The sequence below is a fragment of the Enterobacter sp. V87_3 genome (assembly GCF_029967835.1).
Classification (GTDB): domain Bacteria; phylum Pseudomonadota; class Gammaproteobacteria; order Enterobacterales; family Enterobacteriaceae; genus Enterobacter; species Enterobacter cancerogenus.
Genome location: NZ_JASCAM010000015.1, coordinates 56,020 through 101,619, shown reverse-complemented (window position 1 = coordinate 101,619; position 45,600 = coordinate 56,020). Strand labels below are relative to the sequence as shown.

Annotated in this window: 40 protein-coding genes (1 of these 40 only partly in view); 30 read left to right on the top strand and 10 right to left on the bottom strand. The window is 56.5% G+C overall.

Features of this window, described 5'->3' with window-relative positions; all coding sequences use genetic code 11:
• The first annotated feature begins 263 nt into the window (after positions 1-263).
• Entirely contained in the window at positions 264-1,361 is a 1,098-nt protein-coding gene (gene mltA / locus QLG21_RS07665) for a murein transglycosylase A (protein ID WP_282484180.1), read from the top strand.
• Between the two features lie 77 nt (positions 1,362-1,438).
• On the top strand, positions 1,439-2,245 hold the full coding sequence (gene tcdA / locus QLG21_RS07660) for a tRNA cyclic N6-threonylcarbamoyladenosine(37) synthase TcdA (protein ID WP_088208618.1): 807 nt from the start codon (positions 1,439-1,441) through the stop codon (positions 2,243-2,245).
• Here tcdA and csdE read toward each other — a convergent pair.
• Together csdE and csdA are read right to left on the bottom strand one after the other, a co-directional pair.
• Positions 2,236-2,682, bottom strand: coding sequence for a cysteine desulfurase sulfur acceptor subunit CsdE (gene csdE / locus QLG21_RS07655; protein ID WP_282484179.1), 447 nt, complete (start codon positions 2,680-2,682; stop codon positions 2,236-2,238). The two genes, tcdA and csdE, sit on opposite strands and share 10 nt — an antisense overlap.
• Positions 2,682-3,887, bottom strand: a complete 1,206-nt coding sequence (gene csdA / locus QLG21_RS07650) for a cysteine desulfurase CsdA (protein WP_282484178.1) — start codon at positions 3,885-3,887, stop codon at positions 2,682-2,684. Before csdA ends, csdE begins: the two co-directional genes overlap by 1 nt.
• 192 nt (positions 3,888-4,079) lie before the next feature.
• On the opposite strand from csdA, the gene QLG21_RS07645 reads away from it, so the two are divergent.
• From QLG21_RS07645 to rlmM, 4 genes are all read left to right on the top strand, one after another.
• Positions 4,080-4,307: a YgdI/YgdR family lipoprotein gene (locus QLG21_RS07645; protein ID WP_006178289.1), complete on the top strand. Its 228-nt coding sequence runs from the start codon at positions 4,080-4,082 to the stop codon at positions 4,305-4,307.
• A 349-nt stretch (positions 4,308-4,656) separates the two neighbouring features.
• Complete coding sequence (gcvA, locus tag QLG21_RS07640; protein ID WP_006178288.1) at positions 4,657-5,574, top strand: glycine cleavage system transcriptional regulator GcvA; 918 nt, start codon at positions 4,657-4,659, stop codon at positions 5,572-5,574.
• Positions 5,575-5,613: 39 nt separating this feature from the next.
• A complete protein-coding gene (locus tag QLG21_RS07635) occupies positions 5,614-6,009 on the top strand; it encodes a DUF423 domain-containing protein (RefSeq protein WP_003862756.1) in 396 nt (131 codons plus the stop codon).
• Positions 6,002-7,102, top strand: a complete 1,101-nt coding sequence (gene rlmM / locus QLG21_RS07630) for a 23S rRNA (cytidine(2498)-2'-O)-methyltransferase RlmM (RefSeq protein WP_282484177.1) — start codon at positions 6,002-6,004, stop codon at positions 7,100-7,102. Before QLG21_RS07635 ends, rlmM begins: the two co-directional genes overlap by 8 nt.
• 153 nt (positions 7,103-7,255) lie before the next feature.
• Here rlmM and xni read toward each other — a convergent pair whose 3' ends face one another.
• From xni to queF, 5 genes are all read right to left on the bottom strand, one after another.
• Positions 7,256-8,011: a flap endonuclease Xni gene (gene xni / locus QLG21_RS07625; protein ID WP_282484176.1), complete on the bottom strand. Its 756-nt coding sequence runs from the start codon at positions 8,009-8,011 to the stop codon at positions 7,256-7,258.
• Positions 8,012-8,124: 113 nt separating this feature from the next.
• The gene (gene sdaB / locus QLG21_RS07620) at positions 8,125-9,492 is read right to left on the bottom strand and encodes an L-serine ammonia-lyase II (RefSeq protein ID WP_137849870.1); all 1,368 of its coding nucleotides are present in this window, start codon (positions 9,490-9,492) and stop codon (positions 8,125-8,127) included.
• Positions 9,493-9,555: 63 nt separating this feature from the next.
• Positions 9,556-10,845 (bottom strand): HAAAP family serine/threonine permease, encoded by a 1,290-nt coding sequence (locus QLG21_RS07615; protein WP_137849869.1) that lies wholly within the window; start codon positions 10,843-10,845, stop codon positions 9,556-9,558.
• A gap of 515 nt (positions 10,846-11,360) precedes the next feature.
• A complete protein-coding gene (ppnN, locus tag QLG21_RS07610; RefSeq protein ID WP_042321829.1) occupies positions 11,361-12,725 on the bottom strand; it encodes a nucleotide 5'-monophosphate nucleosidase PpnN in 1,365 nt (454 codons plus the stop codon).
• 116 nt (positions 12,726-12,841) lie between these two features.
• The gene (queF, locus tag QLG21_RS07605) at positions 12,842-13,684 is read right to left on the bottom strand and encodes an NADPH-dependent 7-cyano-7-deazaguanine reductase QueF (RefSeq protein ID WP_058608541.1); all 843 of its coding nucleotides are present in this window, start codon (positions 13,682-13,684) and stop codon (positions 12,842-12,844) included.
• A gap of 69 nt (positions 13,685-13,753) precedes the next feature.
• On the opposite strand from queF, the gene syd reads away from it, so the two are divergent.
• From syd to QLG21_RS07565, 8 genes are all read left to right on the top strand, one after another.
• A complete protein-coding gene (syd, locus tag QLG21_RS07600) occupies positions 13,754-14,299 on the top strand; it encodes a SecY-interacting protein (RefSeq protein ID WP_058608540.1) in 546 nt (181 codons plus the stop codon).
• Positions 14,300-14,932: 633 nt separating this feature from the next.
• Positions 14,933-15,262, top strand: a complete 330-nt coding sequence (locus QLG21_RS07595) for a YqcC family protein (RefSeq protein WP_006178276.1) — start codon at positions 14,933-14,935, stop codon at positions 15,260-15,262.
• Positions 15,259-16,044: a tRNA pseudouridine(65) synthase TruC gene (gene truC, locus QLG21_RS07590; protein WP_137849868.1), complete on the top strand. Its 786-nt coding sequence runs from the start codon at positions 15,259-15,261 to the stop codon at positions 16,042-16,044. Before QLG21_RS07595 ends, truC begins: the two co-directional genes overlap by 4 nt.
• 15 nt (positions 16,045-16,059) lie before the next feature.
• On the top strand, positions 16,060-16,509 hold the full coding sequence (locus tag QLG21_RS07585) for a flavodoxin (RefSeq protein ID WP_006178273.1): 450 nt from the start codon (positions 16,060-16,062) through the stop codon (positions 16,507-16,509).
• Between the two features lie 338 nt (positions 16,510-16,847).
• Positions 16,848-18,203: a galactarate/glucarate/glycerate transporter GudP gene (gene gudP, locus QLG21_RS07580; protein WP_006178269.1), complete on the top strand. Its 1,356-nt coding sequence runs from the start codon at positions 16,848-16,850 to the stop codon at positions 18,201-18,203.
• Positions 18,203-19,543, top strand: coding sequence for an enolase C-terminal domain-like protein (locus QLG21_RS07575; RefSeq protein WP_042322288.1), 1,341 nt, complete (start codon positions 18,203-18,205; stop codon positions 19,541-19,543). Before gudP ends, QLG21_RS07575 begins: the two co-directional genes overlap by 1 nt.
• A 14-nt stretch (positions 19,544-19,557) precedes the next feature.
• Entirely contained in the window at positions 19,558-20,895 is a 1,338-nt protein-coding gene (gene gudD / locus QLG21_RS07570) for a glucarate dehydratase (protein WP_058608537.1), read from the top strand.
• A gap of 77 nt (positions 20,896-20,972) precedes the next feature.
• Positions 20,973-22,112: a glycerate kinase gene (locus QLG21_RS07565; protein WP_282484175.1), complete on the top strand. Its 1,140-nt coding sequence runs from the start codon at positions 20,973-20,975 to the stop codon at positions 22,110-22,112.
• An 89-nt stretch (positions 22,113-22,201) separates the two neighbouring features.
• On the opposite strand, the gene barA is transcribed toward QLG21_RS07565, so the two are convergent.
• The gene (gene barA / locus QLG21_RS07560; protein WP_006178263.1) at positions 22,202-24,961 is read right to left on the bottom strand and encodes a two-component sensor histidine kinase BarA; all 2,760 of its coding nucleotides are present in this window, start codon (positions 24,959-24,961) and stop codon (positions 22,202-22,204) included.
• A gap of 57 nt (positions 24,962-25,018) precedes the next feature.
• On the opposite strand from barA, the gene rlmD reads away from it, so the two are divergent.
• The 6 genes from rlmD (at position 25,019) to queE (ending at position 33,504) form a co-directional block, all read left to right on the top strand.
• Entirely contained in the window at positions 25,019-26,317 is a 1,299-nt protein-coding gene (rlmD, locus tag QLG21_RS07555) for a 23S rRNA (uracil(1939)-C(5))-methyltransferase RlmD (protein ID WP_282484174.1), read from the top strand.
• Between the two features lie 51 nt (positions 26,318-26,368).
• Positions 26,369-28,600 carry a GTP diphosphokinase gene (relA, locus tag QLG21_RS07550; protein WP_282484173.1) on the top strand — a complete coding sequence of 744 codons (2,232 nt, stop codon included), beginning with the start codon at positions 26,369-26,371 and terminating at the stop codon, positions 28,598-28,600.
• A 67-nt stretch (positions 28,601-28,667) separates the two neighbouring features.
• A complete protein-coding gene (gene mazG / locus QLG21_RS07545) occupies positions 28,668-29,459 on the top strand; it encodes a nucleoside triphosphate pyrophosphohydrolase (protein ID WP_282484172.1) in 792 nt (263 codons plus the stop codon).
• A gap of 223 nt (positions 29,460-29,682) precedes the next feature.
• Positions 29,683-31,320, top strand: coding sequence for a glutamine hydrolyzing CTP synthase (gene pyrG, locus QLG21_RS07540; RefSeq protein ID WP_006178258.1), 1,638 nt, complete (start codon positions 29,683-29,685; stop codon positions 31,318-31,320).
• Positions 31,321-31,402: 82 nt separating this feature from the next.
• Entirely contained in the window at positions 31,403-32,701 is a 1,299-nt protein-coding gene (gene eno, locus QLG21_RS07535) for a phosphopyruvate hydratase (protein ID WP_234671115.1), read from the top strand.
• A gap of 131 nt (positions 32,702-32,832) precedes the next feature.
• Entirely contained in the window at positions 32,833-33,504 is a 672-nt protein-coding gene (gene queE, locus QLG21_RS07530; RefSeq protein ID WP_006178255.1) for a 7-carboxy-7-deazaguanine synthase QueE, read from the top strand.
• Between the two features lie 84 nt (positions 33,505-33,588).
• Here queE and queD read toward each other — a convergent pair whose 3' ends face one another.
• The gene (gene queD / locus QLG21_RS07525) at positions 33,589-33,954 is read right to left on the bottom strand and encodes a 6-carboxytetrahydropterin synthase QueD (RefSeq protein WP_167519829.1); all 366 of its coding nucleotides are present in this window, start codon (positions 33,952-33,954) and stop codon (positions 33,589-33,591) included.
• A 305-nt stretch (positions 33,955-34,259) separates the two neighbouring features.
• On the opposite strand from queD, the gene cysJ reads away from it, so the two are divergent.
• The 3 genes from cysJ (at position 34,260) to cysH (ending at position 38,588) form a co-directional block, all read left to right on the top strand.
• Positions 34,260-36,065 (top strand): NADPH-dependent assimilatory sulfite reductase flavoprotein subunit, encoded by a 1,806-nt coding sequence (gene cysJ / locus QLG21_RS07520; protein WP_282484171.1) that lies wholly within the window; start codon positions 34,260-34,262, stop codon positions 36,063-36,065.
• Positions 36,065-37,777 carry an assimilatory sulfite reductase (NADPH) hemoprotein subunit gene (gene cysI / locus QLG21_RS07515; RefSeq protein WP_006178252.1) on the top strand — a complete coding sequence of 571 codons (1,713 nt, stop codon included), beginning with the start codon at positions 36,065-36,067 and terminating at the stop codon, positions 37,775-37,777. The genes cysJ and cysI overlap by 1 nt, the downstream gene beginning before the upstream one ends.
• A gap of 76 nt (positions 37,778-37,853) precedes the next feature.
• Positions 37,854-38,588 carry a phosphoadenosine phosphosulfate reductase gene (cysH, locus tag QLG21_RS07510; RefSeq protein WP_282484170.1) on the top strand — a complete coding sequence of 245 codons (735 nt, stop codon included), beginning with the start codon at positions 37,854-37,856 and terminating at the stop codon, positions 38,586-38,588.
• A 215-nt stretch (positions 38,589-38,803) separates the two neighbouring features.
• Here cysH and QLG21_RS07505 read toward each other — a convergent pair whose 3' ends face one another.
• Positions 38,804-39,847, bottom strand: coding sequence for an aminopeptidase (locus tag QLG21_RS07505; RefSeq protein ID WP_282484169.1), 1,044 nt, complete (start codon positions 39,845-39,847; stop codon positions 38,804-38,806).
• Positions 39,848-40,085: 238 nt separating this feature from the next.
• Between QLG21_RS07505 and cysG the strand changes: the two genes are divergently transcribed.
• From cysG to ispD, 7 genes are all read left to right on the top strand, one after another.
• Positions 40,086-41,444 carry a siroheme synthase CysG gene (cysG, locus tag QLG21_RS07500; protein WP_282484168.1) on the top strand — a complete coding sequence of 453 codons (1,359 nt, stop codon included), beginning with the start codon at positions 40,086-40,088 and terminating at the stop codon, positions 41,442-41,444.
• Positions 41,445-41,453: 9 nt separating this feature from the next.
• Positions 41,454-42,362, top strand: a complete 909-nt coding sequence (cysD, locus tag QLG21_RS07495; RefSeq protein ID WP_137849857.1) for a sulfate adenylyltransferase subunit CysD — start codon at positions 41,454-41,456, stop codon at positions 42,360-42,362.
• Between the two features lie 9 nt (positions 42,363-42,371).
• A complete protein-coding gene (cysN, locus tag QLG21_RS07490; protein ID WP_137272761.1) occupies positions 42,372-43,796 on the top strand; it encodes a sulfate adenylyltransferase subunit CysN in 1,425 nt (474 codons plus the stop codon).
• Positions 43,796-44,401: an adenylyl-sulfate kinase gene (gene cysC, locus QLG21_RS07485; protein WP_282484167.1), complete on the top strand. Its 606-nt coding sequence runs from the start codon at positions 43,796-43,798 to the stop codon at positions 44,399-44,401. The genes cysN and cysC overlap by 1 nt, the downstream gene beginning before the upstream one ends.
• A gap of 58 nt (positions 44,402-44,459) precedes the next feature.
• Positions 44,460-44,786, top strand: coding sequence for a DUF3561 family protein (locus QLG21_RS07480; protein ID WP_006178238.1), 327 nt, complete (start codon positions 44,460-44,462; stop codon positions 44,784-44,786).
• Positions 44,787-44,951: 165 nt separating this feature from the next.
• Positions 44,952-45,263, top strand: a complete 312-nt coding sequence (gene ftsB, locus QLG21_RS07475) for a cell division protein FtsB (RefSeq protein WP_003862095.1) — start codon at positions 44,952-44,954, stop codon at positions 45,261-45,263.
• Positions 45,264-45,282: 19 nt separating this feature from the next.
• Positions 45,283-45,600, top strand: the 5' end (the start) of a protein-coding gene (ispD, locus tag QLG21_RS07470) for a 2-C-methyl-D-erythritol 4-phosphate cytidylyltransferase (protein WP_282484166.1). It continues 393 nt past the right edge of the window; 318 of the gene's 711 nt are visible here — the first part of the coding sequence; it begins with the start codon at positions 45,283-45,285; its stop codon lies beyond the right edge, outside the window.

Genomic DNA, 45,600 nt, shown 5'->3' with positions numbered 1-45,600 from the left:
ACCGACGACCTTCGGGTTATGAGCCCGACGAGCTACCAGGCTGCTCCACCCCGCGTCCGTGGATGCGCACTATACTCGGATAGGTTTGTGATGCAACCCCTTTTTCGCATTAATCATGATTTTGTATGTAATTTGAACGATATAGCGTTGTTTGGCCTATTTTTTGCGCAGAATTTGCCAAAGGGTAAGGGATTGCATTTCCTTAGCCCTGGCGGTTTGTTATCTTCGTAACGCGGAAATGGGCAACTAAAAGACGAGATATAATGAAAGGACGTTGGGTGAAGTATCTGATGACAGGCGCAATGGTAGCGATTCTTGCGGCCTGCTCTTCCAAACCGACCGATCGCGGTCAACAGTATAAAGACGGGAAATTATCCCAGCCTTTCTCATTAGTTAACCAGCCCGATGCCGTAGGCGCACCGATCAACGCCGGCGATTTCTCTGAGCAGGTCTACCAGATCCGCAATGCGTCACCGCGTTTATATGGCTCACAGAGCAGCGTTTACAGTGCGGTACAGGATTGGCTGCGCGCGGGGGGCGATACCCGCAACATGCGTCAGTTCGGTATTGATGCCTGGCAGATGGAAGGGGCGGATAACTATGGCAACGTCCAGTTTACGGGCTACTACACGCCGGTTGTCCAGGCGCGCCATACGCGTCAGGGTGAATTCCAGTATCCGATCTATCGTATGCCGCCAAAGCGTGGCCGCTTGCCGTCCCGCGCAGAGATTTACGCTGGCGCGCTGAGCGAAAACTATGTCCTCGCCTACAGCAACTCGCTGATGGATAACTTCATCATGGACGTTCAGGGCAGCGGCTATATTGATTTTGGCGACGGCTCACCGCTTAACTTCTTCAGCTACGCCGGTAAAAACGGCCATGCTTACCGCAGTATCGGTAAAGTGTTGATCGACCGTGGGGAAGTAAAGAAAGAAGATATGTCGATGCAGGCCATCCGCGAATGGGGCGAGAAGCACAGCGAAGCCGAAGTGCGCGAGTTGCTGGAGCAGAACCCGTCGTTCGTCTTCTTTAAACCGCAAAACTTTGCGCCGGTGAAAGGGGCGAGTGCGGTACCGTTGATTGGCCGCGCGTCCGTCGCATCGGACCGCTCAATCATTCCGGCAGGCACCACGCTGCTGGCCGAAGTCCCTCTGCTGGACAACAACGGCAAGTTCAACGGCAAGTATGAGCTGCGCCTGATGGTGGCACTGGATGTCGGCGGAGCAATCAAAGGCCAGCACTTCGATATTTATCAGGGCATTGGCCCGGATGCAGGCCATCGTGCAGGCTGGTATAACCACTATGGCCGCGTATGGGTGCTGAAGGCCGCGCCGGGTACGGGCAACGTATTCAGCGGCTGATTATGGTATTCTGAGCGAAATACGGATTACTGTTCAGGGTGAGGGAAAAACCTCACCCTTTTTACATCTGAGGTGTTATGTCTGTGGTAATCAGTGATGCCTGGCGCCAGCGTTTTGGCGGCACGGCACGTCTCTATGGTGAAAAAGCCCTGCAGCTTTTTGCGGATGCGCACGTTTGCGTCGTGGGCATTGGTGGCGTGGGGTCATGGGCGGCAGAAGCGCTGGCGAGAACCGGTATCGGCGCGATTACGCTGATTGATATGGATGATGTCTGCGTCACCAACACTAACCGGCAGATCCACGCCCTGCGCGACAGCGTTGGTCTGGCGAAATCTGAGGTGATGGCGGAGCGCATTCGGCTGATCAACCCGGAATGCCGCGTGACGGTGATTGATGACTTTGTGACGGCAGATAACGTCGCTGAGTACATGAGTCGGGGTTACAGCTACGTGATTGATGCGATTGACAGCGTGCGCCCGAAGGCGGCGCTGATCGCTTATTGCCGCCGGTTCAAGGTGCCGCTGGTGACCACCGGTGGCGCGGGCGGGCAGATCGATCCGACGCAGATCCAGGTGGCCGACCTGGCAAAAACGATCCAGGATCCGCTGGCAGCCAAGCTGCGTGAACGCTTAAAGAGCGATTTTAACGTGGTCAAAAACAGCAAGGGCAAACTGGGCGTTGACTGCGTGTTCTCGACTGAGGCGCTGGTCTACCCGCAGGCGGACGGCTCGGTGTGTGCCATGAAAAGCACGGCGGAAGGGCCAAAACGGATGGATTGTGCCTCCGGTTTTGGGGCGGCCACCATGGTGACCGCATCCTTTGGCTTTGTCGCCGTCTCACACGCCCTGAAGAAGATGATGGCGAAGGCGGAGCGTCAGGCCTGAGCCTGGCGCGCGGCGTCCAGCACCGCGTCGCTGAGCGCAATCAGCCCCTGACCGCGCGAGGCGCTTAGCTGTGCGCGAAGCCCCAGTTTATCAAACAGTTCCAGCGGCGAGTGTGCCAGCAGCTCCGCCGCGCTTTTACCTTCTGTCGCGGTCAACAGCACCGCCAGCAGGCCGCGAACGATGCGCCCTTCGCTGTCTCCAAAGAAATGCAGTTTGTCACCGGACAGGCGATACCCGAGCCAGACGCGGTTCTCGCAGCCGGCGATCTCTTTTGCCTGGGCTTTCAGCGCGTCGGGAAGGGCAGGCAACTGCTTGCCCAGCAGGATCAGCTGACGATATTTGTCTTCCCACTGGTTTAGCGGGCCGAAGGTCTGCCTGAGCGTCTCTTCGGTGATTGTGCTGCCGAACGGGTGTCCGGCCAGGTCTGAGCGAGTCATTAATCCACCAGTAATTCAAGGGCGCGGTCAACGGCGGCGACCAGCGCTTCGACATCGTTTTGCGTATTATAGGGCGCAAATGAGGCGCGCAGCGTCCCACTCACGCCAAGCGCCGCCAGCAGCGGCTGTGCGCAGTGCTGTCCGGCGCGCAGGGCAATGCCATATCCGGCCAGCAGCGTGACCATATCACTGTGATGCACGCCGTCAAAATCAAAGGCTAACAGGCTGGAATCCTGCACGCGAAACGAGCGAAAACCCGGGCGCTTTTTGAGTTCCTCTTCTGCCAGCGTCGCCAGGCCCCGGCTCCAGCTTTCAGCCTGAACCACGTCCGTTTCAGCCAGCCACTCCAGCGCTGCGCTCAGGCCAATGACGCCAGCGACGTTCGGTGTACCGGCCTCCAGGCGATAGGGCACGTCCTGGGTTGTAAATCCATCGAACGTCACTTCGGTAATCATTTTTCCACCGCCGAGCCACGGGGTCATTTGTGCCAGCAGGTCAGGCTTGCCGTACAGCGCCCCGATGCCAGTAGGGCCATACAGCTTATGTCCCGAGAAGGCGTAGAAATCGATATCCAGTTTTTGCACATCGGAGGGGAAATGCACGATCCCCTGCGCGCCGTCGACCACCACCACCATGCCGCTGGCGTGGGCGAGCTCAATGGCGCGGGCCAGGTCCGGGCAGCCGCCGGTGACGTTAGACATCTGCCCAAGCGCCAGAATGCGGCTGCGCGGGGTGATGAACTCGGGCAGGCGAGCCACGTCAGGAAGTAAATCAGAACCCAAAGGAAGCTTAACGACCCGCGCGCCTGTCTGCTCCGCCACCACCAGCCAGGGAACCAGGTTCGCGTGGTGTTCTGCTTCGCTGACAATGATTTCGTCGCCCGCGCGCAGCTGAGGGCGGGCATAGCACTGTGCCACCATATTGATGGCTTCCGTGGTGCCGCGTGTCCAGACGATGTTTTTTCCGCTTTCGGCATTAATCAGACGTGCAACCTGATCCCGGGCGGCTTCATAGCGCGCCGTCAGGCGTTGTGCCTCGGCAAACTGGCTGCGGTGTACGTTGCCAGCGCTGAGGCTATAAAACTGCCGTGTGGCCTCAATGACTGCTTGTGGCTTGAGCGCCGTGGCGGCGCTATCAAGATACACACCGGCATCGGCCAGCGCCGGAAACTGGGCGCGAAACTGCGAGGGGCTGAAAGCGTTCATGGAATTCCTCTTATCATTACGGTGATCGTCGCGCAATTTCAGCGGCAGGGCAAGGAGGTTGATATCTATAAGATTTGTCTGCATAAACTGGCGAGTCTCAAAAAGCAGGTTATGCTAAAGAGTGTTAGGTGAATGAATAAGCCTGTTTTAAATCGATGTTTGAATAGCATTAATTGCTAAAGGAGAATAAGCATGAAAAAGACAGCCGCCATCCTCTCTGCCTGTGCGTTTACCTTCGCGCTGAGCGCCTGTTCCGGCAATAACTACGTGATGCACACCAACGATGGTCGATCTATCGTCTCTGAAGGGAAACCGACGACCGATAATGACACCGGGATGATCTCGTACAAAGATGCCAACGGTAACAAGCAGCAGATCAATCGCAGTGATGTGAAAGAGATGAAAGAAATCGAGCATTAATAGCGATTTAAGCAAAAAAAAGCACCGCAAATTGGCGGTGCTACATTAATCACTATGGACAGACAGGGTAAATGTACAGGAAGTGAAAAAGTGGTAGCGTTGCTACCGTGGTCTGAATCGCAGACCAATTGCAAACACAACAACACAACATCACAACCGTAAGCCAAAAGCCCTTCAGAACACGCATTCCAAAAAAAGCTTTTCGTTCCGGCTCAGGAAGTGCCGCCACTATAGGTATTTGCTGGTAGTTCCTCAACGGACAAATTATAATGGCTCAGATAAAAAAAACTAATAGGTTAAACGTTGTTTCCTATATGTTAAATCCCGTTAACATCTAAGCCAGATAACCATGTCCAAGCGATTGCCCCCTCTTAATGCATTACGTGTTTTTGATGCCGCAGCACGTCACCTGAGCTTCACCCGCGCAGCCGATGAGCTTTTTGTGACGCAGGCCGCAGTAAGTCATCAAATCAAGTCTCTGGAGGATTTTCTCGGGCTTAAGCTGTTCCGTCGCCGCAACCGTTCGCTCCTTCTGACAGAAGAGGGGCAAAGCTATTTTCAGGATATCAAAGAGATTTTTTCACAGCTCACCGAAGCCACGCGTAAGCTACAGGCGCGAAGTGCAAAAGGCGCGCTGACTGTCAGTTTATTGCCCAGTTTTGCGATCCAGTGGCTGGTGCCAAGACTCTCAAGCTTTAACTCAGCTTATCCGGGAATCGACGTTCGAATCCAGGCCGTAGACCGCCAGGAAGATAAACTTGCGGACGATGTGGATGTGGCGATTTTTTATGGCCGGGGCAACTGGCCGGGCTTGCGTGTGGAGAAATTATACGCAGAATATCTGCTGCCGGTCTGCTCACCCATGCTGCTGACGGGTGAAAAAGCGCTCAAAACCCCGGCCGATCTGGCAAAGCATACGCTTTTACACGATGCTTCCCGCCGCGACTGGCAAACTTATACCCGCCAGTTGGGTCTTAACCATATTAACGTGCAGCAGGGACCCATCTTTAGCCACAGTGCGATGGTGTTACAGGCTGCCATTCACGGACAGGGCGTGGCGTTGGCGAATAACGTCATGGCGCAGTCCGAAATTGAGGCAGGCCGTCTGGTCTGTCCGTTTAATGATGTACTGGTCAGCAAGAATGCGTTTTATCTGGTTTGTCATGACAGTCAGGCAGAACTGGGTAAAATAGCCGCCTTCCGACAGTGGATCCTGTCTAAAGCGGCAAACGAGCAAGAAAAATTCCGCTTCAGGTATGAACAATAACTTTTGCGTGCCGAGCACGCATCACTTTAGGACCGAAACATGACCAGCCGATTCATGCTGATTTTTGCCGCGGTGAGTGGCTTTATTTTTGTTGCACTGGGTGCCTTCGGCGCGCATGTGTTAAGCAAATCGTTAGGGGTGGTTGAAATGGGCTGGATCCAGACCGGCCTCGAATATCAGGCGTTTCACACCCTGGCTATCTTTGGGCTGGCGGTGGCGATGCAGCGCCGGATCAGCATCTGGTTTTACTGGAGCAGCGTGTTTCTGGCGCTGGGGACCGTACTGTTTAGCGGTAGCCTCTACTGCCTTGCGCTGTCTCATTTACGCCTGTGGGCGTTTGTTACACCCGTCGGCGGCGTCAGCTTCCTGGCGGGGTGGGTATTAATGTTTATCGGAGCCATCCGTCTGAAACGCAAGGGCGTTGTTCATGAATAAGGTTGTTTTATATTGTCGCCCGGGGTTTGAGAAAGAGTGCGCCGCGGAAATTACCGATAAAGCGGCGAAGCGCGAAGTCTTCGGCTTTGCCCGTGTGAAAGAGAACGCGGGCTATGTGATATTTGAGTGCTATCAGCCTGACGATGCCGATAAGCTGGCGCGTGAGCTGCCGTTCAGCTCGCTGATCTTTGCCCGTCAGATGTTTGTCGCCGGCGAGCTGCTGAAGGATCTTCCGCCTGAAGACCGCATCACGCCCATTGTTGGCATGCTGCAGGACGTAGTGGAGAAGGGCGGCGACCTGCGTGTGGAAGTTGCCGACACCAACGAAAGCAAAGAGCTGATGAAGTTCTGCCGTAAATTCACGGTGCCGCTGCGTGCGGCCTTGCGCGACGCAGGTGTGCTGACCAACTACGAAACGCCTAAGCGCCCGGTGGTGCATATCTTCTTTATCGCGCCTGGCTGCTGCTACGCGGGCTACTCGTATACCACCAACAACTCGCCGTTCTTTATGGGGATCCCGCGTTTGCGCTTCCCGGCAGATGCGCCGAGCCGCTCAACGCTAAAGCTTGAAGAGGCGTTTCACGTCTTTATTCCGGCGGATGAGTGGGACGAGCGTCTGGCTAACGGCATGTACGCGGTCGATCTTGGTGCGTGTCCGGGCGGTTGGACCTATCAGCTGGTGAAACGCAACATGTGGGTTTCCTCTGTTGATAACGGCCCGATGGCGCAAAGCCTGATGGATACCGGGCAGGTGACCTGGCTGCGTGAAGACGGTTTCCGCTATCGCCCAACCCGCAACAACATCTCGTGGATGGTGTGCGACATGGTTGAGAAGCCCGCAAAAGTAGCCGCGCTGATGGCCTCGTGGCTGGTAAACGGCTGGTGTCGTGAAACCATCTTTAACCTCAAGCTGCCAATGAAAAAGCGCTATGAGGAAGTTTCCCAGAACCTGGCCTACATTCAGGAACAGATGGATGAGCACGGTATTAACGTGGTGATCCAGGCGCGCCAGCTATATCACGACCGCGAAGAGGTGACGGTGCATGTTCGTCGCTGGTGGGCGGCTGTGGGTGGGCGTCGCGACGAGCGATAGTGTGCTGAAATCCCCTCACCCCGGCCCTCTCCCCAAAGGGGCGAGGGGGAAAATCGCACAGTCTGACCCTTTCACTGTCAAGGGGTAGGCGGAAAAGTCTGCACCGTCTGATCCCCTCTCCCCTTTGGGGAGAGGGTTAGGGTGAGGGGAGAATTAACGCTCTAACCGCAACTGCTGCAAATTCCCGTCCAGCTGTAAATCCGTCTGTAGCGTCGCAATCTCGCGGCAGATAAACGCCATCTCCTTATGCGCTTCCAGCTTCTTGCGCCATTTTTCCGGCACCTCATCCAGCCGGGCGTAGATCCCTTCCAGATGTTGAAAATCCGTTAGCAACTGCGCGGCACTCTTCGGGCCTATGCCTGCCACGCCTGGAACCTTAGAGCTGCTAATGCCCGCCAGACCCCAGTAGTCAGGAAGTTGCGCGGGTGAGACGCCAAACTCACTGGCGATAAACGGTGCGTCAAGCCAGCGCTTCTGGAAATAATCGCGGATACGGATGGTGGGGGTAAGCAGCTGACAGTAGCCTTTGTCGGTCGAGACTATCGTGGCCTGATGCCCCGCGCTTGCCACTTTAACGGCAAGCGTGGCCGCGAGATCGTCCGCCTCGTTGCCGTGCGCGCCCCAGCAGGGCACGCCGCGCTGTTCGAAGGCTGCCCGGATGGCGGGCATTTCAGCGTGAAGATCGTCAGGCATGGGCGCGCGTCCGGCCTTGTAGTCGGGCAGCCGCTGGTGTCGCCAACCAGTGTTACGCGCTTCATCATCAAACACCGCAACCGCGTGAGTCGGTTCGCTGTGGCGAATAAGCTGTTCCAGCGCGTGCAGGCAGGTATCCTTGCAGGGCGTGCCTTGTACCGCATGGATTCGGCGGATCAGATTAAGCGCGTCGACGATAAGCAAATGAACAGCCACAGATAATCTCCCTTCTATCTAATGGGTGAAGGGTAACACTGTCAGCAGTATGAAACTATGTGCGGTGGGCAAAACGGGAAGAAGCCTCGCAAAACGAGGCTTCTTTTTGAGGCTTAATCGCAGGTGACAATCTTCATGGCTAAACCACCGCGGGAGGTTTCGCGGTATTTGGCGTTCATGTCTTTACCGGTTTCGTACATGGTCTCAATGACTTTATCGAGGCACACGCGCGGCTCGCTGGTGCGGCGCAGCGCCATACGTGCCGCGTTCACCGCTTTCACAGAGGCGATTGCGTTACGTTCAATGCACGGTACCTGCACCTGTCCGGCGACCGGGTCGCAGGTCAGGCCAAGGTTATGCTCCATGCCGATTTCCGCCGCGATGCAGACCTGAGTTGGGCTTGCGCCCAGCAGCTCGGCCAGACCCGCCGCCGCCATAGAACAGGCCACGCCGACTTCACCCTGACAGCCCACTTCCGCACCGGAAATGGAGGCGTTCATTTTGTACAGTGAGCCAATCGCACTGGCAACCAGCAGGTAGCGCGCCAACGAGTTAGCGTTCACTTCACGGATGAACTTGTCGTAATACGCGAGGACCGCAGGGACGATGCCGCAGGCACCGTTGGTTGGTGCCGTGACGACGCGGCCGCCCGCCGCGTTTTCTTCGTTAACTGCCAGCGCGAACATGTTGATCCAGTCCACGACCGCCATCGGGTCGGTGGTGGTTTTGTCGGTGCTGACAAGCATACGACGCAGCGCTGCCGCACGGCGCGGTACGCGCAGTTTACCCGGCAGCACGCCTTCGGTGGTGATCCCGCGCTCAATACCGCCGCGCATCACTTCCCAGACGTTGGCGAAGTGCTGCTCCAGCGCTTCCTTACTGTGCAGCGCCAGTTCGTTTTTCATCATCAGGCCGGACAGGGACAGGCCCGTTTCCTGACAGTGACGCTGTAAATCCGCGGCGTTTTTGTACGGGTACGGCACTTCAACCGCCGCGTTGTCGGTCTGACCAAAATGGTCTTCGTCGACAATAAAACCGCCGCCGATGGAGTAATACGTCTGGCTGTAAACCGCTTTATCGCCAACCAGCGCGGTAATACGCATGCCGTTTTCGTGCAGCGACAGGTTATCCGCATGGAAATTCATGCAGTGATCAACCGGGAATTCAACCTCGTGATCGCCGTTTGCCAGCAGCAGGCGGCCATGGGTATTTACGTCCTGGATAAATCCAGGGATCGCATCAATATCAACGGTGTCCGGCAGATTTCCCGCCAGGCCCATGATAATGGCGATATCGGTATGGTGGCCTTTACCGGTAAGGGAAAGGGAACCGTATACATCGACAACCACGCGGGTGATGTCGTGCAAAATGCCGCGTGCAATCAAGTCATCCGTGAATTGTTTACCGGCCTTCATTGGTCCGACGGTGTGAGAGCTGGAAGGACCAATACCGATTTTGAAGATATCGAATACGCTAATCATGATGCGTCCATTGCTATCAGTCAGAGGGGAGGAGTGCGCCGCCCGAAGACGGCGCAGGAGGTATTAGCTGAACAGCGAGTAGAAAATAGCGGAGATGGCAATCAGACCCATAATCACAACAAAAACGTTGCTGATATGGCCGCTGTATTTACGCATCGCAGGTACTTTCTGAATCGCGTACATCGGCATCAGGAACAGAATCATCGCGATAATCGGGCCGCCCAGGGTTTCAATCATGCCCAGGATGCTTGGGTTCAGCGTGGCGACCGCCCAGGTCGTCAGCAGCATGAACAGCGCGGTGATTTTATTCAGCTTGTTGATTTCAATGCTCTTGCCTTTACCGCGCAGAGATTTAATCACCATACCGTTGAAGCCTTCACGTGCGCCAAGATAGTGGCCGAGGAAGGATTTGGTGATAGCGATAATCGCGATGATCGGTGCCATCCATGCAATCAGCGGTGCGTTAAAGTGGTTTGCCAGGTAAGACAGAATAGAGATGTTCTGCTCTTTCGCCGCTGCCAGGTCTGCCGGGGAGAGGCTCAGCACGCAGCTGAACACGAAGAACATAACGGTCAGTACCATCATCACGTGGGCGCGTGCCAGGATGCTGGAGCACTTCTTCTCTGCACCGGTGCCGTACTCTTCACGCTTCGCAACCGCGAAAGAAGAGATGATTGGCGAGTGGTTGAAGGAGAACACCATGACCGGGATTGCCAGCCACAGGGTCAACAGCAGGCCGTTGCCGGTTGCGGATGCGCTGCTCAGAGACAGGGTTTCCAGCGCCGCGCCGTTCCACTGTGGGATCAGGTAGCAGGCCAGCACCATCAGGGCGGCGACAAACGGGAACACCAGAATGCTCATCGCTTTAACGATCATCTGCTCGCCGAAGCGCACGATGGTCATCATACCCACGATCAGGATCAGCGAAAGGATGGCGCGCGGTGGCGGCGTCATCTGCAGCTGGTGCGTCATGAAGCTTTCCACGGTGTTGGTGATCGCCACGCTGTACACCAGCAGAATCGGGTAAATCGCGAAGAAGTAGAGCAGGGTAATCAGTTTACCCGCGCCCACGCCAAAGTGCTCTTCAACCACTTCGGTAATGTCTTCACCCGGGTTTTTACCGGACAGCACGAAACGGGTCAGACCGCGGTGTGCAAAGAAGGTCATCGGGAAGGCGATAATTGCCATGATGATCAGCGGGATTAAGCCGCCAACGCCTGCGTTGATAGGAAGGAACAGTACACCAGCGCCGATTGCTGTGCCGTAAAGGCCAAGCATCCACATGGTATCCGTTTTGCGCCAACCGCTTCGGGAATCAATCGAAGCAACGGTGCTGGTTTGAGTGGTTTCCATCTGTATCTCCTGGAGGAAGCAAATTGTCAGGTTTTTAGTCAAATCCGATGAAAAAGTGCCTGACGGTAATATGAAATTCGTTCAGTGACGGTTTTTTAATAATTTTTGCCCGTAACTATTGGCGGGCGGAAAGATACATTCTAGTTATGAATCTATCAGTGATCCTGATCCCAATTGCAATAATATACTTTCGGGATGGGCATATTTAGACCATTTATCTGTCAAAAAAACATCAAAGAGAATTTACGGGCGCGAAGGCTACCATTAACAACATATGGCGTGAAGAAGCCGCCCCTGAGATAGGTGGCTTACGCTATAAAAAAATGGGATTTTAGTGTTTTGTGGCAGGTAATTTGGATTAAGGCTGATAATTGATGGTTGGCAAAAGGGAGTAAACGTTTGCGCAGGCAATGGATTTGTAAATGACATAAGGGATGTCTATGAATTATTTCACGAATAAAAAAAGCCGGAAAGCGAGACGTCGCATTCCGGCCTGGCAGAGGATCGCTAACGCGTTATTTGATGATTTCGTAGCACGGGATATAGGCAGAACCCGGCAGCTTCATACGGTGCTGGGCGACGAAGCCCTGCAGCATGTCATCCATGCGGCGCATCATGTCAGGATCGCCGTGAATTTTATACGGGCCAAACTCCTCGATCGCACGAATGCCCACCTCTTTGACGTTACCCGCCACGATGCCGGAGAAGGCGCGTCGCAGATCCGCGGCCAGCACTTCCACCGGCTGATCCGGATAAAGCTTCAGGTTTGCCATGTTTTCGTGGGACGGTTCGAACGGGATCTGCAGGTCGGGCGCAATGCGAATTGACCAGTTAAAGCTGTAGGCATCTCCGGTGTCGCGGCGATTTTCTTTGACCAGCGGCATCGCTTTTTTCATCTGGCGCGCCACTTCCGCAGCGTCGTCGATGATGATGCGATAGTGACGGCGCGCGTCTTCACCCAGCGTATGCACGATAAACTCGTCCAGCACGCGGAAATAGTCGGCGCTCTCTTTCGGCCCGGTGAGGATCAGCGGTAAAACCTGATCTTTGTTGGCCGGGTTCATCAGAATGCCGAGCAGATAGAGCAACTCCTCCGCTGTGCCGACGCCGCCCGGGAAGATAATAATGCCGTGCGCAATACGGACAAACGCCTCAAGACGTTTTTCAATATCCGGCATAATAATTAGCTCGTTAACCAGCGGGTTCGGTGGCTCAGCCGCAATGATCGACGGCTCGGTCATGCCAATGAAGCGCCCCTCTTTATAGCGCTGCTGCGCGTGACCTACGGCGGCACCTTTCATCGGCGCTTCCATCGCGCCCGGACCGCAGCCGGTACAGATGTTCAGCTCGCGCAGGCCAAGCTGGGTCCCCACGCGGCGCGCGTAGAGATATTCGGTTTCATTAATGGAGTGACCACCCCAGCACACAACCATATTGGGCGCTTCACCAACGTGGAGCGCGCGGGCGTTGCGCAAAATAGAGAACACCAGGTTGGTGATATGAACCGAGCTTTCCAGGTCAAGATGCTGGAAACGCCCGGCGTTGCTGATCTGCCCGTTAACGAACAGGATATCGCGCAGCACGGCGAAGAGGTTTGCCTGCAGGGAGCGAATAATGCGCCCATCAACAAAGGCATCTTCCGGCGGGTTAATCACTTCCAGTTTTACGCCGCGCTCGCGGCGCAGCACGTTAATATCAAAACTTTCAAAGCGGGACAGCAGCTCTTTGCTGTTGTCGGTCAGGCTTCCGGAGTTCAGTACGGCAAGTGAACAGTTGCGAAACAGTTGATAAAGGTCGCTGCTGGCCGTGCGTTTAAGCATGTCGACTTCCAGCTGCGACAACATATCCATTGAGCCAAGCGGGCTAATATGTGTAATCAAGTGAGCTCCTTACGGGACGAAGATCGTCTTTCCCTGTAGATTACAATAGCCCTGGCTTATGACGTTTCACAACACCCGGGGCGGAATACCGCCCGCATATTGTGAAAATATTTAGATTACTGACGCACCAGCCGGCCCGTGGCAGGCACGAAATCGGTGTTGGTACGCCACGGGTTAATGTCGAGGCCACCGCGGCGGGTGTAGCGCGCGTAGACGCTCAGCTTCTCCGGCTGACAGAAACGCATGATATCGTTGAAGATGCGCTCCACGCACTGCTCGTGGAATTCGTTATGGTGGCGGAACGACACCAGATAGCGCAGCAGCTTTTCGCGATCGATCTTCGGACCGCGATACTGGATCTGCACCGAGCCCCAGTCGGGCTGGTGGGTAATCAGGCAGTTGGACTTGAGCAGATGGCTGACCAGCGTCTCGTCGACAACCTTGCCGCTTGCCGCATTTTCGAGGTAGTCGGCGCTGAATTCGTAGCTGTCGATCCCGATATCCTGATCGTCGATGCAGGTGCCGTGGAAGTGCGCAACGGGCTGGCCTTCCAGTTCATGCAGACGATAGAGCGACACCGTCACGTCGCCCTGCGCGCAGGCGCTTAAATCCCGCTGCAGCGTGTGCTGTACATCTTCCCAGCTGTTAAATGTGGTCTGGTTAAAGCTGTTAAGATACAGCTTAAAGCTTTTGGATTCGACCAGGTTCTGGCTGGCGTAATCCAGCTCAACGTGGCCGACCGCCACCTGCGGAAGGCCGCGGGCATTTAGCCAGGAGAGTTCGTACAGCGTCCAGATATCGCCGCCGACAAACGGCAGCGCGTCAGCGTGCAGGCCCAGCGGGTCGCGGTTCAGGCTGCGGGGAACCCCCTGCAACAGACTTGCATCGTAGGTGTCGCGGTAGTCGGTCGTTTTGCCGAGCGTTAAGCCCGTTAACGCCTGATGATTTTCGTAAGACATGTTTCATAGCCACTTTACAGGTACACTTATGGACTGAGTTTATCCTGTCTTACAAGAAGAGAGAAATCGGTGGATATCGAAACTGCACATGCCCTCACCACTTTCACCACCCGCTACTGCGATGCATGGCATGCACAGCACGGGACGTGGCCGCAGAGCGCCGATCTTTACGGCGTGCCGTCGCCCTGTATTATCACCACGCTTGAAGACAGCGTGCTCTGGCAGCCCAAACCCTTCACGGTTGAGCAGAATGTAAATGCGGTTGAACGCGCAATGGACCTTGTGGTACAACCAGCGGTTCACGCGTATTATACCGCGCAGTTTGCCGGAGATATGACCGCGCGCTTTGCAGATATCGCGCTGACGTTGCTGCAAACCTGGAGTGAGGATGACCTCCAGCGTGTTCAGGAAAACCTGATTGGTCACCTGGTCACGCAAAAGCGCCTTAAGCTTTCTCCGACGCTCTTTATTGCCACACTCGACAGCGAGCTGGACGTTATCTCCGTTTGCAACCTGTCCGGGGAAGTGGTCAAAGAGACAATCGGCACCCGCAACCGCGATGTCCTCGCCCCTTCACTTGCGGATTTCCTCACCCGACTTGAGCCTGTTCTGTAATCCATGTTGCTACTGCACGTGTGAGAGATCTCTTACACGCTTTGTGAGAGATCGCTGGAACGTTGAGTTTTGTCTCAAAGGTTTAAGATAAGTATCGTCTTATTTTTCAAGATATTAAAGACAAATGACGCGATCTCACAGCATCTCTGCTGGCTAACAGGACGTTGTAGGTGGGTTGTAAGATGCGGCGGAATAGCGGATTCTATCTCTGTCGACAGGACGCCGACACGAGAAACGAACATCAGGATGATGGCGTATCTCAGCAAGGACTCGTCAGGATGGCGCTGCAGGAAGGCTTCAGGATGAAGCAAAGTGGATAACGCAGGATGCGTAAGGGACACCTCCAGGAAGGAGAACGAGAGCCGGTCAGGATGGTCGGTGGGTCAGGAAGGCCAGGACGTTTCAGGACGAAACACACACATCAGGATGATGTGAGCAGGATGCAACGGTTAACGGATAACCAACGCCCTTCGGGCATCAGGAAAAGTTGTCACGGATGAGCAGGGAGCACGAATTGTAGCTGGAATGCTGCGGAACGAACCGGGAGCACTGTTTATACAGTGCTCCCTTTTTTTATTTCTCCTTCCCGCAATGCTATGCTGCGCGCCGTTCCGTATTTACGTTGAGGTTCTTATGACGCATCACGATAGCGTTCGTGCTCAGCTGCACACCATCGAAGCCCTTTTGCGCCAGCATCAGCTGTGGCAGGCAAGCGCGCCGCAGCCAGAGGCATTCGCGAGTACACAACCTTTCTGTCTCGATACGCTCGAACCCTTTGAGTGGCTGCAGTGGGTGCTGATCCCCCGCATGCATGCGCTGCTGGACGGCGGGCATCCGCTGCCGCAGGCATTTGTGGTTTCTCCCTATTATGAAATGGCGCTTGAGGCCAGCCATCCAGCCCGCGACGTCATGCTGGCCGAGCTGGCTCGTCTCGATGCGCTGTTTGCCGGTGACGATGCATGACCCTTGAAATCCTCTATCAGGATGAGTGGCTGGTGGCGGTGAATAAACCGTCAGGCTGGCTGGTGCACCGAAGCTGGCTGGATCGCGACGAAAAGGTCGTCGTGATGCAGACCGTGCGCGACCAGATTGGTCAGCATGTTTTTACCGCGCACCGTCTGGACAGGCCGACCTCTGGCGTACTGCTGATGGGGTTATCCAGCGAGGCAGGGCGTTTGCTCTCCCAACAGTTTGAGCAGCACCAGATGCAGAAGCGCTATCACGCCATCGTGCGCGGCTGGCTGACGGAATCCGGCACGCTGGATTATCCGCTGGTTGAGGAGCTGGACAAAATAGCCGATAAATTTGCCCGCGACGATAAAGGCCCGCAGCCTGCGGTGACCGATTATCGCGCAATGGCAACCACGGAAATGCCGGTCGCCACCAGCAAATTTCCCACCACGCGCTATAGCCTGGTGGAGCTTTTGCCTAAAACCGGGCGTAAACACCAGCTGCGCCGGCACCTTGCGCATCTTCGCCACCCCATTATCGGCGACAGCAAGCACGGCGATCTGCGTCAGAACCGCAGTGCGGCCGAACATTTTGGCTGTCACCGTTTGATGCTGCACGCCAGCGAATTGAGTCTGACGCACCCGTTCACCGGTGAACCGTTGAGCATCCGCGCGGGGCTGGACGATGTCTGGATGCAGGCGCTGTCACAGTTTGGCTTGCGGGGACAACTCCCCGAAAATGAAAGGGTTGAGTTTGCGGCAGGCAACGTTCAGGATGAACAGCAGGCGCATTAATCAAGGGAACAACGCATGGCTGAAGTAGGCATTTTTGTCGGCACAATGTACGGCAACTCGCTGCTGGTAGCAGAAGAGGCAGAGGCAATCCTTGTGAATCAGGGCCATAAGGCTACGGTGTACGAAGATCCTGAGCTGGACGACTGGAAGAAGTACCAGGATAAATACATCCTCGTCGTGACGTCGACAACCGGGCAGGGCGATCTGCCGGACAGCATCGCTCCGCTTTACCAGGGCATTAAAGATCGGCTTGGTTATCAGCCCGACGTTCACTACGGCATCATTGCTCTGGGTGACAGTTCGTACGCCAATTTCTGCGGCGGCGGTAAACAGTTCGATGCGCTCCTGCAGGAACAGAGCGCCCAGCGCGTCGGTGAGATGCTGCTGATTGATGCGGGTGAACACCCGGAGCCAGAAAGCGAATCAAACCCGTGGGTTGAGCACTGGGCCACACTTCTCAGCTAATCCCTGCCCGGCGGCAGGGTTTACTGGCCGGGTCAGGCGAAGCCGCCACCCGGCCATAAAGCCGCACCAAAACCGCAATTCCGTGAAGTATCTTCAACTGCTTTGGGCTTATGCCCCAAACCACGTCTTCCTCCCCGTTGAATGTTGTGTCGATGCACGGTGAGGAAGCGCGTCACTCCTTCATATACTTTTCCCGTCAGTTACCAGAAAAGGCAGTGCTTCACTATAAAACGGCGCTGAGCCGTACCAAAACTGCCCAACACTAACCTCTCATTCTGATTACCCTACAGGTGCTGTACAGAATGAACTGGCGCAAGCCATGATTCAGGAGTGCAACTATGAGTACATTAAGCCAGGCCGCGAGCGGCGCTGAAAAGCGCACCAACGCTCGCTACTGGATAGTGGTGATGCTGTTTATCGTCACATCCTTCAACTACGGCGACCGCGCCACGCTGTCGATTGCCGGTTCCGAAATGGCAAAAGATATCGGGCTTGATCCGGTCGGCATGGGTTACGTCTTCTCGGCATTTTCATGGGCCTATGTGATCGGCCAAATCCCTGGCGGCTGGTTGCTCGACCGTTTTGGCTCCAAACGCGTTTATTTCTGGTCCATCTTTATCTGGTCGATGTTTACCCTGCTGCAGGGCTTCGTCGATATCTTTAGCGGCTTTGGCATTATCGTTGCGCTCTTTACCCTGCGCTTCCTGGTGGGGCTCGCCGAAGCGCCTTCCTTCCCCGGCAACAGCCGCATTGTGGCGGCCTGGTTCCCGGCGCAGGAGAGGGGCACGGCGGTGGCGATCTTTAACTCGGCCCAATACTTCGCCACGGTGATTTTCGCGCCGATCATGGGCTGGCTGACGCATGAGGTAGGTTGGTCACACGTCTTCTTCTTCATGGGCGGGCTGGGGATCGTCATCAGCTTTATCTGGCTGAAGGTTATCCACGAACCGAACCAGCATCCGGGCGTGAACAAGAAGGAGCTGGAGTACATTGCGGAAGGCGGGGCGCTGATCAACATGGATCAGAAATCCGAAAAGGTAAAAGTGCCGTTCAGCCAGAAGTGGGCGCAGATCAAACAGCTTGTCGGATCGCGCATGATGATCGGGATCTATCTTGGCCAGTACTGCATTAACGCCCTGACGTACTTCTTCATCACCTGGTTCCCGGTTTATCTCGTGCAGGCTCGCGGCATGTCGATCCTCAAAGCGGGGTTTGTCGCCTCGGTTCCGGCGATCTGCGGATTCGTCGGTGGTGTGCTGGGCGGCGTAATTTCCGACTGGCTGATGCGCCGCACCGGCTCGCTAAATATCGCCCGTAAAACGCCGATTGTGCTCGGTATGCTGCTCTCCATGACCATGGTGTTCTGTAACTACGTCAGCGCAGAGTGGATGATTATCGGCTTTATGGCGATGGCCTTCTTCGGCAAAGGGATTGGCGCGCTGGGCTGGGCGGTGATGGCAGATACCGCACCGAAAGAGATCAGCGGCCTGAGCGGTGGCCTGTTCAATATGTTCGGCAACATTTCCGGGATCGTCACCCCAATCGCCATCGGCTACATCGTCGGCACGACCGGCTCATTTAACGGCGCGCTGATTTACGTTGGCGTGCATGCCCTGGTCGCAGTGCTGAGCTATCTGGTGCTGGTAGGGGATATCAAACGTGTTGAACTGAAACCTGTTGCGGAGCGTGGATGATGACAACCCAATCAACCCCTGTCGTTACTGAGATGAAGGTCATTCCGGTGGCCGGGCAGGACAGTATGCTGCTCAATATCGGCGGCGCGCATAACGCCTGGTTCACCCGCAACATCGTGGTTCTTACCGATAGCGCCGGAAATACGGGCGTCGGTGAAGCGCCGGGAGGCGAGGTCATTTACCAGACGCTGGTCGATGCCATCCCGCAGGTTGTTGGTCATGAAGTGGCTCGTCTGAACAACGTGGTTCAGCGGGTGCACAAGGGCAACCAGTCGGCGGATTTCGACACCTTCGGCAAGGGGGCATGGACCTTTGAGCTGCGCGTTAACGCGGTGGCCGCGCTGGAAGCGGCCCTGCTCGATCTGCTGGGCAAAGCGCTAAACGTGCCGGTCTGCGAACTGTTAGGGCCGGGCAAACAGCGCGACGCGGTGACGGTGCTCGGTTACCTGTTTTACATCGGCGATCGTGAAAAAACCGACCTGCCTTATCTGTCGCGTTCGCCGGGCAGCCATGAATGGTATCACCTGCGCCACCAGGAGGCGCTCTCCAGCGAGGCGGTGGTCCGCCTGGCCGAAGCGGCGCAGGATCGCTACGGGTTTAAAGATTTCAAGCTGAAGGGCGGGGTATTGCCCGGTGAGCAGGAAATTGACACCGCCCGCGCGCTGAAGAAACGCTTCCCGGACGCGCGTATCACCGTTGATCCGAACGGGGCATGGCTGCTGGATGAGGCCATCGCCCTGTGTAAAGGGCTGGGTGATGTGCTGACCTACGCCGAAGACCCTTGTGGTGCCGAGCAGGGCTTCTCCGGGCGCGAAGTGATGGCGGAGTTCCGCCGCGCTACCGGGCTGCCGGTCGCCACCAACATGATTGCCACCAACTGGCGCGAAATGGGCCACGCGGTGATGCTCAATGCGGTCGATATCCCCTTAGCCGACCCGCACTTCTGGACGCTCTCTGGTGCGGTCCGCGTGGCGCAGCTTTGCGACGACTGGGGCCTGACCTGGGGCTGCCACTCCAATAACCATTTCGATATTTCGCTGGCGATGTTCACCCACGTTGGCGCAGCGGCACCGGGTAACCCGACCGCGATTGATACCCACTGGATTTGGCAGGAAGGGGAAGCCCGCCTGACCAAAAATCCGCTGGAAATCAAAAATGGCAACATTACCGTACCGGATGCGCCAGGTTTGGGCGTCGAGCTTGACTGGGATCAGATCCACAAAGCGCATGAGGCGTATAAAAAACTGCCGGGCGGCGCGCGCAACGACGCAGGCCCGATGCAGTACCTGATCCCCGGCTGGACATTTGACCGCAAGCGCCCGGTATTTGGACGTCACTGATAAAGGATTGAACGATGAGCACATTTTCTACCCCTGTAGTCACTTCCATGCAGATCATTCCGGTTGCGGGCCATGACAGCATGCTGATGAACCTGAGCGGCGCACACGCGCCATTCTTTACCCGCAACATCGTGATCGTGAAGGATAACGCCGGGCATACCGGCGTGGGCGAAATCCCCGGCGGCGAGAAGATCCGCAAAACGCTGGAGGATGCCATTCCGCTGGTAGTGGGTAAAACGCTGGGCGAATATAAAAATGTTCTGAACGCGGTGCGTAACGCCTTTGCTGACCGCGATGCGGGCGGGCGCGGGCTACAAACCTTTGACCTGCGCACCACCATTCACGTTGTAACCGGTATCGAAGCCGCAATGCTGGATCTGCTGGGCCAGCACCTGGGCGTGAACGTCGCCTCTCTGCTGGGCGACGGGCAGCAGCGCAGCGAAGTGGAAATGCTGGGCTATCTGTTCTTCGTCGGCAACCGCAAGCTGACGCCGCTGGCGTATCAGAGCCAGCCGGACGAAACCTGCGACTGGTATCGCGTTCGTCATGAAGAGGCGATGACCCCGGATGCGGTGGTGCGCCTGGCTGAGGCCGCGTACGAAAAATATGGTTTCAACGACTTCAAGCTGAAGGGCGGCGTGCTGGCCGGGGAAGAAGAAGCCGAGGCCATTTCGGCGCTGGCTAAACGTTTTCCACAGGCCCGCGTCACTCTGGATCCGAACGGCGCCTGGTCTCTGGAAGAAGCCATCAACATCGGCAAACAGTTGAAGGGCGTTCTGGCGTATGCGGAAGATCCGTGCGGTGCGGAACAGGGGTTCTCTGGCCGGGAAGTGATGGCGGAATTCCGCCGCGCGACAGGCCTGCCGACCGCAACCAACATGATTGCCACCGACTGGCGTCAGATGGGGCATACCCTGTCGCTGCAGTCTGTCGATATCCCGCTGGCTGACCCCCATTTCTGGACGATGCAGGGATCGGTTCGCGTGGCGCAAATGTGCCATGAGTTCGGCCTGACCTGGGGCTCACACTCCAATAACCACTTCGATGTCTCGCTGGCGATGTTCACCCATGTTGCGGCTGCTGCGCCTGGCAAGATCACCGCCATCGATACCCACTGGATCTGGCAGGAAGGTAACCAGCGTCTGACTAAGCAGCCGTTTGAAATTAAGGGCGGGATGGTGCAGGTCCCTGCCACGCCAGGCCTGGGGGTCGAGCTGGACATGGATCGCGTTATGAAAGCCCATGAACTGTATCTCCAGCACGGCCTCGGCGCGCGCGATGATGCCACCGCGATGCAGTACCTGATCCCGAACTGGACATTCGACAATAAGCGCCCGTGCATGGTACGATAAACCAGCTGGGACCGCTCCCATAAGCGGTCTCTTAGGTGTTATATGCTTAACGTAACTCACATGCGTAAGGACGGCTTATGAAAATTGTTATCGCACCGGACTCCTACAAGGAAAGCTTGAGCGCTCTTGAGGTAGCGACAGCGATAGAAAACGGTTTTCGCGACATTTTCCCGACGGCTGAATACGTCAAACTCCCGGTGGCGGACGGCGGCGAAGGCACCGTTGAAGCCATGGTCGCCGCGACTGGGGGGCGCATTGTCCCTGTAGACGTGACGGGGCCGCTGGGTGAACGGGTCGACGGATTTTACGGCCTGTCCGGCGACGAGCAGAGCGCGTTTATCGAAATGGCGGCGGCGAGCGGGCTGGAGCGTGTCGCACCGTCTAAGCGCAACCCGCTGATCACCACGTCGTGGGGCACGGGCGAACTCATCCGCCACGCGCTGGATGCGGGCGTTAAGCATATTATTATCGGCATTGGCGGCAGTGCGACCAACGACGGTGGCGCGGGCATGGTGCAGGCGCTGGGCGGAAAACTGCTGGGCGCCAACGGGCAGCCTGTCGGACAGGGTGGTGGTGAGCTGGCTAACCTGGCGCGCATCGACGTGAGTGAGCTCGATCGCCGCCTGGCGGATTGCCGGATCGAGGTGGCCTGCGATGTCACCAATCCGCTGACCGGCGAAGAGGGCGCATCCGCGATCTTTGGCCCGCAGAAAGGGGCTACGCCGGAAATGATCGTCACCCTGGATAACGCGCTGGAGCATTACGCGCAGGTCATTGCCAGGGATTTAGACATCGACGTGCTGCACCTTGCGGGTGGCGGTGCGGCAGGGGGAATGGGCGCTGCGCTTTACGCCTTCTGCGGTGCCCAGCTTCGTCAGGGAATTGAAATCGTCACCGACGCGCTGCACCTGGATGAACAGGTAGCGGACGCGGATCTGGTGATTACCGGCGAAGGGCGAATCGACAGCCAGACTATCCACGGTAAAGTGCCCGTTGGAGTAGCCAGAGTCGCGAAACGCTATAACAAACCGGTTATCGGGATCGCCGGCAGCCTGACGGCGGACGTCGGTGTGGTGCACGATCACGGTATCGACGCGGTATTCAGCGTGATTTACACCATTTGCTCGCTGGAAGATGCGCTGGAAAACGCCAGCGAGAACGTCAGGATGGCCGCCAGAAACATCGCGGCGGTACTGAAAGTGGGGCAGGCATTTTAGCTGTGATTGCCGGGTGGCGGCTTTGCCTTACCCGGCCTACGTTCGTGCACCTGTTGGCCCGGTAAGCGTAGCGCCACCGGGCTTTTACCTCAGTTCCCCAACAGCTTCATCGCTTCCCGCGTGACGTTATCCATCTCATCCAGCAGCTCCAGGAATTCTGGCTCAAGCTCCGATTCTGGCGTACCTGCCCGCAATTGCTGCTCCAGCAGCTGGCACAGGTTTTTCAGCCTCGGTACGCCGCTGTAGCCGCAGCTCCCGTGCAGCTTGTGGATAGCCTCAAGCAGGCCGTCAGGATTTTCGCCAACCAGCTGTTCTTCCACTTTATTGCGAATTTCCGGCAGGAAGGCGACCAGCATCTGCAGCATCTCGCGGGCCAGATCCGGTTTACCCGCCGCCTGTCGCAGTGCCAGCTGCCAGTCGAAGGTCGCGTTTTGATTGACGCTAATCTCTGCGGGCTCGGCTGAAAACGTATAGGTTCCGCCGATATGCCCGGGCTTATAGCGCAGCAGCAGGCTGTGCAGCTTCTCTTCGTCGATCGGTTTTGCCAGATAATCATTCATCCCGGCGCTGAGGAGTTTCTCTTTCTGCCCGGCCATCGCATGAGCGGTGACGGCAATGACCGGCGTCTGCTGCTGGTGTGGAAGCTGACGGATCAGTTCGCAGGCGCGAATGCCGTCCATGCCCGGCATCTGAATGTCCATCAGGATCAGATCGAACTGCATCTGTTTAGCCTGTTCAACCGCCTGTGCGCCGCTGTCGCACAGTTCAACGTGCTGCACCTGATCTTCCAGCAGCACGCCAATCAGCTTCAGGTTTGCCGGGTTGTCGTCCACAGCCATCACGGTCATCGGCAATTTGTGTTCGTCGTTAACCAGCGGCAGGGGCTGGTTGCTCAGGCGACAATATTCCGTTAACGCAGGCAGCAGCCGTGTTGCGGTGAGCGGTTTCAGAAGGCAGGCGGCGGCCCCGTCGTTTTTAAGCTCTTCCGCGTTAATTTGCGCGTGGCAGGGCAGCGCCAGCAGCAGGTAGTCGGTCATCGCCGCGGCTTTTGCCAGGCGCTCCTGCTGCATGGTCAACTCACCGGTAAAGGTGACAGGAATACCCATCAGCAAAATATCGTAATGTTCAACGGCGAGCGCGGAGAAGGTCGGACTGTAAATCACCTCCAGCGGCGTGGTGCTTAGCACGTCCAGCGTACACTGGGCGGCTGCCGCGTTTGGCTCAACGTAGGCCAGACGCATCCCTTTCAGGCAGTCGGTGATCGGGCCGTCCGTCAGCACGTTAGGGTTCAGGTCAAGGTTAATGTGGAACCAGAAAGTGGAGCCTTTATTCGGCTGGCTGTGGAAGGAGATATCTCCTCCCATCTCTTTGACCAGTTTTTGAGTGATGACCAGCCCCAGCCCGGTGCCGCCATGACGGCGGGAAATACTCGCATCCGCCTGGCGGAACGCCTGGAACAGGCGCGACTGATCGCGCTCCGGAATGCCGATGCCGGTGTCACGGATCTGCACCTCAATCTGCACTTTGTTGTTACTCAGCGCCCGTTTCTCGACCAGAATGTCGATGTTGCCGCTTTCGGTAAACTTAATGGCGTTCCCCACCAGGTTGGTGATGACCTGCTGCAGACGCAGCGGGTCGCCAATCACGTTGTCCGGCACGTCGTTCTTGATGTTGAGCGTCAGCTCCAGCCCTTTATCGTGCGATGAATGGGCAAGCAGCGTCACCACTTCATCCAGCGTGCTGCGCAGCGGGAAAGGAATGCTCTCAAGGATCAGCTTCCCGGCTTCCAGCTTCGAGAAGTCCAGCACGTCGTTGATGATGGTCAGCAGGTTATTGGCCGACCGTTCGATGGTGTGCAGGTGATCGCGCTGGGTGGGGTTCAGCTCGCTTTTGAGCGTCAGGCGGGTAAAGCCGATCACGCCATTGAGCGGAGTACGCAGCTCGTGCGACATATTGGCAAGGAACTCAGACTTGATACGCGCCGCTTCCTGGGCGCGCTTTTTAGCGAGATCCAGCTCAACGTTCTGGATCTCCATCTGCTCCAGCGTCTCGCGCAAATCGGAGGTTGCCTGGTCGACGTTATGCTGCATCTCTTCGTGATAGGCCGCCAGCGACATCGCCATTGAGTTAATGCCGTTTTTGAGCATATCCAGCTCGCCCAACATAAAGCCTTCCACGCGGCTGTCGAGCTGGCCGCGGCGAATGCGGTCAACGGTGTTGACCATGTTGCGGATAGGCCCCGTGACGTCGCGCATCAGCCGCCAGCCGAAAATCAGGGCGATGCCAATGCAGAACAGCATCATCAGGCCCGAGATAAAAATCTCTTTGTACTGCTGCAGCCGGACCGATTTCAGGTCAAGCTCCAGCGCCACGTATCCCAGCATATTGCTGCTGGACTTGGCGTCAGACAGGGCTGATTCATCCGGCGAATAGCTCTCTGAGATAATGGGCGTGCGCAGGATCATAATATCGCCCCGCCGGAGCACGGTGAGATGGCGGGGGAAGGGCGAACCGTCCGGGATTTTCAGCTCGGCAGGATCGAGATGAAAATTCGACGTGACGAACAGACGGTTGTGCTCGTCATACACGGATATGGCGCGCACGATCTCGGAGTGGCGGCGATGCAGCACGCTGATGAGCTGGCCGATGGATTCACGGTTTTGCAGGTTCATCCCATACTCGCTGGAGACGGCGAGCGGCTCAATGATGCTCGCTCCCGCATCTTCCAGCTGCCGCTGTAAATCGTTATAGCGGTGGACGACAAAGAAGATGCTCAGCAGCAAACCGATGAGAACGGTCGGGGCGAGGATCAAAATCATCATGCGCGCACGCAGGCTGTAGTTGGTCATGGCGTTCCGTTATGGGACAATTAGGACAATTATGTTTATTTGAGAAAAATCTCGGCAATGGCGCAATTCTACTCTGCAAAGCGACGCGTGACGACGCGTCAGATCATAACTGTTGAAGCCACCGAACTTGATCCCTTCGGTCAGGGTGTTGCACGGCACAATGGCAAGGCTCTGTTTATAGCAGGTTTGCTGCCATCGGAACGAGCAGAAATCACCCTGACGGAAGATAAGCGCCAGTATGCCCGTGGGCAGGTGAAACGCCGTTTGAATGATAGCCCTGAACGCCGCGCGCCGCGTTGCCCGTACTTTGGCGTCTGCGGTGGCTGTCAGCAGCAGCATGCGAGCGTTACCCTTCAGCAGGAGAGCAAAAGCCGCGCGCTGGCGCGCCTTATCAAACACGATGTTGACGACATTATCGCCGACCAGCCCTGGGGCTACCGCCGCCGTGCCCGTCTGAGCCTCAGCTACCAGCCCAAAACAGCACGTCTGGAGATGGGTTTTCGTAAAGCGGCCTCCAGCGATATCGTGGACATCAGGCAATGCCCCATTTTGGTGCCCCGTCTTGAGGCATTGCTCCCGGACGTGCACGCTTGTCTCTCTACGCTAGACGGCGTGCGTCATCTGGGACATGTCGAACTGGTGCTGGCGAACAACGGTCCGCTGATGGTGCTTCGCCATACCGCTGCGCTGTCGAAAAAAGATCGCGAAAAACTGGAACGCTTTTCGCATTCACAGGATCTCGCCCTGTTCCTTGCGCCGCAAAGCGAGATACTGGAGCAGGTTACGGGAGAGGCCCCCTGGTACGCCTCAAACGGGCTACGCTTAACGTTCAGCCCACGGGATTTCATCCAGGTGAATGACGGGGTGAATCAGCAGATGATCGCTACCGCACTGGCCTGGCTGGACGTGCAACAGAGCGACCGCGTGCTCGACCTGTTCTGCGGAATGGGGAACTTCACCCTGCCGCTGGCGCAGAAAGCTGCCAGCGTGGTTGGCGTGGAGGGCGTAGAGGCGCTGGTGGCGAAAGGCCAGGAAAATGCCCGAGAGAACGGGTTGCAAAATGTGACATTCTTTCATCAAAATCTTGAGGATGATGTCACGCAACAACCCTGGGCAAGACAGGGCTTTGACAAGATCCTGCTCGACCCGGCCCGCGCCGGTGCGCCGGGGGTCATGCAACATATTATTAAACTCGCGCCAAAGCGTGTGGTCTATGTTTCCTGTAATCCGGCAACGCTTGCCAGAGACAGCGAAGCATTAGTGAGCGGGGGTTACCAGATTCAGCGTCTGGCAATGCTGGACATGTTCCCGCACACTGGTCATCTGGAATCGATCGTGTTGTTTGAGCACATCTAATGAGTTTGGCTTGTCGACTTCGACAGGCCCTGGTCCCTAAAGGAGAGGACGATGGTTGCGGTAAGAAGTGCACATCTTAATAAAGCTGGTGAGTTTGACCCACAGAAATGGATCGCAAGTCTGGGAATTTCCAGCCAGCAGTCGTGTGAACGCTTAACCGAAACCTGGGCCTATTGTCTTCGCACCACCACAGGGCACCCTGACGCCGAACTCCTGCTGTGGCGCGGCATCGAAATGGTCGAAATCCTGTCCATGCTGAACATGGATATCGAAACGCTGCAGGCAGCGCTTCTGTTCCCGCTGGCAGACGCGGACGTGGTCACTGAAGACGTGCTGGTTGAAAGCGTCGGAAAACCCGTGGTGTCGTTGATTCACGGCGTGCGGGATATGGCGGCCATTCGCCAGCTTAAAGCGGCGCAAACCGATTCGGTCTCGGCGGATCAGGTTGATAACGTGCGTCGGATGCTGCTGGCGATGGTAGATGATTTCCGCTGCGTGGTGATTAAGCTGGCGGAACGGATTGCCCACCTGCGCGAGGTGAAAGATGCCCCGGAAGACGAGCGCGTGCTCGCCGCGAAGGAGTGCACCAATATTTATGCGCCGCTGGCCAACCGCCTGGGTATCGGCCAACTGAAGTGGGAGCTGGAAGATTACTGCTTCCGCTATCTGCACCCGGCAGAGTACAAGCGCATTGCGAAACTGCTGCATGAGCGCCGTATCGACCGCGAGCACTACATCGAAGAGTTTGTCGGCGGCTTACGCAAGTCGATGAAAGAAGAGAACGTGCGGGCTGAAGTGTATGGCCGTCCGAAGCACATCTACAGTATCTGGCGCAAAATGCAGAAAAAACATCTCGCCTTTGACGAGTTGTTTGACGTGCGCGCCGTGCGGATCGTGGCGGAGCGCCTGCAGGACTGCTATGCCGCTCTGGGGATAGTGCATACTCACTTCCGCCATCTGCCGGATGAGTTTGATGACTACGTCGCCAACCCGAAACCGAACGGCTATCAGTCCATTCATACCGTGGTGCTTGGCCCGGGCGGCAAGACGGTTGAAATCCAGATCCGCACCAAGCAGATGCACGAAGAAGCCGAGCTGGGCGTGGCCGCTCACTGGAAGTACAAAGAGGGTACCTCTGGCGGAGCGCGCTCCGGCCATGAAGACCGCATCGCCTGGCTGCGCAAGCTGATTGCGTGGCAGGAAGAGATGGCCGATTCCGGTGAAATGCTCGACGAAGTACGCAGCCAGGTCTTTGACGACCGGGTGTACGTGTTTACGCCGAAAGGCGACGTTGTCGATCTGCCGGCGGGCTCTACGCCGCTCGACTTTGCCTATCACATTCACAGCGATGTGGGGCACCGCTGCATCGGCGCGAAAATCGGCGGGCGCATTGTGCCGTTCACCTATCAGCTGCAGATGGGTGACCAGATCGAAATCATCACCCAGAAGCAGCCGAACCCGAGCCGGGACTGGCTTAACCCGAACCTGGGCTATGTCACCACCAGCCGCGGACGGTCTAAAATTCACGCCTGGTTCCGCAAGCAGGATCGTGACAAAAACATTCTTGCCGGTCGCCAGATCCTGGACGACGAGCTGGAACATATCGGCATCAGCCTGAAAGAGGCGGAGAAATTCCTGCTGCCGCGCTACAACTTTAACGAGCTTGACGAGCTGCTGGCGGCGATTGGCGGCGGGGATATCCGTCTCAATCAGATGGTCAACTTCCTGCAGGCGCAGTTCAATAAGCCGAGTGCGGCAGAGCAGGACGCGGCGGCGCTCAAGCAGCTTCAGCAGAAAACCTACGCTCCGCAGCAGCGCAGCAAAGACAATGGCCGGGTGGTGGTTGAAGGGGTAGGTAACCTGATGCACCACATTGCCCGCTGCTGTCAGCCGATCCCTGGCGACGATATCGTCGGCTTTATCACCCAGGGGCGCGGGATCTCTATCCACCGCTCCGACTGCGACCAGCTCGCCGAGCTGCAATCGCACGCGCCGGAGCGCATCGTGGAGGCCGTCTGGGGCGAAAGCTACTCCGCCGGGTATTCGCTGGTGGTTCGTGTCACCGCAAACGACCGCAGCGGCCTGCTGCGCGATATCACCACCATTCTCGCCAACGAGAAGGTGAACGTGCTGGGCGTTGCCAGCCGCAGTGATACCCGCGAGCAGCTTGCCACTATCGATATGACTATCGAAATCTACAACCTGCAGGTGCTGGGCCGCGTGCTCGGCAAACTGAACCAGGTGCCGGATGTGATTGACGCCCGTCGTCTACACGGCGGTTAAACACACTCTTCTGCAGGCCGGGTAAGGCTTCGCCGCCACCCGGCTTGTTTTTTTAATGGAAAAGACTATGACGCAAATCGACCGCCTGCTCGGCATTATGAAACGCCTGCGCGACCCGGAAAACGGCTGCCCATGGGACAAAGAGCAGACATTCGCGACCATCGCCCCGTACACGCTTGAAGAGACCTACGAAGTGCTGGACGCCATTTCTCGCGAGGATTTTGACGACCTGCGCGGCGAGCTGGGCGATCTGCTGTTCCAGGTGGTGTTCTACGCCCAGATGGCGCAGGAAGAGGGGCGTTTTAACTTTGACGATATCTGCGCGGCCATCAGCGACAAGCTGGAGCGCCGTCATCCGCACATTTTTGGCGATGCCACCGCAGGCAACAGCACGGAAGTGCTGGCGCGCTGGGAAGCGATCAAAAGCGCCGAACGCGCGGAAAAATCCCAACACTCTGCGCTGGACGACATCCCGCTGAACCTGCCCGCGCTGATGCGCGCCCATAAAATTCAGAAACGCTGTTCTGCCGTTGGCTTTGACTGGGCCTCCCTCGGCCCGGTGCTGGATAAAGTGCATGAAGAAATTGATGAAGTGATGCACGAAGCGCAGCAGGCCGTGGTGGATGAGGCGAAACTTGAGGAGGAGATGGGCGATCTGCTGTTTGCCACCGTCAATCTTTCGCGCCACCTGGGTGTAAAAGCGGAAACTGCGCTGCAAAAAGCCAACATAAAGTTTGAACGACGCTTTCGCGAAGTCGAACGCATTGTGGCCTCGCGCGGCCTGGAAATGACCGGGATTGACCTTGATGTGATGGAAGAGGTGTGGCAGGAAGTAAAACGCCAGGAATCTGATCTCTAACGGTATTTTGCGATCAAGCGCAATTTGTGTGATTTTTTAAATGACAAGCGCTTGATTTGCGTCAAAAACATTTACCCAAAAGGGGCTATTTTCTCACTCCTTATGTTTGTCATGGCCTGGAATGGAGACGGAGAATGAATGTTTGTGGCGCTCGCCGTGTTCGGGTATACTACTTTCCCGTCCTGGTTATTCCATCGTTTCACTCTAACTTCTCAGGTTCAGCATGACAACGAACTATATTTTTGTGACCGGCGGGGTCGTATCCTCTCTGGGTAAAGGCATTGCCGCAGCCTCCCTCGCAGCCATTCTTGAAGCCCGTGGCCTCAATGTGACCATGATGAAACTGGATCCGTACATCAACGTCGATCCGGGTACCATGAGTCCAATCCAACACGGGGAAGTGTTCGTTACTGAAGACGGCGCTGAAACCGATCTGGATCTTGGCCACTACGAGCGTTTCATCCGCACCAAAATGACCCGTCGTAACAACTTCACGACTGGCCGCATCTACTCTGACGTTCTGCGTAAAGAGCGCCGTGGCGACTATCTGGGCGCGACCGTTCAGGTTATCCCGCACATTACCAATGCCATCAAAGAGCGTATTGTCGCCGGTGGCGAAGGCCATGACGTGGTGCTGGTTGAAATCGGCGGTACCGTAGGCGATATCGAATCCCTGCCGTTCCTGGAAGCGATTCGCCAGCTGGCGGTGGATATTGGTCGTGAGCACGCGCTGTTCATGCACCTGACGCTGGTGCCTTACATGGCAGCCGCAGGTGAAGTGAAAACCAAACCGACGCAGCACTCGGTAAAAGAACTGCTTTCTATTGGTATTCAGCCAGATATCCTGGTGTGCCGCTCCGATCGCGCGGTGCCAGCGAACGAACGTGCGAAAATTGCATTGTTCTGTAACGTGCCGGAAAAAGCCGTTATTTCAATGAAAGACGTCGATTCCATTTATAAAATCCCGGGCCTGTTGAAATCACAGGGCCTGGACGATTATATTTGTAAACGATTCAGCTTGAACTGTCCGGAAGCTAACCTGTCTGAATGGGAACAGGTTATTTATGAAGAAGCGAACCCGGCAGGCGAAGTGACTATCGGCATGGTAGGTAAGTACATTGAACTGCCAGATGCCTATAAGTCAGTTATCGAAGCGCTGAAACACGGTGGTCTGAAAAACCGCGTTTCCGTGAACATCAAGCTGATTGATTCGCAGGATGTTGAAACGCGTGGCGTCGAAATCCTGAAAGATCTGGATGCGATTCTGATCCCTGGCGGTTTCGGCTACCGCGGTGTAGAAGGCAAGATCGCCACCGCGCGCTATGCGCGTGAAAACAATATTCCTTACCTCGGCATTTGCCTGGGTATGCAGGTTGCGCTGATTGAATTTGCGCGCAACGTCGCGGGGATGGAAAACGCGAACTCTACGGAATTTGTGCCAGACTGTAAGTACCCTGTCGTGGCGCTTATCACTGAATGGCGTGACGAAGAAGGTAACGTCGAAGTCCGTACCGAGAAGAGCGATCTGGGTGGCACTATGCGTCTTGGCGCACAGGCCTGCCAGCTGTCCGACGATAGCGTGGTTCGCAAGCTGTATGGCGAACCGACCATTACCGAGCGCCATCGTCACCGCTATGAAGTCAACAACATGTTGTTGAAACAGATTGAAGCTGCGGGCCTGCGCGTTGCGGGCCGCTCCGGGGACGATCAGTTAGTCGAGATCATCGAGGTACCAAACCATCCGTGGTTCGTTGCCTGCCAATTCCACCCGGAATTTACTTCAACGCCGCGTGACGGGCATCCGCTGTTTGCAGGCTTCGTGAAAGCCGCCAGCGATTACCAGAAGCGTCAGGCGAAGTAAAAAAAGTTAGAACGGCAACGCGTACCTTTGGTACGCGTTGTTTGTCTGGAGTTTTAGTTTAACTTGTACTGAGGAAAATCTAATGTCCAAAATCGTTAAAGTCATCGGTCGTGAAATCATCGACTCCCGTGGTAACCCGACCGTTGAAGCTGAAGTTCATCTGGAAGGTGGTTTCGTCGGTATGGCAGCTGCTCCATCAGGTGCTTCTACGGGTTCCCGCGAAGCGCTGGAACTGCGCGATGGCGACAAATCCCGCTTCATGGGCAAAGGCGTCCTGAAAGCTGTTGGCGCTGTAAACGGCCCTATTGCTCAGGCAATCCTTGGCAAAGATGCCAAAGACCAGGCTGGCATCGACAAGATCATGATCGATCTGGACGGTACTGAAAACAAATCTAACTTCGGTGCGAACGCAATCCTGGCCGTGTCTCTGGCTAACGCCAAAGCGGCAGCTGCGGCTAAAGGTCAGCCACTGTTCGAGCACATCGCTGAACTGAACGGCACCCCAGGCAAATACTCCATGCCTGTACCAATGATGAACATCATCAACGGTGGTGAGCACGCAGACAACAACGTTGATATTCAGGAATTCATGATTCAGCCAGTTGGCGCGAAATCCCTGAAAGAAGCGGTACGTATGGGTTCTGAAGTGTTCCACAACCTGGCTAAAGTTCTGAAAGCTAAAGGTATGAACACTGCTGTAGGTGACGAAGGTGGCTACGCGCCAAACCTGGGCTCTAACGCAGAAGCACTGGCTGTTATCGCTGAAGCGGTTAAAGCAGCAGGCTACGAGCTGGGCAAAGACATCACCCTGGCGATGGACTGTGCAGCATCTGAATTCTACAAAGACGGTAAATACGTTCTGGCTGGCGAAGGCAACAAAGCGTTCACCTCCGAAGAGTTCACTCACTTCCTGGAAGACCTGACCAAACAGTACCCAATCGTTTCTATCGAAGACGGTCTGGACGAGTCTGACTGGGATGGTTTCGCATACCAGACCAAAGTACTGGGCGACAAAATCCAGCTGGTTGGTGACGATCTGTTCGTAACCAACACCAAGATCCTGAAAGAAGGCATCGAGAAAGGCATCGTTAACTCCATCCTGATCAAATTCAACCAGATCGGTTCTCTGACCGAAACTCTGGCTGCGATCAAAATGGCGAAAGACGCTGGCTACACCGCTGTTATCTCTCACCGTTCTGGCGAAACTGAAGATGCGACCATTGCTGACCTGGCAGTGGGTACCGCTGCAGGCCAGATCAAAACCGGTTCTATGAGCCGTTCTGACCGTGTTGCTAAATACAACCAGCTGATTCGTATCGAAGAAGCGCTGGGCGAAAAAGCACCATACAATGGCCGTAAAGAGATCAAAGGTCAGGCTTAATCCTGAACCTGCGTTCTGATAAAAACCCGCTTCGGCGGGTTTTTTTATGTCTGCGCTAAAGCAGCTCTCGCACATGACCTTGAGGGCAACATCTGCGATAATTAGTGTTCACCCCATTAACAGAGTTGACTATGCAGTACCCGATTAACGAGATGTTCCAGACCCTGCAAGGCGAGGGTTACTTTACCGGCGTTCCCGCTATTTTTATTCGTTTACAGGGATGCCCGGTTGGCTGCGCCTGGTGTGATACCAAACATACGTGGGATAAACTCGCAGATCGGGAAGTGTCGCTGTTTAGCATTCTGGCGAAAACCAAAGAGAGCGATAAGTGGGGCGCGGGCAACGCGGAAGATCTGCTGGCTATCATCGGCCGTCAGGGCTGGACGGCGCGCCATGTGGTGATCACCGGCGGTGAACCCTGCATTCACGACTTAATGCCGTTGACCGAACTGCTTGAGAAGAACGGCTATAGCTGCCAGATCGAAACCAGCGGCACCCATGAAGTTCGCTGCTCTCACACGACCTGGGTCACGGTCTCGCCGAAGGTAAACATGCGCGGCGGATACGACGTGCTGTCTCAGGCGCTGGAACGCGCGGATGAGATTAAACATCCGGTTGGCCGCGTGCGGGATATCGAAGCCCTGGACGAACTGCTGGCGACGCTGACGGATGAAAAACAGCGTATCATTGCGCTACAGCCCATCAGCCAGAAAGAGGATGCCACGCGCCTGTGCATCGAAACCTGCATTGCGCGTAACTGGCGTCTGTCTATGCAAACGCATAAGTACCTGAATATTGCTTAAAAAAAAGCCCGGTGGCGCTAGCGCTTACCGGGCCTGTTTTGTAGGCCGGATAAGACGCTTTGCGTCGCCATCCGGCGCTTAGCTTCACTCGCCGCGATAGATACAGCCTGCCGTGCAGGTCTCTTTGATCATCACCGCGCTGAGCAGCGGCACCAGCGGTTTCACCTGATCCCAAATCCATTTTGCCAGCACTTCGCTGGTCGGGTTTTCAAGGCCCGGAATATCGTTCAGATAGTAGTGATCCAGACGATCGTACGTCGGTTTGAACGCCGCTTTCAGCTCGGCGAAATCCATGATCCAACCGGTATGCGGATCGACTTCACCTGTGATTTCAAGACGCACCATAAAAGAGTGCCCGTGCAGACGGCCACATTTGTGCCCGGCGGGAACGTGTGGAAGATGGTGTGCGGCTTCGAAGATGAAATCTTTAAACAGTGTGGTGGACATCATGAACTCTCAAATAATGCGGAAAAAACCGCCGCATAGTACCGGAAAGCACATTTTTTAGCATTAACTAAAACGGCCTTTACAGTGACGGCTGCAAAAAGTGACCCAAATTATGGTTTTTATTTTTCTATATCAGTAACTTAATTAATCGCTTTTATCGTTAAGAACGATAACTAAAACAGGTTAGTTCATTTGGTTATTAATTATTTCCATCCCTTCTTTAATTGTTATTATCCTCGCCGTTAACCTTATCTTCAGTTTGGATTTATTCGCTTAAAGTCCGCTTTGCTACTGGAACATAACGACGCATGACAACACAGGCCCCACCTTCAAACTTGCTTCCGCTAAACCCGGAGCAACTGGCGCGCCTTCAGGCCGCGACCACTGATTTTTCACCCACACAGCTCGCCTGGGTCTCCGGCTATTTCTGGGGAATGTTGAACCAGCAGCCTGGTGCTGTGGCGACGGCGCCTGCTGCTGTCGCACAACCCGCGACCATTACGCTGATTTCCGCCTCGCAGACGGGTAACGCGCGCCGCGTGGCAGAGCAGCTTCGCGATGATCTGCTGGCAGCCAAACTGAACGTGAACCTGGTGAATGCCGGGGAGTATAAATTCAAACAAATCGCGTCGGAAAAACTGCTGGTGGTGGTGGCCTCTACCCAGGGTGAAGGTGAACCCGCTGAAGAAGCGGTAGCGTTGCATAAGTTCCTGTTCTCGAAGAAAGCCCCTAAGCTTGAGGGTACCGCCTTTGCCGTGTTCGGCCTGGGGGATACTTCCTATGAATTCTTCTGCCAGTCCGGAAAAGATTTCGACAGCAGGCTGGCGGAACTGGGCGCAGAGCGTCTGCTGGATCGCGTGGATGCGGATGTGGAATACCAGCCCGCGGCGGCCGAGTGGCGTGCACGTATTGTTGGCGTGCTGAAATCGCGCGTCCCGCAAGAGTCCCCGGCCCAGGCGGCGGTTACCGCCGCTGGCGCAGTGAACGATATTCACACCAGCCCGTATACCAAAGAAGAGCCGCTGACGGCGAGCCTCTCCGTTAATCAGAAAATTACCGGTCGCGACTCTGAAAAAGACGTTCGCCATATCGAAATCGATCTCGGTGACTCTGGCCTGCGCTACCAGCCGGGCGATGCGCTGGGCGTCTGGTATCAGAACGACCCTGCGTTAGTGAACGAGCTGGTGGAGCTGCTGTGGCTGAAGGGCGATGAACCCGTCACCCTGGACGGCAAAACGCTGCCGCTTGCCGAAGCACTGCAGTGGCATTTTGAGCTGACGGTGAATACCGCCAATATCGTTGAGAACTACGCCACCTTAACGCGCAGCGAATCGCTGCTGCCGCTGGTGGGCGATAAAGCGAAGCTGCAGCATTACGCGGCGACCACGCCGATTGTCGATATGGTGCGTTTCTCTCCGGCACAGCTGGATGCCGACGCCCTGATCGGCCTGCTGCGCCCGCTGACGCCGCGCCTGTACTCCATTGCCTCCTCGCAGGCAGAAGTGGAAAACGAAGTGCACGTCACCGTGGGCGTAGTACGTTACGACATCGAAGGCCGCGCGCGGGCTGGTGGAGCCTCGAGTTTCCTGGCCGACCGCGTGGAAGAAGAGGGCGACGTGCGCGTGTTCATTGAGCACAACGATAACTTCCGCCTGCCGGCCAACCCGGAAACGCCGGTCATTATGATTGGCCCGGGCACCGGCATCGCGCCGTTCCGCGCCTTTATGCAGCAGCGCGCCGCGGACGAGGCACCGGGCAAAAACTGGTTGTTCTTCGGCAACCCGCACTTTACCGAGGATTTCCTCTATCAGGTTGAGTGGCAGCGCTATGTCAAAGAGGGCGTGCTCTCGCGCATCGACCTGGCCTGGTCTCGCGACCAAAAAGAAAAAGTCTACGTACAAGACAAACTGCGCGAACAGGGCGCAGAGCTGTGGCGCTGGATCAATGACGGTGCCCACATTTATGTCTGCGGCGACGCCAATCGCATGGCGAAAGACGTTGAGCAGGCGTTACTGGAAGTGATTGCCGAATTCGGCGGTATGGACGTCGAAACGGCGGACGAGTTTTTAAGTGAGCTGCGCGTTGAGCGCCGTTATCAGCGAGATGTCTACTAATGAGCGAAAAACATCCTGGCCCACTGGTGGTCGAAGGCAAACTGTCTGATGCCGAGCGCATGAAGGTAGAGAGCAACTACCTGCGCGGCACCATTGCCGAAGATTTGAACGACGGTCTGACCGGCGGTTTCAAAGGCGATAACTTCCTGCTGATCCGTTTCCACGGGATGTACCAGCAGGACGACCGCGATATCCGCGCCGAGCGCGCGGAGCAGAAGCTGGAGCCGCGCCACGCGATGCTGCTGCGCTGCCGCCTGCCGGGTGGGGTGATCACCACGAAACAGTGGCAGGCGATCGACAAGTTTGCCGGTGAAAACACTATTTACGGCAGCATCCGTCTGACCAACCGTCAGACCTTCCAGTTCCACGGCATTCTGAAGAAGAACGTCAAACCGGTGCATCAGATGCTGCACTCCGTGGGCCTGGACGCGCTGGCAACCGCCAACGACATGAACCGTAACGTGCTCTGCACCTCGAACCCGTACGAGTCCGAGCTGCATGCCGAAGCCTACGAATGGGCGAAGAAGATCTCCGAACATCTGCTGCCGCGCACCCGCGCCTATGCGGAGATCTGGCTCGATCAGGAAAAAGTCGCGACCACCGACGAAGAACCGATCCTTGGCCAGACCTATCTGCCGCGTAAGTTCAAAACCACGGTGGTGATCCCGCCGCAGAACGATATCGATCTGCACGCCAACGACATGAACTTCGTGGCGATCGCTGAAAACGGCAAGCTGGTCGGCTTTAACCTGCTGGTGGGCGGTGGACTCTCCATTGAACACGGGAATAAGAAAACCTACGCTCGTACCGCGAGTGAGTTTGGCTACCTGCCGCTGGAGCACACGCTGGCCGTCGCGGAAGCGGTGGTTACGACCCAGCGCGACTGGGGAAACCGTACCGACCGTAAGAATGCCAAAACCAAATACACCCTTGAGCGCGTGGGCGTTGAGACGTTCAAAGAGGAAGTGGAGCGTCGCGCAGGTATTAAATTTGAACCGATCCGTCCTTATGAATTCACCGGTCGCGGAGATCGCATTGGCTGGGTGAAAGGTATCGACGATAACTGGCACCTGACGCTGTTTATCGAAAATGGCCGTATCCTGGATTATCCGGGCCGTCCGCTGAAAACCGGTCTGCTGGAAATTGCAAAAATTCACCAGGGCGAGTTCCGCATTACCGCTAACCAGAACCTGATTATTGCCGGCGTGCCGGAAAGTCAGAAGGCGACGATCGAGGCGCTGGCGCGGGAACACGGATTGATGAACGCCGTGAAGCCGCAGCGCGAAAACTCGATGGCCTGCGTGTCATTCCCGACCTGCCCGCTGGCGATGGCCGAGGCGGAACGCTTCCTGCCATCGTTTACCGACAAGGTCGAAGCGATTCTTCAAAAATACGGTATCCCGGACGAGCATATTGTTATGCGCGTTACCGGCTGCCCGAACGGCTGTGGCCGTGCGATGCTGGCCGAGCTGGGGCTGGTTGGCAAAGCGCCGGGCCGCTACAACGTTCACCTTGGCGGTAACCGTATGGGGACACGTATTCCACGGATGTACCGCGAAAACATCACGGAGCCGGAAATTCTCGATTCCATTGACCAGCTTGTCGGGCGCTGGGCGAAAGAGCGCGAAGCGGGTGAAGGCTTCGGCGACTTTACGGTACGTGCGGGCATCATCCGCCCGGTGCTCGATCCCGCACGGGATTTTTGGGAGTAACATCCCGACGGTTTAACAGGTGTTGTAGGCCGGGCATACGCCGTGCCGCCCGGCAAAACAGGCTAACGAGGTCTTTATGTCCGTACTCGATCTAAACGCGCTTAACGCATTGCCAAAAGTCGAACGTATTCTGGCTCTCGCAGAAACCAACGCGCATCTCGAAACGCTGGACGCCGAAGGGCGCGTGGCGTGGGCGCTGGAAAACCTGCCGGGTGACTATGTGCTCTCGTCGAGCTTCGGGATTCAGGCGGCGGTCAGCCTGCATCTGGTGAACCAGATCCGCCCGGACATTCCGGTGATCCTCACCGATACCGGCTACCTGTTCCCGGAAACCTACCGGTTTATTGACGAACTGACGGACAAGCTCAAGCTGAACCTGAAGGTCTACCGCGCGACGGAAAGCGCGGCCTGGCAGGAGGCACGCTACGGCAAGCTGTGGGAGCAGGGCATTGAGGGCATTGAGAAATACAATGAGCTTAACAAGGTCGAGCCGATGAACCGGGCATTAAAAGAGCTGAATGCGCAAACCTGGTTTGCCGGTTTGCGTCGCGAGCAGTCCGGTAGCAGGGCCTCGCTGCCAGTACTGGCGGTGCAGCGCGGCGTGTTTAAGGTGCTGCCAATCATCGACTGGGATAACCGGACGGTATATCAGTATCTGCAAAAACACGGGTTGAAATACCATCCGCTGTGGGATGAAGGCTATCTGTCGGTAGGGGATACCCACACCACGCGTAAATGGGAGCCGGGCATGGCCGAAGAAGAGACGCGCTTCTTCGGGCTGAAGCGCGAATGCGGGTTGCACGAAGGGTGATCATCTTTCAGCCCTCTCCCTATGGGTGAGGGCATCAGACCGTGCTTAAACCTTTGCCCGGTGGCGCTGCGCTTACCGGGCCTACGGGCGATGGGGTTTTCTCCCTCTCCCTGTGGTGCTGCGCTTACCGGGCCTACGGGTGATGGGGGTTTGCTCCCTCTCCCTGTGGGAGAGGGTTGGGGTGAGGGCATCTGGCCGCACGATACTAAAAAACCTCAGGCTTTCCCTGCTTTCGCCAGCTCCTTCACCAGCGGCAGCATCACCTTCACGACGTCGCGGCTGCGGTGCTCAATCCGCTTCGGCAGGGCACTGTCAATGTGCTGCTGGTTATCCAGCCTGATGTCATGCCAGCTTGTTCCGTCGGGGAAGGATTTGGATTTGGCGCGCTGCTGATAGCCATCTTTTTGACCCAGCCCCCAGTTGGTGGCCTCGACGTACAGCACCGGGATTCCCGCTTTATCAAACACTTCACCGTCGTTGCAGCAGCCGGTGCCTTTAGGGTAATCCGGGTTACCGCCAGGGTTCGTAGAGGCATAGACCCCGTGACTGCGTGCAATAGCCAGTGCTCTGTCGCGCGTTAATTTACGCACGGTGCTCGGGGTGCTCTGTCCGCTATTGAAATAAAGCTTATCGCCAACGATCAAATTATCGAGGTTAATCACCAGCAGCGTATTTTTCTTCTCGTCATTGCTCATGCGCTTTAGGAGATTCTCAGCGCCGAGTTTTCCTTCCTCTTCACCGCTGGTCGCAATAAAACGAATGCCGTATTCCGTCGGGATATTTTTCAGCCGTTCGGCCAGCTCAAGCATGACGCCGAGGCCCGCCGCGTTATCGTCAATTCCCTGTAACGTCAGCCCGCCGAGATTATTATCGGTGTCGGCGTCACTCATCGGCGCAAAGGTATCGAGATGCGCCATGATGATAATCTGCTCGGCTGATTTTCCCTCATGCGCGGCAATGACGGTACTGCCGGTCACGTTGTGCCAGTTTTTCATTTTATTGCGCGAGGTATAGATATAGCGGCTGTGAAACGAGCGGATATCGCTCTGATAGCCCATATCGGCAAACTGCTGGCGAATATAGTCGGCGGAGAGCATCTCTGCTGGCGTGCCGGTCATGCGGCCAGGAAAGACCGTCGCAATATGCCGCGCCTGCTGGTTCGCGATTTCGCCCAGCGGTGGATTTTTGGCCTGAGCCGCAAAAATAAAGCAAACGCCGAACGCCAGAGCAGCAATACGGTGGCGCGTTGCGGAAAACATAGTGAGTCCTTAAAACAGAGCAAAATTTTAACTCGCGTAGTATGAAACTGTGATCCGGTATACACAATTTGAATTGCGCTTAAATGCCCGAATTTTCGCGAGTTAAGCACTTTTTGATATTTGCTTTTCTGAGGCGTTATTCCATTGAGTAACTACTCATTCCAATTCGTAATTTCATTCGTTCTAAACCGCCCCCTATAGTCCCTCTATTCCTCATTTTTAGTTGAGCTGTCGCGTTGTGGATTACCTGCCTTTATTTGCTGCCATTAAAGATCGTCCGGTGCTGGTTGTTGGCTCGGGCGAGATCGCCGAACGCAAAATTGCCTTTTTGCGGCGGGCTGGCGCGCGCATACAGGTGATCGAAGGCGAGGATTTTCACGACTCATTGCTCGATAACGTGGTGCTGGTGATTGCCGCCACCGACGATCGCGCGGTTAATCGCCGGGTCTTCGACGCCGCCAATGCGCGCCACCGTCTGGTCAACGTGGTGGATGACCAGCCGCTCTGCTCATTTATCTTTCCCTCGATTGTCGATCGTTCCCCGCTGCTGATTGCTATCTCCTCGGGTGGGAATGCGCCCGTGCTGGCGCGCCTGCTGCGTGAAAAGCTTGAAGCGCTGCTTCCCGCAAGCCTCGGACGGATGGCGGAGGTGGCAGGGAACTTCCGCGAGCGGCTCAAAACGCAGGTGAAAACCACCGACGGACGCCGTCGATTCTGGGATCGTGCCTTCCGGGGACGCTTCGCCAGCCTGATGGCCGCGGGCAATGAACGTGAGGCGGGGGAGGTGCTGGAAGCCTCGCTGACGCAGCCCGAGCAGGCGCAGGGGGAAATTATTCTGGTGGGTGCCGGGCCGGGCGATGCGGGGCTGTTGACCCTGCGCGGCCTGCAGGTGATCCAGCAGGCGGATGTCGTCTTTTACGATCATCTGGTCACCGACGGCGTGCGCGAACTGATCCGCCGCGACGCAGAGCAAATCTGCGTGGGCAAACGCGCCGGTGAGCACTCGGTGGCGCAGCATGAGACCAATGCAATGCTGGTTGCGGCGGCAAAAGCGGGCAAAACCGTGGTGCGCCTGAAGGGCGGCGATCCCTTTATCTTCGGGCGCGGCGGCGAGGAGCTGCAGGCGGCGGCCGACGCGGGCGTACCGTTCCAGGTGGTGCCCGGCATTACGGCGGCTTCCGCTGTCACGGCCTACGCCGGCATTCCGCTGACGCATCGCGATTATGCCCAGAGCGTGACTTTTGTCACCGGCCATTACAAGGCCGACAGCACGCCGTTTGACTGGTCGCATCTGGCCCAGAGCCGTCAGACGCTGGCGATCTACATGGGCACCATGAAAGCGGCCGACATCAGCGAACAGCTTATTCAGCACGGTCGCGACGCCACGACGCCCGTTGCCGTGATTTCACGCGGCACGCGCGTCGATCAGCACGTCGCGACCGGCACATTACACGACCTTGCACGCCTCGCGAAAGACGCGCCCATGCCCGCCCTGATCGTGGTGGGGGAAGTGGTGCAGCTGCACGACACGCTCGCCTGGTTTCAACATACAACAGACGCAGAGAACCTCCGTTCTTCTGTGGTGACTCTGGCTTAAGGAACGGTTATGGACCAAAAACGACTTACTCACCTGCGGCAGCTCGAAGCGGAAAGTATCCATATTATCCGCGAAGTGGCGGCCGAGTTCTCTAATCCGGTGATGATGTACTCCATCGGCAAAGACTCCAGCGTAATGCTGCATCTGGCGCGTAAAGCGTTTTATCCGGGCACGCTGCCGTTCCCGCTGCTGCACGTTGATACCGGCTGGAAATTCCGTGAGATGTATGAGTTCCGCGACCGTACCGCCAAAGCCTATGGCTGCGAGCTGCTGGTGCATAAAAACCCGGAAGGGGTGGCGATGGGCATTAACCCGTTCGTGCACGGCAGCGCAAAACACACTGACATCATGAAAACCGAAGGGTTAAAGCAGGCGCTGAATAAATACGGCTTTGACGCGGCCTTTGGCGGCGCGCGCCGTGATGAAGAAAAATCCCGCGCCAAAGAGCGTATCTACTCCTTCCGCGACCGTTTCCACCGCTGGGACCCGAAAAACCAGCGCCCGGAGCTGTGGCACAACTACAACGGCCAGATTAACAAAGGTGAAAGCATCCGCGTCTTCCCGCTCTCCAACTGGACCGAGCTGGATATCTGGCAGTATATCTTCCTGGAAAATATCGACATCGTTCCGCTGTACCTGGCCGCCGAACGTCCGGTGCTGGAGCGTGACGGCATGCTGATGATGATCGATGACGATCGCATCGACCTGCAGCCGGGCGAGGTGATCAAAAAACGGATGGTGCGCTTCCGGACGCTCGGCTGCTGGCCGTTGACCGGCGCGGTGGAATCCAGTGCGCAAACGCTGCCGGAGATCATCGAAGAGATGCTGGTCTCGACCACCAGTGAACGACAGGGCCGCGTGATTGACCGCGACCAGGCAGGCTCCATGGAGCTGAAGAAACGTCAGGGTTATTTCTAAGGAGCCGCCATGAACACCACGATTGCACAACAAATTGCCGATGAAGGCGGGGTTGAAGCCTACCTGCATGCTCAGCAGCATAAAAGCCTGTTGCGCTTTCTGACCTGCGGCAGCGTCGATGACGGGAAAAGTACCCTGATCGGCCGCCTGCTGCACGACACGCGCCAGATTTATGAAGATCAGCTCTCGTCGCTGCATAACGACAGCAAACGTCACGGGACTCAGGGCGAAAAGCTCGACCTGGCGCTGCTGGTGGACGGCCTGCAGGCAGAGCGCGAGCAGGGCATCACCATCGACGTGGCCTACCGCTATTTCTCTACCGAGAAGCGTAAATTTATTATTGCCGACACGCCGGGACACGAGCAGTACACCCGCAACATGGCGACCGGTGCGTCCACCTGCGACCTGGCGATCCTGCTGATGGATGCCCGTAAAGGCGTGCTGGATCAGACCCGTCGACACAGCTTCATCTCTACGCTACTGGGGATCAAACATCTGGTGGTGGCGGTCAACAAAATGGACCTGGTGGACTACAGCGAAGAGACCTTCAACCGGATCCGTGAAGAGTATCTGACCTTTGCCGAACAGCTGCCGGGCAATCTCGATATTCGTTTCGTGCCGCTTTCCGCGCTCGAAGGGGATAACGTTGCCTCTCAGAGCGCCAGCATGCCGTGGTACACCGGCCCGACGCTGCTGGAGATGCTTGAAACCGTGCAAATTCAGCGCGTGGTGGAGACACAGCCGATGCGCTTCCCGGTGCAGTACGTTAACCGGCCTAACCTCGATTTCCGCGGCTTCTCGGGCACGGTTGCCTCCGGCACCGTGCAGGTTGGCCAGCGCGTAAAAGTGCTGCCGTCCGGCGTGGAATCCACGGTTGCCCGCATCGTCACCTTCGATGGAGACCTGCCGGAAGCGGGAGCTGGCGAAGCGGTGACGCTGGTGCTGAAAGACGAAATTGATATCAGCCGTGGCGATCTGTTGGTCGACGTCAGTGAAACGCTGGCGGCGGTGCAGGGTGCGTCTGTCGACGTAGTGTGGATGGCCGAGCAGCCGCTGACCGCGGGGCAAAGCTACGACATCAAAATCGCGGGCAAGAAAACCCGCGCCCGGGTGGACGGTATTCAGTATCAGGTTGATATCAACAACCTGACCCAGCGCGATGTCAATGAACTGCCGCTGAACGGTATCGGTCTGGTGGACTTTACGTTCGACGAGCCGCTGGTGCTGGATCCTTATCAGCAGAACCCGGTCACGGGCGGGCTGATCGTGATCGACAGGCTGACGAACGTCACCGTGGGTGCCGGAATGGTGCGAGAGCCAAACGCGCAGGCTGCGGTGAGCGCTGAATTCAGCGCCTTTGAGCTGGAGCTAAACGCGCTGGTGCGTAAGCACTTCCCGCACTGGGGCGCGCGCGATTTGCTGGGAGGCAAGTAATGGCCGCTCACGATGAGAACGTCGTCTGGCATCCTCATCCGGTCACCGTTGCCCAGCGCGAACAACTCCACGGCCACCGTGGGGTTGTGCTGTGGTTTACCGGGCTGTCCGGCTCGGGAAAATCGACGGTCGCGGGCGCGCTGGAGGAGGCGTTACATCAGCAGGGGGTAAGCACTTACCTGCTGGATGGTGACAACGTGCGCCACGGCCTGTGCAGTGATTTAAGGTTCAGTGATGAAGACCGCAAGGAGAATATCCGCCGTGTGGGGGAAGTTGCCAGCCTGATGGCAGATGCCGGGCTGGTGGTGCTCACCGCGTTTATCTCACCGCACCGCGCCGAGCGCCAGATGGTACGCGAGCGCGTCGGGCACCATCGCTTTATCGAAGTGTTCGTCGATACCCCGCTGGAGATTTGCGAATCGCGCGATCCGAAAGGGCTGTACAAGAAAGCGCGGGCGGGCGAACTGCGAAATTTCACCGGCATTGACGCGGTTTACGAAGCGCCTGATTCCCCAGAGATTCATCTGGATGGTCAACAATTGGTAACAAATTTAGTAAGCCAATTATTAGACCTGCTCAGGCGGGACGATATTATCAGATCCTGAGGCGGTATCGTTCGGGAGCCGATTTCCCGAACGATGAGTCACGGTCACAGGATTAGCTATGCGTAACAGTGAAAACTACATTATCACCACCGGGTCGGAGCCGTTAACCACCGACGACGAGACGACCTGGTCCTTTCCTGGGGCTTTCGTCGGCTTCGTCTCGTGGCTACTGGCGCTGGGAATTCCGTTTCTCATCTACGGCGGTAACACGCTGTTCTTCTTCCTCTACACCTGGCCTTTCTTCCTGGCGCTGATGCCTGTCGCGGTGGTGGTCGGCATTGCGCTGCACTCCCTGCTCAATGGCAAACTGCTGTACAGCACCGTTGTCACGATTGTGACGGTGGTCCTGATGTTTGGCCTGTTATTTTTGTGGCTCATGGGCTAACTTCAGCCATAATTCAAACCGTAACCAACAGTATGACGATATTGTGCAGGGCGATTCTGCAAAAAAAATGTGGTACATTTGCCCGCGATATTGCGGCATCTCTGTGACCCCGGCGTAGAGTCCAGGGGCGTTTTGGGATGAGGATGCCGTTTTTCAGGGGGCAGGATGGGTAAACTAACGCTGCTGTTGCTGGCTTTGCTGGTCTGGCTGCAATATTCGCTGTGGTTCGGTAAAAACGGACTGCACGACTACAGCCGGGTGAGCGATGACGTCGCGGCACAGCAGGCAACAAACGCCAAACTTAAGGCGCGAAACGATCAACTCTTTGCTGAAATTGACGACCTCAATGGCGGTCAGGAGGCGATTGAGGAACGCGCACGCAATGAACTCAGTATGACTAAGCCGGGCGAAACCTTTTATCGTCTGGTTCCGGATGCGTCTAAACGCAATCAGGGCTCAGCACAAAACAATCGATAATCAGGCCCAGGATTACGACATGGCAGTAACTTTTTCGGACGTATGCGCCGTGGTGCCGGCCGCGGGTTTTGGCCGGCGCATGCAGACAGAATGTCCCAAGCAGTATCTCTCAATTGGCGATAAAACGATCCTTGAGCACGCCGTGGCGGCGCTGCTGGCGCACCCGCGTGTGACCCACGTCGTTATCGCAATCAGCCCGGGCGATGTGCGTTTTGCACAGCTGCCGCTGGCAAATCATCCGCAGATTACGGTTGTTGATGGCGGTGCCGAACGCGCCAATTCCGTGCTGGCTGGCATTCAGGCCGCCAGAAACGCGCAGTGGGTGCTGGTGCATGAC

What these genes read in the sequence shown, in the direction of transcription:
- ftsB (WP_003862095.1), top strand. Translation starts at nt 44,952, where the DNA reads ATGGGTAAACTAACGCTGCTGTTGCTGGCTTTGCTGGTCTGGCTGCAA.
- truC (WP_137849868.1), top strand. Translation starts at nt 15,259, where the DNA reads ATGACCCTTGAAATCCTCTATCAGGATGAGTGGCTGGTGGCGGTGAAT.
- queF (WP_058608541.1), bottom strand. Translation starts at nt 13,684, where the DNA reads ATGTCTTACGAAAATCATCAGGCGTTAACGGGCTTAACGCTCGGCAAA.
- rlmD (WP_282484174.1), top strand. Translation starts at nt 25,019, where the DNA reads ATGGCGCAATTCTACTCTGCAAAGCGACGCGTGACGACGCGTCAGATC.
- QLG21_RS07615 (WP_137849869.1), bottom strand. Translation starts at nt 10,845, where the DNA reads ATGGAAACCACTCAAACCAGCACCGTTGCTTCGATTGATTCCCGAAGC.
- pyrG (WP_006178258.1), top strand. Translation starts at nt 29,683, where the DNA reads ATGACAACGAACTATATTTTTGTGACCGGCGGGGTCGTATCCTCTCTG.
- cysH (WP_282484170.1), top strand. Translation starts at nt 37,854, where the DNA reads ATGTCCGTACTCGATCTAAACGCGCTTAACGCATTGCCAAAAGTCGAA.
- cysI (WP_006178252.1), top strand. Translation starts at nt 36,065, where the DNA reads ATGAGCGAAAAACATCCTGGCCCACTGGTGGTCGAAGGCAAACTGTCT.
- QLG21_RS07595 (WP_006178276.1), top strand. Translation starts at nt 14,933, where the DNA reads ATGACGCATCACGATAGCGTTCGTGCTCAGCTGCACACCATCGAAGCC.
- queE (WP_006178255.1), top strand. Translation starts at nt 32,833, where the DNA reads ATGCAGTACCCGATTAACGAGATGTTCCAGACCCTGCAAGGCGAGGGT.
- QLG21_RS07645 (WP_006178289.1), top strand. Translation starts at nt 4,080, where the DNA reads ATGAAAAAGACAGCCGCCATCCTCTCTGCCTGTGCGTTTACCTTCGCG.
- queD (WP_167519829.1), bottom strand. Translation starts at nt 33,954, where the DNA reads ATGATGTCCACCACACTGTTTAAAGATTTCATCTTCGAAGCCGCACAC.
- csdE (WP_282484179.1), bottom strand. Translation starts at nt 2,682, where the DNA reads ATGACTCGCTCAGACCTGGCCGGACACCCGTTCGGCAGCACAATCACC.
- QLG21_RS07565 (WP_282484175.1), top strand. Translation starts at nt 20,973, where the DNA reads ATGAAAATTGTTATCGCACCGGACTCCTACAAGGAAAGCTTGAGCGCT.
- gcvA (WP_006178288.1), top strand. Translation starts at nt 4,657, where the DNA reads ATGTCCAAGCGATTGCCCCCTCTTAATGCATTACGTGTTTTTGATGCC.
- cysN (WP_137272761.1), top strand. Translation starts at nt 42,372, where the DNA reads ATGAACACCACGATTGCACAACAAATTGCCGATGAAGGCGGGGTTGAA.
- mazG (WP_282484172.1), top strand. Translation starts at nt 28,668, where the DNA reads ATGACGCAAATCGACCGCCTGCTCGGCATTATGAAACGCCTGCGCGAC.
- cysD (WP_137849857.1), top strand. Translation starts at nt 41,454, where the DNA reads ATGGACCAAAAACGACTTACTCACCTGCGGCAGCTCGAAGCGGAAAGT.
- eno (WP_234671115.1), top strand. Translation starts at nt 31,403, where the DNA reads ATGTCCAAAATCGTTAAAGTCATCGGTCGTGAAATCATCGACTCCCGT.
- csdA (WP_282484178.1), bottom strand. Translation starts at nt 3,887, where the DNA reads ATGAACGCTTTCAGCCCCTCGCAGTTTCGCGCCCAGTTTCCGGCGCTG.
- tcdA (WP_088208618.1), top strand. Translation starts at nt 1,439, where the DNA reads ATGTCTGTGGTAATCAGTGATGCCTGGCGCCAGCGTTTTGGCGGCACG.
- cysC (WP_282484167.1), top strand. Translation starts at nt 43,796, where the DNA reads ATGGCCGCTCACGATGAGAACGTCGTCTGGCATCCTCATCCGGTCACC.
- relA (WP_282484173.1), top strand. Translation starts at nt 26,369, where the DNA reads ATGGTTGCGGTAAGAAGTGCACATCTTAATAAAGCTGGTGAGTTTGAC.
- rlmM (WP_282484177.1), top strand. Translation starts at nt 6,002, where the DNA reads ATGAATAAGGTTGTTTTATATTGTCGCCCGGGGTTTGAGAAAGAGTGC.
- barA (WP_006178263.1), bottom strand. Translation starts at nt 24,961, where the DNA reads ATGACCAACTACAGCCTGCGTGCGCGCATGATGATTTTGATCCTCGCC.
- QLG21_RS07505 (WP_282484169.1), bottom strand. Translation starts at nt 39,847, where the DNA reads ATGTTTTCCGCAACGCGCCACCGTATTGCTGCTCTGGCGTTCGGCGTT.
- QLG21_RS07575 (WP_042322288.1), top strand. Translation starts at nt 18,203, where the DNA reads ATGACAACCCAATCAACCCCTGTCGTTACTGAGATGAAGGTCATTCCG.
- QLG21_RS07635 (WP_003862756.1), top strand. Translation starts at nt 5,614, where the DNA reads ATGACCAGCCGATTCATGCTGATTTTTGCCGCGGTGAGTGGCTTTATT.
- sdaB (WP_137849870.1), bottom strand. Translation starts at nt 9,492, where the DNA reads ATGATTAGCGTATTCGATATCTTCAAAATCGGTATTGGTCCTTCCAGC.
- gudP (WP_006178269.1), top strand. Translation starts at nt 16,848, where the DNA reads ATGAGTACATTAAGCCAGGCCGCGAGCGGCGCTGAAAAGCGCACCAAC.
- gudD (WP_058608537.1), top strand. Translation starts at nt 19,558, where the DNA reads ATGAGCACATTTTCTACCCCTGTAGTCACTTCCATGCAGATCATTCCG.
- QLG21_RS07480 (WP_006178238.1), top strand. Translation starts at nt 44,460, where the DNA reads ATGCGTAACAGTGAAAACTACATTATCACCACCGGGTCGGAGCCGTTA.
- mltA (WP_282484180.1), top strand. Translation starts at nt 264, where the DNA reads ATGAAAGGACGTTGGGTGAAGTATCTGATGACAGGCGCAATGGTAGCG.
- QLG21_RS07585 (WP_006178273.1), top strand. Translation starts at nt 16,060, where the DNA reads ATGGCTGAAGTAGGCATTTTTGTCGGCACAATGTACGGCAACTCGCTG.
- cysJ (WP_282484171.1), top strand. Translation starts at nt 34,260, where the DNA reads ATGACAACACAGGCCCCACCTTCAAACTTGCTTCCGCTAAACCCGGAG.